The organism is Caulobacter sp. 602-1, assembly GCF_003931565.1.
GTDB lineage: Bacteria > Pseudomonadota > Alphaproteobacteria > Caulobacterales > Caulobacteraceae > Caulobacter.
This window is the reverse complement of the sequence record NZ_RRYI01000001.1, coordinates 440,594-497,156: the sequence shown is the minus strand read 5'-3', so window position 1 is coordinate 497,156 and position 56,563 is coordinate 440,594. Positions and strand designations below refer to the sequence as shown.

The following is a 56,563-nucleotide window of genomic DNA, read 5'->3' as shown; positions in this document are numbered from 1 at the left end:
ATCTCAATCGCGAGCCGTGGGAGCTGGATCCCTCGATGTTCGCCGAGACCCTGCCCGACTACGCCCACGGCCGCTCGGCCCGGGTGGCGGCGGGGCTGGGCACGATTCCCCGCATCGCCGGCGAGGGGCGGCCGATCTACGCGCGCAAGCTGACCTTCGCCGAGGCCAGGGCGCGGGTGGAACTGACCCACCGCCCCTATCACGACGCGCTGGACCGCCAACTGGCGGCGGCGCGCGCCGCGCATGGGGCGGCGATTCTGATCGACTGGCATTCGATGCCGGCGGCCGCCGCGCACGGCCAGCGCGCCCGAAACGGCGGTCCGTGCGACATCGTGCTGGGCGACCGCTTCGGCGCGGCCTGCTCCCCCAAGCTGACGGGTCTGGTCGAGCGCGAACTGGAAACCCTGGGCTATCGCGTCGTCCGCAACGCTCCCTATGCCGGCGGTTACACCACCGAGCACTACGGCCGCCCGGCCCGGCGCACTCACGCCCTGCAGATCGAGATCAACCGCGCGCTCTACATGAACGAGACCACGCGCGAACCGACCGAAGGCCTGGCGCGACTCACGGCCGACGCCGCGTCGCTGACCAGGGTGTTGGCGGCGCTGGATCTCGCGGAACTGCGTTAGGGCGAGAAGGCCCCCGCGCCAGAATTGGGTCCGAGCCCGCCTCCCGACGCGCCTTGTCATGGATCAATGACGCCCGTGGCCGCCCGGACCAAAAAAAAGCCCGGCGAAACCGCCGGGCCAGTTCATTAGGGAGGAAACGCCCAGGAAGGGCAGAAGCGGCAGCGCCGCCTCACAGGAATGTTTATAGGGTGCGGCGCAAAAACAGGCAAGTGAAAAAGTCGCTGTTAATGTCGATTTTTTGACAGGAGTATCGCGCAACCCGTTGTGGGGTAAGGATCACAGAACAGCGCTACTCGGAAGTGCATTAAATTTAGGCATGTTGCAGCGCACAATTTGTTGCGTTTGAAACGGTCTCCAGTGAGAACACCTCGCAAACCCAAGGCTCATAAGGCTTTGCGAATGACACCGGTTACCTGCGACAAGTCTTTCCGAGCGTCAGGGGTGGATAAATCGGACGCAGTCGCGTAAAAGCCGCGCGCCTGACGCGCACAGCGTCATCTCCTATTCCTCCCGAAAGTCCGTCCGCTCCCATGTCCATGCGAAATATCGCCATCATCGCGCACGTCGATCATGGCAAGACCACCCTCGTCGACCAGCTGCTGGCCCAGTCGGGCGTCTTCCGCGCCAATGAAGCCACCACCGAGCGCGCCATGGACTCCAATGACCAGGAGCGTGAGCGCGGCATCACCATTCTGGCCAAGTGCACCAGCGTGCTGTGGAACGGTGAAGCGGGCGAAACCCGCATCAACATCATCGACACGCCCGGCCACGCCGACTTCGGCGGTGAAGTCGAGCGCATCCTCGGCATGGTGGACGGCTGCGTCCTGCTGGTCGACGCCGAAGAAGGCGTCATGCCGCAGACCAAGTTCGTGCTGACCAAGGCGCTGAAGATGGGCCTGAAGCCGATCCTCTGCATCAACAAGGTCGACCGCGCCCACGCCGATCCCGATCGCGTCCACAACGCCGCCTTCGACCTGTTCGCCGCCATCGGCGCCACGGACGAGCAGCTGGACTTCCCGCACATCTACGCCTCGGGCCGCGCCGGCTGGGCCACGCTCGACATGAACGTGCCCAACGACAACCTGGCCCCGCTGTTTGACCTGATCGTCCGCCACGTGCCGGAGCCGAAGCAGATCGCCAAGAAGGACGAGCCGTTCCAGATCCTGAACGTGCTGATCGAAAGCGACCCGTTCCTGGGCCGCCTGCTGACCGGCCGCATCGAGAGCGGCAAGGCCGTCCCGGGCATGGCCATCAAGGCCCTGGACCGCAACGGCAAGGAAATCGAGCGCGGTCGCATCACCAAGGTGCTGGCGTTCCGCGGTCTGAAGCGTTCGCCGGTCGATGAAGGCGCCGAGGCCGGCGACATCGTCGCCATCGCCGGCATGTCCAAGGCCACCGTCGCCGACACCCTGTGCGCCCTGGAAGTCACCGAGGCCCTGCCGGCCCAGCCGATCGATCCGCCGACCATCTCGATGACCGTCTCGGTCAACGACAGCCCGCTGGCCGGCCGCGAAGGCGACAAGGTGCAAAGCCGCGTCATCCGCGATCGCCTGCTGAAGGAAGCCGAATCGAACGTGGCCATCAAGGTCACCGAGACCGCCGAGGGCGACGCCTATGAAGTCGCCGGTCGCGGCGAACTGCAGCTGGGCGTTCTGATCGAGAACATGCGCCGCGAAGGCTTCGAGGTGTCGATCAGCCGTCCGCGCGTCGTGTTCCAGACCGATCCGGAAACCGGCAAGCGCCTGGAGCCGATGGAAGACGTCATGATCGACGTCGACGACGAGTTCTCGGGCATCGTCATCGAGAAGCTGTCGCTGCGGAAGGCCGAGTTGAAGGACATGGGCCCGTCGGGCGCGGGCAAGACCCGTATCCAGCTGGTCGCTCCGTCGCGCTCGCTGATCGGCTATCAGGGCGAGTTCCTGACCGACACGCGCGGTTCGGGCGTGCTGAACCGCGTGTTCAGCCACTATGAGCCCTACAAGGGCGCGATCGACCAGCAGCGCAAGGGCGTGCTGATCTCCAACTCGGACGGTGAGACGGCGGCCTATGCGCTGTGGAACCTGGAAGAGCGTGGCGTGATGTTCGTCGGCGCCGGCGAAAAGACCTATCTGGGCATGATCATCGGCGAGAACGCCCGTCAGGACGACCTCGACGTCAACCCGATGAAGGCCAAGCAGCTGACCAACGTCCGCGCCTCGGGCAAGGACGAATCGATCCGCCTGACCCCGCCGCGCCGCATGACCCTCGAGCAGGCCATCGCCTATATCGAGGAAGACGAGCTGGTCGAGGTGACCCCGAAGAACATCCGCCTGCGCAAGCAGATCCTGAACCCGTCGTTCCGCAAGCGTCGCGTCAAGGAAGAGTAGGATTCTTCACCCTTCGAGAATTGGGCCGCCGTTCGAAAGGACGGCGGCCTTTTTCTTTGCCCCGGCCCCTTCCCTTTTCGCGGCCGATAGCCGCCCCCCGGACGGAACAGCGCCGGGGCGGTCCCAGAAACACCAGACCAAGCCGGCCAGCCCGGCGCTCCGAGATCTGGGCTCCAGCTCTCATCAGGAAGAACGGAGCGGAGCGTTAACTGGCGGGCCGATCGCGAATACAGCCATGCATTCGATTTCATGGCGCGATTTGCTTCGCCAAATCACGAACTTAACCGGAGGTTTACCCGGGCGAAGGATGGTTGGCCCAGCAGATCTCCACTCCAGTTGAGACGAGGACAGCGCGTGCGCGCCATCAGTTCGATGATCGGCCGCGGCCTGGCCGCGCTCGCTGAGCGCGTGAACCCGGCCGTGCCCGAGGCCATGGCCGGACGCGTACGCATGGAGCAGGTACAGTCCATTCTGCGCATGACCCCGGTGATGATGAGCGCCAACATCGTCATCGCCCTGCTGGTCAATCTGGCCGGCCTGACCGGGCCGCACCGCGTCATCCTGACAGTCTGGGCGGCGACGGTGATGAGCTACGCCCTGCTCGGCCTGCGCGGCTGGTACGCCGCCCGGCGCCGCAAGAGCGCCAAGTCCACGGTTTCCGCGCGGGGCGTGCGGCGTATCGTCATCCAAGCGGGCCTGCTGGGCCTGCTGTGGAGCGTGCTGCCCGTCCTGACCATGCCCAAGGCGCAGGGCTTCTCGGGCGCCATGCCGATGCTGGTCGCCTCGGTCCTGGCCGGGATGATCGGCTGTGGCGGCTTCGCCATGCTGACCCTGCCAGCCGCCGCCATCGCCTATTCGACCCCCATGGTCATCGGCGCCCTGTGGGCGCTGGCCACGAGCCACGACCCGATTCTGTACGCCCTGGGCGGCCTGCTGATCTTCTGCCACCTGGTGGTCAGCGTCTCGTGCCTGTCGCACGCCAAGATCTTCGTCGAACGCCTGGTCGCCGCCGATGAGCTGGAACAGCAGAGGCAGGTTGTCTCTCTGCTGCTCAGCGACTTCGAGGAAGGCGCCAGCGACTGGCTGTGGGAGGTCGACGCTTCCGGGGCCATGACCTATGTCTCCGACCGCATGGCCGCCGCGGCCGGCGCAGACAAGGACGCGCTGATCGGCCGGCCGATGTCCGAGCTGTGCGGCGCGGCCGAGGCCCCCAGCGGCCCGGTCGCCTCCCTTTCGGCCCTGTTCGCCGAACAGAAGACCTTCCGCGACGTGGTCGTCTCGATCGGCGTCGGCCAGGAGACCCACTGGTGGTCGCTGTCGGCCAAGCCCGTGCTCGACATGGACGGCGCCTTCATCGGTTTCCGGGGCGTGGGCGCCGACATCACCCAGGCCCGCGAGGACCAGGCCCGCATCTCGCGCCTGGCCCACTACGACGTGCTGACCCAACTGCCCAACCGCCTGTCGTTTCTGCAGGCCCTGGGCAAGGCCTGGAACGAGCATGGTAAGCCCAAGGCCCACGGCGGAAGCGGCCTGGGCTGCGCCGTGCTGTGCCTGGACCTCGACCATTTCAAGGGCGTCAATGACAGCCTGGGCCACCCGATCGGCGACGCCTTGCTGGTCCAGGCCGCCGCGCGCCTGCGCGACTGCGTCGGGGCCCAGGGTCTGGTCTCGCGGCTCGGCGGCGACGAGTTCGCTGTGGTCATCGCGCCCTCGCCCGGCGCCGAGGCGCTGGGCGCCCTGGCCATGGCCATCGTCGACACGCTCTCGGATCCCTACGACGTGCGCGGCCACAACGTGCTGATCGGCGCCAGCGTCGGCATCGCCGTCGCGCCATTCGACGCCGACGATCCGGACGGCCTTCTGAAGAACGCGGACCTGGCCCTCTACCGCGCGAAGGGCGACGGACGCGGGGCCTATCGCTTCTTCGAAACCGCCATGGACGTCTGGGCCCAGGAGCGCCGGGCGCTGGAGCTGGACCTGCGCGACGCCCTGGCCAAAAACGAGCTCAAGCTGTTCTTCCAGCCGCTGATCGGCGCTCATGAGCACGAGACCACGGGCTTCGAGGCCTTGTTACGCTGGCAGCATCCGCGCCGGGGCCTGGTGCCGCCGGCCGATTTCATCGAGTGCGCCGAGCAATGGGGCCTGATCGGCAAGATCGGCGAGTGGGTGCTGCACGAGGCCTGCCGCACCGCCGCCGGCTGGCCCCCGCATCTGACCGTCGCCGTCAACCTCTCGCCCAACCAGTTCGCATCCGGCGAGCTGGTCGCCCAGGTCAAGGCGGCTCTCGCCGGTTCGGGCCTGGCGCCGGGCCGCCTGGAACTGGAAATCACCGAGGGCCTGCTGCTGCACGACAGCGCCAAGACCCTGGAACAGCTGGCCGCCCTGAAGGCCCTGGGCGTCAAGATCGCCATGGACGACTTCGGCACCGGCTATTCCAGCCTGGCCTATCTGTGGCGCTTCCCGTTCGACAAGATCAAGATCGACCGGTCGTTCGTGGCGGAGATGCAGGACAACACGGCCATCGCCGACATCCTGCGCACCATCGCCCTCCTGGGCCAGACCCTGAACCTGGAAGTCACCGCGGAAGGCGTCGAGACCGCCGCCCAGGCGCGGCTGCTGTCCGACATGCGCTGCGACACCTTCCAGGGCTTCCTGTACGGGCGGCCGATGCCGGTGGGCGACATCCCGAGCTTCCTGCTGTCGAACCTGGCGCGACAGATGCGTCGGGAAGGCGAGGACGACGGCGCGGAAGAAGAAGCGGCGCTCGGTTAGTCGCCCCTACTTCTTCACCAACCCCAGGATCCACAGAAGCACGATCGCGCCCAGGGTCGAAATCACCAGGCTGCCGACCCAGCCCCAGAAGTGGATGCCCAGCATGCCAGCCAGGAACGCGCCGAGCAGCGCGCCGACCAAGCCGACGATCAAGTTGGTTAGCAGGCCATGGTCCCGCTTCATGATCTTCTCGGCGATCCAGCCGGCGAAGATGCCGATGATGATGGCTCCGATGAAACCGACGCCGTGCATGTGATGCCCTCCTCTGGAAGCTAAGCCACGAGAATGCGCGAGCGGCCGCCGGGTTTCAGAATTCCCGCGCCGTGTTAGGCAAGGGCATGGTCCATCCCGTCTTCGACAACCTGCCCACCACGATCTTCGAGCGGATGAGCGGGCTGGCGCGCCAGCACGGCGCGATCAATCTGGGCCAGGGTTTTCCCGACGATCAGGGGCCCCTGCCGGTCCGGGAGGCGGCCGCGCGGGCGCTGATCGAGGGCTCCAACCAGTATCCGCCGATGCGCGGCCTGCCGGAGCTGCGCGCCGCCGTGGCCGGGCACTATGGCCGGGCTCAGGACCTGCGGCTTGATCCGGATACGGAGATCGTCGTCACCTCCGGCGCCACCGAGGCCCTGGCGGCGGCGTTCACGGCCCTGATCTCGCCCGGCGACGAGATCGTGCTGTTCCAGCCGCTGTACGACGCCTACCTGCCTCTGGTCCGCCGCGCGGGCGGGATCCCCCGCCTCGTCCGTCTGGCCCCGCCGCACTGGCGGTTCGACCGGGCGATGCTGGAGGCGGCGTTCAGCGAAAAGACCCGGATGGTGGTGCTGAACAGCCCGTTGAACCCGGCCGGGATCGTCACGCCCGACGAGGACCTGGCCTTGCTGGCCGAGTTCTGCGTCAAGCACGGCGCGATCGCGGTGTGCGACGAGGTCTGGGAGGCGGTCGTGTTCGACGGCCGCGAGCATCGACCGCTGATGACCTTCCCGGGCATGCGCGAGCGGACGGTGAAGATCGGCTCGGCCGGCAAGCTGTTCGGCATGACCGGCTGGAAGGTCGGCTTCCTGATGGCCGCCCCCGCCCTGACCAGGGCCCTGGCGGCGGCGCACCAGTTCCTGACCTTCACCACGCCGCCGAACCTGCAGGTCGGCGTGGCGTGGGGCCTCGACAACCACCGCGCCTGGTTCGACGAGATGCCTGTCGAGATGCAGCGCTCCCGCGACCGCCTGACCGCCGGCCTGCGCGCGGCCGGCTATGTCGTGCTGGAGAGCCAGGGGACGTACTTCCTCAACGTCGACCTGACGGCGTCGGGGGTCCCGGTCGATGACGTGACCTTCTGCGAGCGGACGGTCGTCGAGTTCGGCGTGGCGGCAATCCCGGTGTCGGCGTTCTTCGCCGAGACCCCTGTGCGCAACGTGGTGCGGCTATGCTTCGCCAAGGCGGACGCGACTCTGGACGCGGCGGTGGAGCGGCTGGCGAGGGCTCGGGCTTCTTTCAGCTAGCCAGAGCTTATCAGCCAGAGGCTACAGCGCGCTCAGTCCCGCCATCACCTCGCGCGCCACACCGCGCGCCAGGCACGTGTCCATCACCGACAGCAAGTTCCGCAGGTCGATCGGCTTGGCGACGTGCGCGTCGCAGCCCGCCTCCAGGCACGTCTTGATCTGCGCCGACATCACGTCGGCCGTCAGCGCGATCACCGGCAGCCGCGCCAAACGCGAATCCGCGCGCAGCCGACGCGTGGCCTCAAGCCCGTCCATCACCGGCATGTTGACGTCCATCAGGACGAGGTCGACCGGCTCGCGCTCCAACATATCCAGCGCCTCCTGGCCGTTTTGGGCCTCGACCAACTCGCACTCGAACGGCTCGAGGAAGAGGCGAATGACGCGGCGGTTGACCGGATGGTCGTCGACCACCAGCACGCGGCGGCCATGCAGGGCGGCGAACCGGACATTGTCCTCGCCAGCCTCGGCCTGGCTGGCCGGCAGTTCGGAGGCGTCGGCCGCGTCTACCAGCATCTCGATGGTGAAGACCGAACCTCGTCCCTCTTCGCTTTCGACGCGGATCTCGCCGCGCATCATCTCGACCAGCCGACGGGTGATGTTCAGGCCAAGGCCCGTGCCGCCGAAGTTGCGGGTGGTCGAGGCGTCGGCCTGGGTGAAGGGGAGGAACAGCTTGGCGACCGTGGACTCGGTCATGCCGATGCCCGTGTCGGACACCCGCAGGCGCACGCGAACCCGCCCCTCCTCTTCCGGATAGCAGGCCAGGGCCACCTCGACCTTGCCCGAGGTCGTGAACTTCAGCGCGTTGGAGACCAGGTTGGTCAGACACTGGCGCACCCGCACCCCGTCGAACATCAGCGGCCCAGGCGCCTCGCTCTCCACCTTGAAGGTCAGCAGCACGCCCTTTTCGCGCGCCGTCGGCTGATAGCCGCCGACCAGACGGGCGCAGGTCTGGACCAGATCGCCAACCGTGGGGGCGATCTCCAGCTTGCCGGCCTCGATCTTGGAGAGGTCGAGAATATCGTTCAGCAGGACCAGCAGCGTGTCGCCGCTGTCCATGATCAGGTCGACCTGCTCGCGTTGCTCCGGCGTCAGGGTCCCGGCGCGCAAGGCTTGGGTCAGGCCCAGCATCCCGTTCAGCGGCGTACGCAGCTCGTGACTCATGACCGCCAGGAAGGCCGACTTGGCCTTGCTGGCGGCTTCCGCGTGCTCCTGGGCGCCCTTCAGGCGGCGGGAGGCGCGACGCTGGTGGAGGGCCCAGGCGACGCCCCCGGCGACCAGCACGCCGAGCAGGAGCGCGATGACCACGGACGCCCGCGCCAGGCTGCGGCTGAGCCGCACCTCCTCGGTCAGGCGGCGGCTCTCGTCGCGCTTGGCGCGCAGTTCGCTGTCGAGGGCGGAGGATAACTCGGTCACGCTGCGCGCGTGGGCCTTCTCGGTCTCAGCGCTATTGGCCCGCCGCCAGGCGTCCAACTCGCGGAAAGCCAGGTCGCTGCGGCCTTCGGCCTGGTCGATATAGGCCTGGACCAGCGCCTCGGTGCCCGGATCGCGCTGGGTCAGCACGGTGGGAATGGTCTTCAGCCGCTCCAGGTCGGCGCGGGCCTCGACGGCCATGCCCAGTTGGGCCAGAGCCTGGGCGCGCTGGCCCAGCATGATGACTTGAAGCCGGCGACTGGGGTTGTCGAGTTCTGCCCGGGCGCCGCTCAGGCACGCCAGCACCTTGCGCGGCTGGTTCAGCATCAGAGCGATGCGGGCGCACAGGTGCTGGTCCCAGGTCAGAAGGTCCTTGTCGCCGTCGGCCACGACCATTCGATGGTGCAGGTCGGCCATGCGCTGGGCCGCGCCCAGCTCGCCCAGGTCGGCGGCGGTGTAGGCGATGTCGTAGATCCGCTCGATCTTGCGGACGTGGAAGGAGTCGCGCTCGTCCAGCCGCACGGCCTGGGCCATGTGGTCCAAGGCGCCTTCCTTGTCGCCGATGTCCGACAGCGTGTAGCTGTGCACCTGATGCAGCTCGGCCAGCACAGGCTCGGCGATGCGGCCGCGCCGTTCGATATCGACCTGCAGGTCGGCGGCCAGCCGGGCGGCCTCCGCCCAACGGCCGGTCTGCCCCAGGTGCCGCACGCGCTCGACCCCGGCCATCACGCGGATGTCGGGACCCGATCCACTCAGATACTTGCGCCAGTCGCCGTCGGTGAAGGCGCGGAAGCCGTGCGTCTCGTGGCGATAGGCCAGGGTCTCCAGCTCGACCAGGGTGGCGAGTTGGGTGTCGTGATCGCGCGCGGCGGCCTCGCGGGCCAGCTTGACCCAGGCGTCGAACCGGCCTTCGATCTGATTGCTCTTGTAGGCGTAGAGCACGCGCCACAGGCCGTACAGCCGGGCCTGACCGTGATCGCGCAGGGCGCGGCGGCCGGCCCGTTCGATATCTTCATTGCCGCGCGGAGGGTTGCGAACCTCGTGCGCGCCAATCTCCTGGGCCAGTTGATCCAACCGCTGGGCCAAGGACTGGGCGGCCGGCGCGTCGCCTTGCGCCTGAGCGACGCCGGCCGCGAGCGACCCAATCAAGGCGAGAAGGACGAGAAGGCGCCGCAAGTCCGGTTTCCTGGAGACTGCAGTCACCCTTCGAGGGGATAGATGTAGGACCAGTTAAGCTTATCGCCGGGATTGAGCGACTTCCGGTTCGAACCGCTCAAATGGTCGCGCCGCCATCCACCACGAGCGCCTGGCCCGTCATGAAGCTGCCGGCCTTGGAGGCGAGATAGACCGCCGCCCCGGCCAGCTCGTCCGGCTCGCCGATCCGGCGCAGCGGCACGGCCGTGGTCGCGCGCTTCAGGGTCTCGGGATTCTCCCACAGGGCCCGGGCGAAGTCGGTCTTGATCAGACCCGGCGCGATGCAGTTGACCCGCACGTTGTCCGGCCCGAACTCGTGGGCAAGGTTGCGCGCCAATTGGAAGTCCGCGGCCTTGGAGATGTTGTAGGCCCCGATGATGGCGTTGCCGCGAAGGCCGCCGATCGACGAGACGATGATGATCGCGCCGTCCTTCCGCTCGCGCATCTCCGGTGCGACCATACCGATCAGCCAGTGGTTGCTGATGATGTTGTTGTCCAGAATCTTGCGGAACTGGTCGTCGCTGATCCCGGCCAGCGGCCCGTAGTAGGGATTGCTGGCGGCATTGCAGACGCAGATGTCGACCTGTCCGAAGACCTTGCGAGTCTGGTCGACGAGGTGCTGGAGATCCTCCTTCGAGGCGATATTGGCCGGGACCGCGATGGCCGTCCCCGGCCCGTGTCGGGCGTTGAGATCGGCGGCGACCGCCTCGCAAGGTTCCAGCTTGCGCGAGGAAATCACCACCTTGGCCCCGTGCTCGGCCATCCGCTCGGCGATCGCCTTGCCGATGCCCCGCGAGGATCCGGTGATGATCGCCACCTTGCCGGTCAGGTCGAAGAGGTTCATGGCGCCGCCCTAAACGTTTGTTTGAATTTGAACTCAAACTGGCGGGAAGCCGGCGATGGGTCAAGCGATCCTGTCATCCCGGCTCTCGGCGGCGCCGCGGCCGGGAAGACAGGGAACGGGCGATCCTAGTCCAGGAACCCCGTGATGATCGCCGTGATTGCGGCGGGTTGTTCCTCCATCACCCAGTGCCCGGAGTCGGGCAGCACCTTGGCCGTCACGTCGCTGGCCACAAAGCGCAGCACCTCGGCCTGGCGCTCGCCGAAGGAGTGGTCGGCGCCGACCGCCAGCACCGGCATGGGCAGCTTGCCCTTGGCGGCGAAAGCCTTGTTGTCGACGGCGTCCTGAGTGAAGGCCTTGAACTGCTCGAAGGCCGAGTGCATCGCCCCGGGGCGGGCGTAGAGCGCGGCGTAGTGCTGACGGGTCTCTTCGGTGATCGAGGCGGGCTTGAACGACAGCTCGTTGTAGAAGCGGTCCAGATAGATGCGCTCGCGGCCGGCGACCAGGCGCTCCATGTCCGGGCCGCGGAAGTTGAAGTGCCACAGCATCGGCAGCTTCAGGATTTCGTCCCAGGGCCCGACGCCCGGCAGCGGGGCGTCGATCACCACCCATTTGGTGATGCGGTCGGGATGCTCAGCGGCCAGGGCGTAGCCGACCATGTTGCCGATGTCGTGGGTGACCAGCTGAGCCTTCTGGACCTTCAGGACGTCCATCACCGCGGCGATGTCCTCGCCTTGCGTCTTCTTGTCGTAGCCGCCTTCCGGATGGGCCGACAGGCCCATGCCGCGCAGATCGGGCACGATCACGGTATGGGTCTTGGCCAGTTCCTTGGCCGCCGGAGCCCACATGTCGCCGGTGTCGGCGAAGCCGTGCAGCAGCACCACCGCCGGACCCGTCCCGCCGACGCGGACGTGCAGGGTCGTGCCGTTGGCGGCGATGTCGCTGGCCTTGAAGCCGGCGGGGAACGGCTCGACCGCGTGGGCCGAGGTCGTGGCGAACAGGGTCGAGGCGGTCAGGGCGGCGAGCGCGCCGGCGAGCTTGCGGGTCATGGTCTTATCCTTGGCGGGTCGGACCGTCCGACCGTTGACAGCGACCATCCGTCTTTCGGCCCCGCGCCTCTGTGCTGGAGCCGCCGGGATTTGGCGAATTCAATCACGGAACGGCGTTCTTTGGAATTTTTCAGGTCGGATGTCGGGACGCCTGGATCGCGGCCGTCCTTGGGGCGAGAACACCAAGACACAGGAGACGCTCGATGCCGCTCGACACCGCCGACTTCCCTTCCGATCGCGAACTCGTCCTTGAACGGATTATCGATGCGCCGCGCGAGAAGCTCTACAAATGCTGGACCACGCCGGAGCTGATGCCGAAGTGGTTCTGCCCCAAACCCTGGACGGTCTCCAATGTCCGCATGGATGTCCGCACCGGCGGCGATACATATCTGGAAATGAACGGGCCGAACGGCGAGGTCGCGCCGCAGCCGGGCGTCTATCTGGAAGTGATCCCCAACGAGAAGATCGTCTTCACCGACGCCTTCACCGAGACCTGGAAGCCCTCGGCCAAGCCGTTCATGGTCGGCATTATCACCTTCGAGGATCTGGGCGACGGCAAGACCCGCTATCGCGCCGTGGTTCGCCACTGGACCGCCGAGGACAAGGCCGCCCACGAGCAGATGGGCTTCCACGAGGGCTGGGGGATCGTGGCGGATCAGCTGGCGGCGCTGGCGGCGACGCTCTGACGTTCCCTCACGAACACTTCGACCAACCGCTCATGTCCAGATGGAAGTGATCGCGGTGCTCGGCGTTGTAGTCCGGGCTCAGCGTGGTCAGGAAGACCCGGCAGGCGCCGTCGCGCACGCGCCGGAGGAACTGGCCGCGCGGACCCGGATCGGTCCAGTCCGACGCCACGTTGACGACCTGACCGTCGGTCAGCCGGAAGCCCGCGATGTCGATGGCGTCGGCGCGGGCGTGCTCGCTGACCGGCCCGTCCTTCTGGCCGTACATTCTCCGGCAGGCATAGCTGCCATAGTGCTCGATGCCCACCACGCCCTGGCCCAGTAATTCGTCGGCGGCCGGCTGCACCACCTGGCGCTCCCAGATGGTCAGGGCCAGGGCCTCCTTGCAGGCCAGCGGCGCCTCGGCCGGCTCCAGCCTGGCCAGGCCCGACCGCAGTTGCACCGCATCGCGTAGTTCGCAGAACTCGCCCTCCGCGCGCTCCGGAACCTCGACATAGACGACCCCGGCCTTGGCCATGATTGCGCGACACAGCTTGGGATCGGCCCCGGCCCGCGCGGCCTTGACCCGGGTAGCCAGGCCCACGGGATCGACGACGCTGAGCGGCTTCCAAGGCAGGTGCTGGTCGGGGACCTTCCGCTCGGCCACGAAAGCCATCAGCAGCACGATCAGCCAGAGGATGACGAGGCCGGCGTAGCGGGCCAGGCGCGCCCGATGACGGACCTCGTGCTCGATGCGCGGATTGTGCGGAACGCGGTAGCGCATGGAACGGGGGAAGCGCCTCGGAGGAAACGGTTAACGCCGGTCACCAAGCACGACCCAGGCGACGGGTTCAACCGTCGAGGTTCCCCGGGCTTGGCTACGACGCGGAAAAAGGTCATGTGCGCGGCATGAACACGTCCGCCTCTTCCGGGCGCCTGGTCGACAAGACCCTGGCGCCGCGCTTCGCCCTGCTGTGCCTGGGCATCTGGCTGAACGCCGCCGACACCCTGGTGACGGCGACGATCATGCCCAGCGTCGCCCGCGACATCGGCGGCTACGCCTATTTCGGCTGGTCGGTGGCGGCCTATCTGACCGGCTCGATCGTCGCCGGGGCCTGCTCGGGCAAGCTCTCCATGGCCCTGGGCCTGCGCACCGCGACGGCCTTGACGGGCCTCGTCTACGCTATCGGCTGCGCGATGAGCGCCCTGGCGCCAGAGTTCGTCACCTTCATCCTGGGGCGCCTGATCCAGGGCCTGGGCGCGGGCGCGGTCGTGGCCCTCTGCTACGTCGCCATCACGGCCCTGTTCCCCGAAAGCCTGTGGCCGCGCGTCTATGGCGCGGTGGCGGGAATCTGGGGCGCGGCGACCCTGCTGGGCCCGCTGCTGGGCGGACTGTTCGCCGCCGCCGGCTTCTGGCGTGGAGCGTTCTGGCTGTTCGTGGTCCAGGCGATCATCTTCGTCGGCGCGGTGATGGCCATGCTGCCGAGCGACAGGAACGGCCTCAAGGGCGCGAAAGGGGGTCAGAGCCGCATTCCCAGCCTGCAGCTCTTCCTGCTGGTCGTCGGCGTCAGCCTGACCGGCGCGGCGGGCGTCGTGGCCTCGCCGCGATGGGCGATCGGCCTGGCGATCGGCGGCGTCATCGGCATGGCCGCCATGCTGGCCGCCAACGCCAGGACCCACGACCGCCTGCTGCCCCGCACGGCGGCGGACCTGCGCACCGCCACGGGCCTGGGCCTGCTGACCATCTTCGCCTGCGAGGCGGCCGTGATCGGCTTCACCGTCTATGGCCCGGCCTTCATCCAGGCGGTCCATCACGCCTCGCCCCTGACGGCGGGCTATGTCACCGGCGCGATCGCGGCCGGCTGGACGCTGTGCGCCATGCTGGTCGGTCACACGCCGGCCGAGAAGGACGGTCGCCTTGTCCGTCTCGGGGCCGGGGTGATCCTGCTGGGCGCCGCCCTCTCGGCCTGGGCCGTGCCGCGCGGAACCTTGATGGAGATCGCCGCCGCCTTTTGCGTTCTTGGCGCCGGCTTTGGCCTCTGCCACGCCTTCATCGCCCGCCGCGCCATTGCGGCCGTGCCCGCCGAGGAACAGGCCATGGCCTCCGGGGCCGTTCCAACCGCCCAGCTGATCGGCGGCGCCGCCGGCTCGGCCGGCGCGGGCGCGATCGCCAACGTCCTGGGCTTCAGCCACGGCGTCGATCTGGCCCTGGCTCCCACGAACGGCCCGTTGCTGTTCGGCGCGTTCCTGCCGCTGGCCGTGGTCGGGTTCGCCGCAGCCTGGCGGCTGGGGAGACGCTAGCGGTTCTCAGTCTCGGCCAACATGGGCGCGATGACCGCTTCCAAAGCGTCGAGTCGCGTGGTGGCGATGTCCCAGACGATCTTGGGGTCCAACTCCGGATAGCCATGCGCCACGAGGTTTCGAACAGCGACCATGCTCCTCCAGGGTAAACCGCTAAGCTGATCCGGGAGACGACTGATCGATTCGCCGATCACCAGGACGTTCATCGACACCGCATCAAACAGCATGGGATCGGCCTGGAACCGAGCAAAGTCGGCGCTCGCGACATGGGTGCGGATGCGGCCGATCGCTTGAAGGACGTCGTCCAGCCGCAGCTCCGCGTCCCGCTCGGCCTTAGGCATAAGCGACATCGCGCAAGACCCGGTCACGCATCAGACTGTGCAGGCCATCCGGCGTGACGAGGTCGATCTCACTGTCGAGGACGCCAGCGAGGTCGTCCTGTAGACGGAAAAAATCGAGGCCTGGATGACGATCGGGCGCGAACTCCACCAGCAGGTCCACGTCGCTGCCCGGCCCCGCCTCGCCTCGCCTCGCCCCGAGCCGTTGAGCCGAACACGCCCACGCGCGCGACGCCGTAGCGGTCGAGCAGCGGCTTGGCCGCGCGCAGTTTGGTGAGGGCCTCGTCGAGGGTCATGGTGATTATAGCACGAAATGGGCTATCAGCCGTAGGTCCCAACCTTGCTGATGTCCGGCACGTCCGTCGCGCCCCGGATCGGTAGGACGACACCATTGGAAGTCCAGGGCGCGATCGGCAGCGAAGGCTGAACGGCGCGCAGGGCGGCCAGAGCCTCGTTTGGATAGAGCCCTGTTGGCGTCAGCGGAGCGGTCAGCAACGCGCTGCGGCCCCTAGCCTCGGCAGCCGCGTCGGTGAGCACCACACGAAGTTCACGCGGCCCGCCAGGCTGAACGGCGAAGGCGATCTCGTCCCAGCCATAGGCTCGCCGCCAAGGCGCGGCGAACACGCCTGCCGCGTCGATCCGAAGCTCAACGCGCGGGCGCAAGGTCTTCCAGGCATAGAAGCCCATGACCGCGAGCAGCCAGGCGGTGAACAGCAACGACGCGGTCAGGCGGACAAGGTCCCCGATCCGCCAAAGCTCCCAACTCAGGACAACGAGCGATACAAGCCCGGCCACAAAGAACGGCAGCAGTGCGAGACGTCGGATCCGGTCGGCCCGCGTCGTGCGCCAAGCGCCCGCCTCGTCCCGACTTAAGCGCCCCAGAACGTCTTCGGCGCGCTCCAGGGACAGCAGCCACCGGACGCCCCAGATCGCCAGCACCACAGGAAGGAGCGGAAACGCCAGGCGCGTCTTCAGCGGCCACTGCAGCCAGTTGGAGACGACCTGCACGCCGATCAACACGGCTGCGAGCCGAAGCCAGCTCAGCCGCTCAGAGGTGAGGAACGTCCACAACGGTGACAAACAACGCGCCATGAATTCAATCTAGACGCGCATTCCCGCCCGTCAAGCCTCCGCCAGCGCCGTCGCTTCCACCAGTTTCACCACATCCCCCATGATCTCGGTGATCTTGAAGTCCTTGGGCGTGTAGATCCGCGCCACGCCCATCTGCTTGAGGACCAGGGCGTCGGCCTCGGGGATGATGCCGCCGACCACGACGGGGATATCGCCCAGGCCCTCGGCGCGCATCACGCGGATGACCTCCTGCACCAGATCCAGGTGCGAGCCCGACAGGATCGACAGGCCGACCACATGGGCGCGGCTTTCCTTGGCGCGGCGGACGATCTCTTCCGGGGTCGAGCGGATGCCGTCATAGACCACCTCCATCCCGCAGGCGCGGGCCCGGGTGGCGATCTGTTCGGCGCCGTTGGAGTGGCCGTCCAGGCCCGGCTTGCCGACCAGGTAGGTGAGCGTGCGGCCCAGCAGTTGCGAGACCCGCTCGACCTCGGCCTTCACCGCCTCGACATCCTCGGCCTCGCCCGTGGAGACCACGATCGCCACGCCGGTCGGGCCGCGATACTCGCCGAACACTTCGCGCAGGGCCCCCGCCCACTCGCCGGTGGTGACCCCGGCCTTGGCGGCGACGATCGAGGGCTCCATGACGTTGCGGCCGTCGCGGGCGGCGGCTTTCAGGTCGGCGAGCGCCGCCTGCACCGCGCCGTCGTCGCGCGCCTCGCGCCAGGCCTTCAGGCGGGCGACGACATCGGCCTCCAGGCGCGGATCGACGGTCTCGATCGAGCTCTCGCCCGCCGACAGCGGCGAAACCTCGGTGTCGGTCCAGCGGTTGACGCCCACCACGGTCAGGTCGCCGGTCTCGACCGAGCGCACCCGCTTGGCGTTCGAGCCGACCAGCTCGGTCTTCATGTAGTCGATCGCGTTCTGCGCGCCGCCCATGGCGTCGATATTGGCCAGCTGCTCCAGCGCGCCTTTCGACAGCTCAGCGACCTTGGCCTCCACCACGTGGGAGCCGTCGAACAGGTCCTCGTATTCCAGCAGGTCGGTCTCGTAGGCCAGCACCTGTTGCAGCCGCAGCGACCACTGCTGGTCGAACGGACGCGGCAGGCCCAGGGCCTCGTTCCAGGCCGGCAGCTGCAAGGCCCGGCAGCGGGCGTCCTTGCTGAGCGTGACGGCCAGGGCCTCGATCAGGATGCGGTAGACGTTGTTCTCGGGCTGCTGCTCGGTAAGGCCCAGGCTGTTGACCTGCACCCCGTAGCGGAAGCGGCGAGCCTTCTTGTCCTGCACGCCGTAGCGCTCCAGCAGGATCTGGTCCCAGAGCCGGGTGAACGACCGCATCTTGCACAGCTCGGTGACGAACCGCACGCCGGCGTTGACGAAGAAGCTGATCCGCGAGGCGACGATCTCGAAGTCCTCGTCGGGGACCTGGCCACCGGCCTTGACGGTGTCGAGCACAGAGATGGCGGTGGCCAGGGCGAAGGCCAGCTCCTGCTCCGGCGTCGCGCCCGCCTCCTGCAGGTGGTAGCTGCAGACGTTCATCGGGTTCCACTTGGGAACCTCGCGATAGCACCAGGCGATCATGTCGCCGATGAGCCGCAGGCTCGGACCCGGCGGGAAGATGTAGGTGCCGCGCGACAGATACTCCTTGATCAGATCATTCTGCGTCGTGCCTTGCAGCAGAGCCCGGTCCGCCCCCTGCTCGTCGGCCAGCGCCACATACATCGCCAGCAGCCAGGCGGCCGGGGCGTTGATGGTCATGGAGGTGTTCATCTTCTCCAGCGGGATCTCGCTGAAGAGCTGGCGCATGTCGCCCAGATGGCTGATCGGCACGCCCACCTTGCCGACCTCGCCGCGCGCCAGGATGTGGTCGGGGTCGTAGCCGGTCTGGGTGGGCAGGTCGAAGGCCACCGAAAGGCCCGTCTGGCCGCGCGCCAGATTGCTCCGATAGAGCGCGTTCGACTTCTCCGCCGTCGAGTGTCCGGCATAGGTGCGGAAGATCCACGGCGGATCGGGCGCGTGCTGGTACGGCGTCGAGGACATGGCGGGCTCCCGGGGCGCTTATCGTTCTTGATTACCAGCGATCATGAGCCGGGATTTGCTGCGACGCAATATGACGTTCGCGGGTGCGAACCGAGAGTTTTGAGATCAACCTTAAGGCGTTCATCAACGACTCCACCTACCAAACACCTTGTCGTCCGTTGGGCATAGCCCTAGCATCCGACGTCGTAGGGGAGTGTAGAATGACTGAAGTGTCTGTCGGTAACGATCCGCGCAATGGCGCCAAACGTAAGGTTGGCGCGGCTCTGGGGATCGGGATATTCTTACTGCCTTGGATTTTCGCGTGGTTTCTTCTACGCAGAGGCTACAGTATCGTCGCCAGGGTGATTTCCTTTGGCTGGATGGCGATCATCATCCTTTTCACCATTGGCAGCAGTCATCCTGCTCCTGCGACAACAGCCGACGCTCCGCCAGCGGCCGCGACGGCGGAACGGCCCACGACCGCAAAGCAGGCGACCAGGAAATCGGCCGCAGCATCACCGGCTAAGGCAACGGAGACCGCGCCCGAAGCGACGTCCAGACTGACCTCCGCGCAAAGGAATGCCGTCCGATCCGCAAACCAGTACCTCAGGATGACCGGTTTTTCGCGGGAAGGCCTGATCGAGCAGCTCTCATCAAGCGCCGGCGAGGGTTACGATCTCGCCGACGCTACCGTGGCCGTGGATAGCCTCGACGTCGATTGGAACGAGAACGCGGTTAGATCCGCCAAGCAATACCTCAGTATGTCCGGGTTTTCCTGCAAGGGCCTGATCGAGCAACTGTCCTCTTCCGCAGGGGAAAAATACACAGTGAGCCAGGCCACTTTCGGCGCGCGGCAGGCCGGGGCCTGCTCGTGACGAAGTTCAGCGGCCACTGAACACCGCAGGCCGCTTGCCCATGAACGCCGATCGCGCCTCCGCGTGATCGGCCGTAGCGGCCAACCCCGGCGTTTCCGCCTCCGTCGTCGACACCCCCGAAGCCACCCGCTTGGTCGCCTGCACCGCCAGCGGCGCGCGCGAGGCGATAACCCGCGCCATCGCCAGCGCCGCGTCCAGCAACCCCTCCGCCGTATGGAGCTCCGCCACAACCCCGTCCGCCAGGGCCCGCGCCGGGTCGAACGGCGCGCCCGTCAGCAGGTGGGGCTTGGCACGGCTTTCGCCGATCAGCCGCGTCAGGCGCTCGGCCGAGGCGGTCAGGCCCATCCGCACCGCCGAGCAGGCGAAGCTGGCGCGGTCGCTCGCCAGGCGGATGTCGGCGGCCAGGGCCAGTTCCAGCCCGCCGCCGATGCACCAGCCGTCGATGGCGGCGATCACCGGGACGCGGCAGGCCGCGACGCGATCGCACATGTCGAGGAAGTGCAGGATCGCCGCGCTCTGGGTCGGGACGTCGCGCGCCAGCGACTCGGCCAGATCGTCGCCGGTGCAGAACGCGCCGTTGCGGCCGGTCAGCACCACGACGCGCACCGCCCGGTCGGCCTCGATGGCGGCGAAGGCCTCCAGCAGCCGCGCCCGCTCGGCCATGGCCAGGACGTTGGCCGGCGCGGTGTCCAGTTCGACGAGGGCGATAGCGGGCTGCGGATGCGACAGGTGGATCATGCCGCCACCGTGGCCCGGCGCGTCGGAGCCGGCAACCTTCCCCAACGCGATGCTGCGACGCACAAGATTCCGCTTGCCAGTTTCAAACAGTTGTCTCAGCCTTGCTCGGGAGACCCGAAAACAAGCGGGCGCGCATAGCCGAGTTTGGCCCTCATGCGTTGTTGCAGCGCGAAAGACGGCCAAGGAATGGGGAGTGGAGATGACGACCGCGACGCTCGAGACGTCTGAAACGCCGGTCCTGAAGGACCTCTACGAGATCGGCGAGATCCCGCCGGCCTTCCATGTCCCGAAGACCATGTACGCCTGGAGCATCCGCAAGGAGCGCCACGGCAAGCCGACACAGGCCATGCAGGTCGAGGTCGTGCCCACCTGGGAGATTGGCGAGGACGAGGTGCTGGTCCTCGTGATGGCCGCCGGCGTCAACTACAACGGCGTCTGGGCCGCCCTGGGCGAGCCGATCAGTGTGCTGGACGCCCACAAGCAGCCCTATCACATCGCCGGCAGCGACGCCTCGGGCATCGTCTGGGCGGTGGGCAAGAAGGTCAAGCGCTGGAAGCTGGGCGACGAGGTCGTCATCCACTGCAATCAGGACGACGGCGACGACGAGGAGTGCAACGGCGGCGACCCGATGTTCTCGCCCAGCCAGCGCATCTGGGGCTACGAGACGCCGGACGGCAGCTTCGCCCAGTTCTGCCGGGTGCAGTCGCGCCAGCTGATGCCGCGCCCCAAGCACCTGACCTGGGAAGAGGCCGCCTGCTACACTCTGACCCTGGCCACCGCCTACCGCATGTTGTTCGGCCACAAGCCGCATGAGCTGAAGCCCGGCCAGAACGTGCTGGTCTGGGGCGCGTCCGGCGGCCTGGGCGTCTTCGCCGTGCAGCTGGCCGCCGTGGTCGGCGCCAACGCCATTGGCGTGGTGAGCGACGACGACAAGCGTGAGTTCGTGCTGTCGATGGGCGCCAAGGCGGTGCTGAACCGCAAGGAATTCAACTGCTGGGGCCAGCTGCCCAAGGTCAACGGCCCCGAGTTCAACGACTACATGAAGGAAAGCCGCAAGTTCGGTAAGGCGATCTGGCAGATCACCGGCAACCGTGACGTGGATCTCGTCTTCGAGCACCCCGGCGAGTCGACCTTCCCGGTCTCGGTGTTCGTGGTCAAACGCGGCGGCATGGTCGCCATCTGCGCCGGCACCTCGGGCTTCAACCTGACCATGGACGCCCGCTTCCTGTGGATGCGCCAGAAGCGCGTGCAGGGCAGCCACTTCGCCAACCTCATGCAGGCGTCGGCGGCCAACCAGCTGGTCATCGACCGCCGCGTCGATCCCTGCCTGTCGGAAGTCTTCCCCTGGAACGACATCCCCGCCGCCCACGAGAAGATGCTGGCCAACCAGCATCTGCCCGGGAACATGGCGGTGCTGGTCTGCGCCCAGCGGCCGGGCCTCCGGACGTTCGAGGAAGTGCAGGAGCTGAGCGAGGAACGCTGACCTCCGTGCTTCGCTAAGGCCGGGGTGACAAGCTATGGTGACCTTGGAGCCCAGGGAGCTCACCCATGATCACCGTCTATGGCGAAGGCCGGGGCTTCCGGGTCGTTTGGCTGCTGGAGGAGATGGGGCTGCCCTATCGGCTCCGGCCGGTCGACATGTTGGCCGGCGTCGAGAACGATCCGGACTATCTCGCCATCAACCCCGCCGGCTTCATCCCGGCGCTGCAGGACGGCGACACCATCCTGGTCGAGTCGATCGCCATAATGGAGTACCTGATCGCCCGACACGGCCCGACGCCGCTGGCGCCGAGCCCGGAAGATCCTAGTTTTAGCGCGTACCTGCAGTTCCTGCACCTGGGCGAGGCGGGCCTGGCGGCCTCCTGGTTCTTCGTGGTCGTCAGCAAGATGCTCGCGCCCGAGGCGGAGCGCGACAACTGGGGCGCCCGCAAGGCTCGGTCGGTGTTCGAGAGCCGCCTTGGCCTGGTGACCCGCCAACTGGAGCGCGCCCCCTACATGGCCGGCGAGGCGTTCACGGCGGCCGACATCTCGGTGACCTACGCCCTGGAATTCGCCCAGCGCACCGATGGTTATCCCCTGAGCGACGCCCTACAGGCCTATGTCGCCCGCGCCACCGCCCGCCAAGGCTACCTTCGGGCTATGGCGGCCTGTCATGCCACACGGGCCTGGGTCGAAGGTTTGAAGGCCGGACGGGCCTAAGGCCCCTCCCCAACGGCGCCATTGCCAGCCGCGCCCGCCCGACGCACAGTCGCCTCCAACAAGTGTTCGGCCGCAGAGCCTGGGGAGTGAAGGATGGGTGTCGGGGGTAAGGTCGCTTTGACGGCCGTGGGTCTCGTCTTGGCCGTGACGGCCGTGGTCGCGGTGCGGACCGCCACTTTCAAGGCGCCGGCCGCGGTGGATCCGGCCAGCGTGAAACTCGCCGCCGCGCGCCCTCTGGACGTCAACAAGGTCGCCGGCCACTTGGCCGAGGCCGTCCGCTTCCAGACCATCAGCCACCAGGACAAGGCCGAGGACCAGCCGGCCGAGTGGGACAAGCTGCACGCCTGGCTGCAGGCGACCTATCCGCAGGCGCACAAGGTCATGACCCGCGAGGTCGTGGCCGAGCATACCCTGGTCTACACTTGGCCGGGCTCGAACCCCGCCTTGCCGCCCATCGTGCTGATGGCCCACCAGGACGTGGTGCCGGTCACGCCCGGCAGCGAGGGCCAGTGGACCCATCCGCCGTTCGACGGCGTGGTCGCCGACGGCGCGATCTGGGGTCGGGGCTCGATCGACGACAAGGGCTCGCTCGTCACCCTGTTCGAGGCGCTGGAGACGGTGGCCGCCAGCGGCTTCAAGCCCGTCCGCACCGTCATCATCGTCAGCGGCCATGACGAGGAGGTGCGCGGCGTCGGAGCCCGCGCCGCCGCCGCGCTGCTGAAGTCGCGCGACATCAAGGCCCAGTTCGTGCTGGACGAGGGCATGGCCGTGGTCGCCGACCACCCCGTCACCGGCAAGCCCGCCGCCATCATCGGCACGGCCGAGAAGGGCTACGGCACCATGAAGGTCGTGGCCCCCGCCGTGGGCGGCCACTCCTCGGCCCCGCCGGCCGACGGCGGCGGCGTCGTCACGCTGGCCAAGGCGGTGCAGGCGATCGACGAGCACCAGGCGCCCATGAAGTTCCAGGGTCCGGGCGCCGACATGCTGAAAGCGATCGCTCCGCACGCCTCGCCCGTGGTGAAGATTTTCGCCGCCAACACCTGGCTGTTCGCGCCGCTGCTGGTCAAGGTCACGGCCAAGACCCCTGCAGGGGCGGCCATGCTGCACACCACGATCGCGCCGACCATGCTGAAGGGCTCACCCAAGGAGAACGTCCTGCCTCAGGACGCCACGGCCTGGATCAACTACCGCATCGCGCCCGGCGACAGCTCGGCCAAGGTGATGGCGCGGGCCAAGGACGCCGTTGGCAAGCTGCCGGTCGAACTGTCGTGGACGAAGACCGACGAGCCCTCTCCCATCTCCTCGACCAGTTCCGACGCCTGGAAGACCCTGGCGGGCCTCGCCGCCGACGAGAGCAAGGCTCCGGTCGTGCCGGGCCTGGTCACCGCCGGCACCGACAGCCGTTACCTCGGCGGCGTGGCCAGCGACGTCTATCGCTTCCAGCCGCTGGTGCTGAAGGTCGACGAGACCAAGATCATCCACGGCACCGACGAACACATCAGCCTGGACAATGTCGGGCGAATGGTGCGCTTCTATCAGCGCCTGGTGGAGACCGCCGCGTCGCGGTGACGTCTTCCTGGGGTGGGGCGTGTTCGGGGGAACACGGTCGGGGGGACTTGGCGGGAACAAGCCGCCTACAACTTTGGCTGTCGCTTTCCCGAGTCTAAGCACGGGTGTCGCATTGGCGTGCGACATCGCGCCTCGAGTTACGGTGTCCACTGAACCGCTAGAAGCGCAACCATGCCCGCCGACGACGCCCCGCTGCTGAAGGTCAAACCCGGCAAGCTTCCGCTGGACAGGTTCGGCGAGGGCTTTGTCTGGGACGCCTGGTACGTCGCCTGCCTGTCGCCCGACCTCAAGCCGGGCAAGATGGGCAAGCGCGAATATCTCGGTGAGCCGGTGCTGCTGGGCCGCACACGCGCGGGCCAAGTCTACGCCATCCGCGACATCTGCCCCCACCGCGCCGCCGCCCTCTCGGCCGGTCGGGTCCACCGCGAGGCCGACGGGACCGACAGCGTCGAGTGCCCCTATCACGGCTGGCGCTTCGGACCTGACGGCGCCTGCAAGGCGATCCCGTCCCTGACCGCCGACAGCGACTTCGACATCTCCAAGGTGCGGGTGCGCAAGTATCCCACGGTCGAACAGCAGGGCCTGGTTTGGATCTGGATGTCGTCGGACCCCCGCTTCGAGGGCCAGCCGCCAGAGCCGCCGCCGACCATCCCCGGGATCGTGGGCGGCAAGCCCAAGCTGGTCGACCATCTGGACTACGACATCCACATCGACCACGCCGTGCTGGGCCTGATCGACCCGGCCCACGGACCGTTCGTCCATCAGCAATGGTGGTGGCGGACCAAGACCAGCCAGCACGAGAAGAAGAAGACCTTCAGCCCGTCCGAGGCCGGCTTCACCATGGTGCGGCACGAGCCCTCCAAGAACTCCAAGGCCTACGCCATCCTGGGCGGCGAGCCGCTGACCGAGATCACCTTCCGTCTGCCGGGCCTGCGCTGGGAGCACGTGACGGTCGGCGACAGGCAGGTGCTGGCCCTGTCAGCCATGACGCCGATCAACGCCCACAAGACCCGCATGAACCAGATCATGTGGTCGGATCACTGGGCGTTCACGGCGCTCTATCCGATCATCCGCGTGGCCGCCCGCGCCTTCCTGCGCCAGGACGGCGCCATCGTCGCGGCCCAGACCCCGGGGTTGCGGCAGAATCCGCCGCTGATGTGGGTGGGCGACGCCGACCAGCAGGCCCGCTGGTACCACCAATGCAAGCGCGAATGGGCCGCCAGCCGGAAAGAGGGGCGGGCGTTCGTCAATCCGGTGAAGGATCAGACGCTGCGATGGCGGACTTAAAAACCCTCTCTCATAGAGAGAGGGTTTTGGCGGTGGACTGAACTTGAACATCTATCGCCACCGCCTCCTCACCAGCCTCCGCACCCTGCCCTCCCCGCGCGGCTGGGTGTTCTGCCTCGCCGTCTCCGCCGCCACGCTGGCGCTGATGATGGTCATCGGCTTCGTCACCGGCCTCTATCGGCTCCAGCCGACCGAACCGGGCCTGGCGTTGCGGATGCTGGTGGTGTTCTTCATCCCCGCCCTCGGCGAGGAGATCCCCTTCCGGGGCGTCCTGACGCCCGGCCCCAACGACAGCGCCCGCCCAAGGCTTGAGATCGCCCTCTCCACCAGCCTCTACACGCTCTGGCACGTCTTCGAGGCGGTCACCTTCCTGCCCGCCGCCGCGCCGATCTTCCTGCGCCCCGACTTCCTGCTGTGCTGCGCCGTGCTGGGCCTGGGTTGCGCGGTGATGAAGCGCCGGACCGGCTCGATCTGGCCGGCGGTGATCCTGCACTGGGCGCTGGTGGTGATCTGGCAGACCTGGCTGGGCGGGGTCAGCGCCCTCTCATAGGCGCACGAAAAAGCCCGTCCGGTCATGGGGGCGACCGAACGGGCTCTCCTCGAAGGCGCGGCCAGAGGGACGGAGCGGACGCGCCCCGAAACTCAAACCTTAAGCGCGGTAGACGTAGGCGCTGGAGACGTAGCCGACGCCGACGCCGTCCTGGCCGACCAGGATCCACTTGCCGTCACCGGTGCGGCCCAGGGCCTGGAAGGTCGTGCCCGAGGCCACCGAACCCAGGCGCTCGCCGCGGGTCGAGGCGTCGGCCCGCAGGTTCACGGTCGAGCGGGTGACGTATTTCTTGTCCATCTTGACCAGCGGGGCGGCCTGCACCGTCTGGGCGTAGCGATAGCCGCCCGACTTGTAGACGCCGCCGACCTGCTTCGCCGCCTCGTTCTTCTGCATGCCGCAGCCGACCGCCGAGCCGGCGCCGGCGCCAACCACGGCGCCGATGGCCGTGCCCGTGCCGCGGTCGCCCTTGCCGGCGATCTTGTTGCCGGCGACCGCGCCCAGCAGGCCGCCCAGCACCGCGCCGACTTCCTGCTTGGAGCCCGAGGCCTTGCAGCCGACGACGCCGGCGTTGGCTTGAGGGGCGGCGGCCAGCGACAGAGCGGTGGCGGCCGCGCCCAGGGTCAGGGTGATGGTCTTGATCTTGGTGGTGATGGTCATGGTCTTCATGTCCCTTTGAAAGTTGCCGGGGTCAGCAACCCCGTGAGACAGACCATGACAGGGTGAAGCTGAACGGTAGCGCGGACCGATTCAGCAGATTTCGTTCATGTTGAAAAAATCTGGCTCAGGCCCCCAGCGCGTAGGGACCGCTCTTCTCCAGCGCCGCCTTCCAGGCCGGCCGGGCGTGCATCCGCTCGATCCAGGCGGCCATGTGCGGGTACTCCGACAGCTTGCCCATGGCTTTCGCCACCTCGGGCACGAAGCTCATCTGGATGTCGGCGCCGGTCAGGTCCTCGCCGACGAAATACGCACGCCCGGCCAGATGGTCGTTGACGAAGGCCAGGTGGTTGGCGATCTCGCCCTGAATGCGCGGATGCAGCGGCGCGCCGGCCTCGCCTAGACGGCCGACATACATGTTGAGCATCAGCGGCAGCATGGCCGAGCCCTCGGCATAGTGCAGCCACTGCTGGTATCGGTCGTAGTCGGCGCTGGCCGGATCGGGGGCCAGGCGCCCCTCGGCATGACGGCGGATGACGTAGTCGATGATCGCCCCGGACTCGATGATCGTGAGATCCCCATCCACGATCACGGGCGACTTGCCCAGCGGATGGATGTCCGTCAGCGACGGCGGCGCCAGACGGGTCTTGGGGTCGCGGGTGTGGAAGACGATTTCGTAGGGGAGGTTCAGCTCCTCCAGCAGCCACAGGATCCGCTGCGAGCGCGACTCGTTCAGGTGGTGGACCGTCAGCATTGTTTCTTCCCCGATTTTTGAACCGCATGTTGCGCTGCGGCATTGCTCGCAGATGCGAAAGGCGTCAGGGTGAAAGAAAACAACTGTTTGGCGCAGGGGAGCAAGCCATGACCGATACGGTCAGCCGGAACACGACTGAAACCTTGATCCTGCCGGGCCTGATCGGCCTGCTGCGCGAGGCTGCGGACGCGGCCCAGCTGTTCGTGGCCGAGGCCAAGCCGCAGGTCCTGGCCCACATCGCTCCCGCCGGAGGGAAGGTCGACCGCAAACTGGCCGACGTCCACCAGCACCGCGTCCATGGCTATGGCTGGTACGCGGCCTATGCGGAGCTCCTGAACCAGGTCGCCGGCTGGGCCGAGCGCCTCCAGGATGAAGGCCGGTTCGGCGAGATCGAGGCCCTGCTGGCTCAACTGCTGTTCAGCGAATATTGCGCGCAGCTGGTCGGCGGCGTGCCGATGAACCAGGGCGAGATCGTCCGTCCGGCCCATCTGGTCGAAGACCGGGCGGTGCTGAACCGGCTCTACTCCAACGGCCTGATGAAGCTGATGGTCGAGGGCGGGACCCAGGCCGTGAAGACCCGTGTGGCCCAGTTGCTCGCCGAGGCGCGTGGCCGCCCGACGCTGGAGCATACCGGTCTCGACGAGACCTTCGAGATGATCCGCGACCAGTTCCACGCCTTCGCCGAGGAAAAGGTCACCCCGTTCGCCCACGAATGGCATCTGAAGGACCAGCTGATCCCGATCGAACTGGTCGAGGAGCTGGGCGCCCTGGGCGTTTTCGGCCTGACCATTCCGGAGGAGTACGGCGGCTCGGGCATGGGCAAGACCGCCATGTGCGTGGTCTCCGAGGAGCTGTCGCGCGCCTGGATCGGCGTCGGGTCGCTGGCCACCCGCTCGGAGATCGCCGGCGAGCTGATCCTGACCGGCGGCACGGAAGAGCAGAAGCAATACTGGCTGCCCAGGATCGCCAGCGCCGAGATCCTGCCGACCGCCGTCTTCACCGAGCCGAACACCGGCTCCGACCTGGGGTCCCTGCGCACCCGCGCGACGCTGGAGGGCGAGAACTACGTCGTGACCGGGAACAAGACCTGGATCACCCACGCCGCCCGCGCCGACGTCATGACCCTGCTGGTCCGCACCGACCCGGCCACCACCGACTATCGCGGCCTTTCCATGCTGCTGGCCCCCAAGCCGCGCGGCGTCGAGGGGAACGACTTCCCCGCCGACGGCATGAGCGGCGGCGAGATCGGGGTGATCGGTTATCGCGGCATGAAGGAGTACGAGCTGGGCTTCGACGGCTTCGCCGTGCCGGCGCAGAACCTCCTGGGCGGCATTCCCGGCCAGGGCTTCAAGCAGCTGATGGCCACCTTCGAGAGCGCCCGCATCCAGACCGCCGCCCGCGCCGTCGGCGTGGCCCAGGCGGCGCTGGAGACCGGCCTCGGCTATGCGCTCGACCGCCAGCAGTTCGGCCAGGCGATCTTCGAATTCCCGCGCGTCGCCAACAAGCTGGCCATGATGGCCGCCGAGATCATGGGCGTGCGCCAGCTGACCTACTACGCCGCCCGCCAGAAGGATGAAGGCAAGCGCTGCGACCTCGAGGCGGGCATGGCCAAGCTGATCGCCGCCCGGGTGGCCTGGGCGGCGGCGGACAACGCCCTGCAGATCCACGGCGGCAACGGCTTCGCCATGGAGTATGCGGCGAGCCGCCTGCTGGCCGACGCCCGGATCCTCAACATCTTCGAGGGCGCGGGCGAGATCCAGGCCCAGGTGATCGCGCGACGGCTTCTGGATGGCGGGAACTGACCCTTGTCGGTGGGCGGAGGCTCAGCTTAGCCTCCGTCCTCCAATCGAAGGATCGCCCGCCCATGCTCGCCACGACCCGCCGCACCGCTCTCGTCTCGGCTCTCGCCACCGGCGGCCTGGCGGCGTTCGGCAACCGGGCCTTCGCCCAGGACACCGGGGCGGTCGGCGCGGCGGTCGACAAGTTCGCCCAGGAGGTCATGGCCGCCTTCCCCGATCAGCCGGGCCTGGGCGTCACCGTGGTCGAGAACGGCAAGGTGACCCTGGCCAAGGGCTATGGCGTCAAGCGCCTGGGAGGCCAGGACCGGGTTGATGAGAACACCGCTTTCGGCATCGCTTCCAACACCAAGGCCATGACCGCCGCCCTGATCGCCATGCTGGTCGAAGAGGGCAAGCTGGAGTGGGACGCGCCGGTGACCCGGTACATGCCGTCGTTCGAGATGAGCGATCCGGTGGTCACCAAGCTGATGACCGTCCGCGACCTTCTGGTCCACCGCAGCGGCCTGACCCTGGGCGCGGGCGACCTGATGATCTGGCCCTCGCCGACCCACACCCGCGCCGACATCGTGGCGGGGCTGAAATACCTGCCGATCGGCGGCCAGTTCCGGGGCGGCTACGCCTATGACAACGTGCTCTATGTCGCCGCCGGCGTACTGATCGAGACCGTCACCGGCCAGAAGTGGGAAGAGGTCATCAAGACCCGGATCTTCCAGCCGCTGGCCATGAACGACACCGTCTCCAGCCCGGCCCTGGTCGACCGCGCCCACCGCGCCGAGCCGCACTGCCGCCTGGGCCCGCCCGTACGGGGCCTCGGTCCGCAGACCGTGCTGCCGTTCGACGGCAGCTTCGACGCCGCGGGTCCGGCCGGCGGGGTCAATTCCACGCCCAAGGACATCGCCCAGTGGCTGATGGTCCAGTTGGGCCTGGGGCTCTCGCCCAACGGCAAGCGCTTGTGGAGCGAGGCCTCGGCCAAGGAGATGTGGAAGCCGCAGACCATTACCACCTCGACCGATGGTCCGATCACGGAGAACCCGGTCCGTCCGTCGATCCAGGCCTACGCCCTGGGCTGGTTCGTCCAGGATCATCGCGGCGAGCGTCTGTTGTGGCACACCGGCGGCCTGGCCGGCTTCATCTCCTACACGGGCCTGCTGCCGGGCCGGAAATCCGGCATCATGGTCATGACCAACGCCGAGGAGAATCCGGTCCTGCGCTCGCTGCGCTACGGCGGGCCGGACCGCCTGCAGGGCCGCGGCGACTTCGACTGGATCGCCTCGTCCAAGCGTGTCCAGGCCCAGGCCGACGCCGATACGATCAAGGACGCGGCCAAGGCCACGACGCCCTCCTCCGGCGCCAAGCCCAGCCTGCCCCTGGCCGCCTATGCCGGGGTCTATCGCGACCCCTGGTACGGCACGGTGACGATCACGGTCGTCGGCCCAACCAAGGGAAGAGGGGGCAAGAAGCAGGGCCTGCACGTCGCCTTCGACAAGACCCCGCTCCTGAAGGGCAAGCTTGAGGTCTTCGACGGCGAGACCTTCAAGACGGTCTTCGACGACCGCACGCAGGAGGACGCCTTCTTCACCTTCGACCTGAAGGACGGCAAGGTGGTTTCGGCCCTGGTCAAGGCGGTGTCGCCGCTGGCCGACTTCAGCTTCGACTACCAGGACCTGCGCCTGACCAAGGAAGCCTAACCCCGTTCAGGGCGCCGCATTCCTTCGAACATCGCCTGGTAGGCCGTCAGCTGGTGGCCTTCCTCGATCTCGTCCGGGGTCTCGGCGCGGACGCTGGTGGACACGACGATATCCTGGCCGGTCGGCAAACGCACCACGCCGGTGTGGTTGGGCAGGAGATCGATCGAGCCGGTCTGGTCGGGCCGGAAGCCCCGGCCCAGGCTGACCGTGACCAGCAGGCGCTCGCCCTGCTGGACGACGCTGGTGAACAGCGAATAGCGGCTGCCGCCCCGCTCATAGGCCCCCTTGCGATAGAGCCGCTGCGAGCCGAAGGCGGTGAAGTCGGCCCACAGGTGAGCGCCGTCGGGCGCGACGCCGCTGGCCACCACCCGCACCGCCGAGCCGGGCTGGACCTGTGAACGGTCGGCCACGGCGTGAATGATCCGTGCACGGTGCATCTGCATCGGCGGCTCGATCGCGACCGGCGGCGGCTCGGGCACGGGCGCCAGGATCGGCTCGGTGACGACGACGGGGGCGGGCGCCGTGAGGGCGCGATGCGGCGCGGCCTTGGGCGCGGGCGGCGCGGCTGGAGCGCTGGGCGGACGCGGCGCTCGCGCCGGCGGCGTCTCGACCAAGCGCGGCGGGTCGAGGGCCATCACCACGTCCGGCGGCCGCGAGACCCAGACGGCCGAGGCGCCGCCCAGCCCCAGCACGGCGATGCAGCAGAGGCCGGCCAGGCGGCGGAAGCGGCTGGGCGTCGGGCGCGACAACAACCGCACGCGCTGGGCCAGGGGATGAGCCGCCCAGTGACAGCCCAGCGGCAGCGGCCGCGTGGCCAGCTGGGTCTTCAGCATCGCCTCGGCATAGGCGCGGCGCGCCTTCGGATAGGCGGCGACCACGCCGGCGTCGCAGGCCAGTTCCTGGTCTATACGCAGCCAGCGGCTCATCACATGGACCGCCGGGTTGAACCAGTTGACGCAGGTCGCCAGCGCCATCAGCGCGTTGACCGGCGGATCGCGGCGCTGGAGGTGAGCGTGCTCGTGGGCCAGCACCACCTCGCGCTCGCGCGGCGTGTAGCGGCCTTCGAAGTCGTCGGGGACCACCACCCGCGGCCGCAGCACGCCGATCACCGCCGGCCCAGCCTTTCCCGCCTTCGCCGCGCGGGCGAACTGGAGCTGGTTCCAGGCCAGCCAGGCCAGGCTCGCGACCACGCCCAGCAGCCACAGACCGGCCAGATAAGGCCGGATATCGACCGGGGCATTGGCCAGGGTCGTCCCGGACACAACCGAGGCCTGCCCCGCCTCGACCGACGCCGCCGGAACCCGGATCGTCAGCACCCGCGCGGGGAGCAGCATGGCCAGCGCGGCCAGCAGCGGCAGGCTCCACAGACCATAGGCCACCCGGGCTCCGAACAGCCGCCGCGCCGGCAGCCGCAGGGCCATCACCGCCGCGACCGCGACGGCCATGGCGAGGTTCAGGTCCAGCAGGTCCGAGAAGAGTTCAGCCATCGTCCTCGATGTCCGCGATCAGGTCCTTGAGCAGCTTGACGTCCTTAGCCGTGAGCGCCCGGTGCTGTGCGAAGTGCGCGACCAAGGGCGCTACCTCGCCGCCGAAAAGGCGGTCGACCAGGTTCTGGCTCTCGGACTGCACGTAGTCGTCGCGCGACACCAGCGGCCGATAGAGATAGCCGCCCGCCTCGCGAGCGCCTGCGATCGCGCCCTTCTTCAGGAGCCGGGTGATCAGGGTCTTCACCGTGCCGGGCGCCCAATCGTGGGCCACGCCGACCTCGGCGACCACGCCTTCGGGCGTCAGGGGGCCACAGCGCCACAGCGCTTCCATGACCTGGCTCTCGGCGCCCGAAATCCGCATGCGCCCACTCCATTACCGAAAGTACATTTGTATTCCAATTGAGAATACAGCTGTATCCTAGCTCAGTTCGTCACCGACGCCAGCCACCTAGAGGGGAATTTTCAAGTGCCAATCGGTACCGCCTGGATCGCGTTCGCCGCTCAAGCCGCCGCGGCGACGTCATCCGTCCCGCAGCCTCCCGCCTCCCAGGCGTCGACGGAGACGAAGACCCCCGCCGCCAGGCCCGCCGAGGGCGGCAATGGCGTCAGCGCCGTGACCATCACCGCCGACGCCCCGGCGGTGCGCACCTCGATCGATCGCCGCAGCTACAGCGTCTCAGGCGATCTGGCGGCGCAGTCTGGGGGCATCGCCGACGCCCTGCGCAACGTCCCGTCCGTCGAGGTCGACGTGCAGGGCAATGTCAGCATGCGCGGCGATCCCAACGTCACCATCCTGATCGACGGCAAGCCTTCGGGCCTGTTCCAGGGCGATGGCCGAGGCCAGGCGCTGCAGCAGATGCCGGCCGAGCGCATCGACCGCGTCGAGGTGATCACCAACCCCTCGGCCGAGTTCCGCGCCGACGGCACGGGCGGAGTCATCAACCTGATCACCAAGAAGGCCAAGGGCGCGGGCCGCACCAGTTCGATCCGCCTGACCGGCGGCGACCATGGCCGAAGCGGCCTGTCGGGCAATATCGGCTACAACAGCGGCAAGCTGTCGGCCGCCGGCGACATCAACTATCGCCGCGACGTCTTCGACCAGGTCGATTACGAGCGCCGCCAGCAGGCCAATCTCGACAGCGAAACCCAAGGAGCCACCGACTTCGACATCGATGGCGTCACCAGCCAGGCCACGGTCGACTACGACGTCTCCGACAAGCTGCGGATCGGCGGCGAAGCGCGGCTGTCGCGCTTCAACCTGGCGCTAGACAGCGCGGCCGACACCACGCGCAAGGACGCCACTGGCGCGCTCATCCAGGCCTATCGGCGCGACCTGACGCTCCGCCAGCGCCGCGACAACGGCGCGATCGTCGGCAGCCTGCGCCGCAAGTTCGACGGCGACGGCCACGAGCTGTCGCTGAGGCTCAGCTACGACGTCACCGACGACAACCGCACCCGCACCGGCCACACCCTGGCGACGGCGCCAAGCGCCTCCAGCGCCTACGACCAGCAGCGGTTTGGCTACGACACCCGCCAGACCGATCTCAAGGGCGACTATGTCCGGCCGATGGGTCCGGGCCAGACCCTCAAGCTGGGCTTCGACCTGCAGTTCGACGACAATGTCTATGAGAATGTGGGCCTGCGCGGCGGTTCGCTGAGCGGCCTCGCCGCCGACCCCGGCCTGACCAACACGTTCTTCTACGAGCAGCGGCTGAGCCAAGCCTATGTCACCTACGAGCGCCCGCTGGGCGCGCTGACGATGCTGGCCGGCCTGCGCTACGAGCAGTCGAAGCTGGACCTGACCTCGAGCGGCCGCAAGGACGACAACGACACGACCAAGCTGATGCCCAGCCTGCACCTGTCGTACAAGCTGAACGACCGGCAGAAGCTGACCGCCAGCTACAGCGAGCGGCTGCAACGCCCCGGTCCGTTCGACCTCAATCCCGTGCCGTTCCTGGTGGACCCGCTGAACTACCGGATCGGCAACCCGAACCTGAAGCCCCAGCAGACCCACTCGTTCGAGCTGGGCTGGCAGTACCGCAAGGCGCCGATGATGGCCCTCGCCACTCTATTCTATCGCGAGAACGACAAGGTGGTCACCGACGTGGTCACCGACCGGGGCGGCGGCGTCTTCGTCACCACCAAGGCCAATGTCGCCCAGACCCGCAACGGCGGCCTGGAGCTGGTCCTGAACGGCAAGCTGACCCCCAAGCTGACCTATAATCTCAGCAGCACCCTGTTCTGGGCGCAGCTGGACGGCTCGAACCTGGGCTTCACCGACAAGCGCAACGGCACGACGGCCCAGGGCCGCGCCAGCCTGAGCTGGCAGGCCACGCCCAAGGACCTGCTGCAGGTCAACGGCTTCCTGGTCGGAAAGCGCCTGACGCCGCAAGGCTACGCCCTGCCCTTCGCGGGGATCGACCTCGGCTATCGCCGCAAGATCAGCGAGCAGTTGTCCCTGCTGGTCTCCGTCCAGGACGCCCTCGGCCTCTACCGAGACAAGCAGGTGATCGATACGCCCGCGCTGAAGAGCCTGGTGGTCCGCGACCCCGACGCCCGCAACATTCGCATCACGCTGGCCTGGACTTTCGGGACGGGCAAGGGCCGCAAGGATCCCGGCTTCGAGTTCCAGAACCCGGGGGCGGGACCACAGTAGGGAAAGGGGTGCTCAGCGCCAGCTAAGCGCGGCTTGCTGAACGGTCGGCGTCTGGGCCAGGCTCACGACGTCGGCGCCCTCCAGGCGGCATTGGCCCCGGCCGTCGGCGTCCAAAACGCACTCCACCCGCCGAGCGAAGGCGGCGGCCATCAGGACTTTGCGGTCGATCGAAGCGCCCGATGCGCCTCCATCCAGGCGCACCCGCACCCAGTCCGAGGGCTTGGGGCCCAGGGCCACGCAAATCACGCTGGCGGCGGGAACCTCGAGCACCGGTCCGGCGATGATGTCTCCCGCCGCCGCCCGCGCCGAACAAGCCAGGGACGGCGTCGCGGCCAGAACCGCGACCATCAGCGGAAGGGCGAAAGAGACGGCGGACGAGATCGGGACACGCATGCCGACGCTCCTGGGTGGCGCGTTAACAATTCCCAGACGGACGCCCTGTTCCGGATGATCTAAATCAAAAAAGCGCCCGTTACCGTGGCTTCCACCCCTCGGCGATCACCGCGATCTGCTTGTCCATGACCGCCGACATCTCGGCCGCCGGCATGTTCCCGCCAGCCGCGGCGGCCATGCGGTAATTCCAGGCGTACGAGGCCTTCAGGGTGTCGATGATCAGGCGCAAATCCAGGTCGCCCCGCACCTCGCCCTTGCGCACGCCCTCTTCCAGGACGTCGAGCAGCATCTGGGACAGACGCGGATTGCGGCCATAGGGCGTAACGCCCGGATCGTTGTTCGGATTGTATGAGGCGGCGATGTGAGCCAGGAACAGCTTCACTCGCCGGGTCTCGAACTCGTAGTGGATGGCGAAGATCGAGCACAGCTTGTCAGCGGTGCCGCCGCGCAGGAGCGGCGCCACGCGGTCGAGCTCGGCGTAGAGCTCGGCCAACCGGTGGTTCATCACGTGGCTCAACACCTCCGCCTTGGAGGCGAAGGTCGTGAACACGCTACCGACGGAAACCCCCGCGCGCTCGGCGATCGCGCGGATGGTCGTCTCGTCGTAGCCGACCTCGTTGAAGAGGTCCCTGGCGGCTTCGAGCACTCGTTCCCGAGTCGCCGCCTTCTGATCAGTTCTTACGCCCACGCACGTCCCCCTCGAACACGCTAGCGTCGTTGTAACAAAGGCGCTCCGTTCCCCCGAACAGAGCGCCCAGTTTCGTTCGTCAGGCGCGAGCGCCCGCGAAGATGACCTTCAGCTGATCCGAAAGCCGCGCCAGCAGAGCTTCCACCGACCAACCGTCGTAGACGGCGCGGCGATAGTTGGCGACATACACGTCCCAGCTCATTTCAGCCAAGAGCTTGACGTCAATATCTTTCTTCAACTGGCCCTGATCGATGGCCCGTTGCAGGGCGTCGGCGATCAGAAGGAACAGGTGCTTGATGTCGCCGCGCGCGCGACGCTCGGCGGCTTCCGACCGGGTCCAGGACACCGCGATGCTGGCGCGCAGCAGCGGCAGTTGCTCGACGTGGAAGCCGTAAGCGACGCCGAACAGGCCCAGCAGGGCTTCGTCGACGGTCTTGGCGTTGCGCGAGGCCTGGGTCATCTGGGCGTAGATGACCTCGTAGTCGGCGGTCAGGATCTCTTCGAACAGCTCCGACTTGTCGGCGAAGCTGGCGAACACGGCGCCGGTCGACATGCCGGCGGCCTGGGCGATATCCCGGATGGTGGCGCCTTCGTAGCCGCGCTCGCTGAACAGGCTGCGGGCGGCGGCCAGGACGCGTTCACGAGTGCGCTGCTTGGCCAGGGCCCGGCGGGTCAGCTTCACCGGGGAATCGGTGGCGGACTCGATATTGACGGACACAAAGCTCATGCGGCGGCCTCCAGGCGGGCGAGAGCGGCTTCAGCGCGTTTCTCGAATTCAATGCAGTACTCATCGACGACATTCTGAAGGACGTCGGCGTAGCGGCGGGCCAACTGACGGCCATCCTGCGCGGCGTCGCGCAGGTCGGTGATCAGCTGGCGGACTTCGGCCATGGCTTCTTCGCGATCGGACGCGGAGAGCTCAGCGTTGGTCGAGAGCAGAGCGCTCTGGGCCATTGCAGGTAACTCCTACCCCCGCTGGGGTGAGTGAAAGGCGTTGAACGATCCGCGGTGGGGGAGGTTGATCATGTTCAACGAACGCACACTGAAAAATAGGAAGCGGGCGCAATAACGCCAGGGGGAGGCCATTGCAACCGCAAAATAGAACTCGAATCGCCGAACAATGGCGCGTGCCATAGATATGGGAGCGCTCTCAAGGGGTCACTGCGACAAATTCACTCACCGAACAAGTTCGGCGAATTAGCTCAACGGACGATGGTCATCGAACTCGGTCGCCGCCCTGGGTCGAGGGACCTCCGAGGCGTTCCCCTGACGCCCTTACGGCTCCAGCCTCTATGGCGCGGCTTGACGCAACGCCCTATTCTCCGAGGCTATGAGCCACCTGTTCGACTTCCTCGTTCCCGCCGCCCTGCTGGCGGTCCTGATCGCCCTGGCCGCCGGGCTTTACGCCCTGTTTCGCGGCGGCGACTTCGGCCGCTCCTATTCGAACAAGCTGATGCGCCTGCGCGTGCTGCTGCAGTTCATCGCCATCATCGTGCTGGTCGCCGCCGCGTTCTGGTGGCGGCGTGGCGGCGCGTAGGTAGACTGCTTCGCCGAACCGGAGTCCGCGACGTATGGTCACGCTTAATCGCATCTATACCCGCACGGGCGACCGCGGCTCGACGCGGCTGGCCACCGGCGCGCCGGTCAGCAAAGCCTCGCCGCGGGTGGAAGCCTACGGCGGGGTGGACGAGACCAACGCGACGATCGGGATGGCTCGCCAGCACACGGCGACCGACCCCGTGCTCGACGCCATGCTGGAGCGGATCCAGAACGACCTCTTCGACCTGGGCGCGGATCTGGCCACGCCAGAGCAGTACGGCAAGCCGGAATGGGAGCCGCTGCGCATCCTCGACGGCCAGGTCGAACGGCTGGAGCGCGAGATCGACCTGCTGAACGGCGAGATGGCGCCTTTGACGTCGTTCGTGCTCCCCGCGGGATCGCCGGCGGCCGCGGCCCTGCACGTGGCGCGCACCGTCTGCCGCCGGGCCGAGCGGACCTGCGTGGCGCTGTCGGAGATGGACGGCGAGATCGTGGGCCAACCGGCGATCAAGTATCTGAACCGGCTTTCGGACCTGCTGTTCGTCGCGGCGCGGTGGAGCAACGACAAGGGTCGCGCCGACGTCCTGTGGAAGCCCGGCGCGACGCGGTAGCGCCTACTTCTTTTCCGGAACGGCCGGCGAGGTCGCCGGCGCGGGGGCCGACGCCGCGGCCTCGCCATTAATCGGCGGCACGTTCAGCGGGCGGCGCGTCAAGGTCTCGATCGAATAGCTTGTGGCGCACTTCATCCACTTGCCAGCCCAGAGACGCCCCTGACGCTCGCACTTCTCCTTCGGCCACACCCATACGACGTGGTAGGTCAGGGCGGCGCCGCTCAGGAGCACGAACAGGCCCAGGAAGATGTACTTCAGGCGCGTGAAAGTCTTGTTCATGGCCGCCCCTTACCGCCTTTCCGCACGTAAGGGAATTGGCGCAGGCGCCGCCAGCGCGCAACGGAGCGCCGGAAATCGTACAACCGTTTGAACCATACCCAGCCTAACGCATTACGCTTACGCAAAGGGAAACTTGCATTGCGGCGCCGAAACGGTAAGTCGGAGGCCAAGCAGGAAAAAAAGCAGCCTGGAGGCGGTGGAAACCGATGAAGGTCCTAGTCCCGGTCAAACGGGTTATCGATTACAACGTCAAGGCCCGCGTGAAGGCGGACCAGACCGGTGTCGACCTTGCGAACGTCAAGATGTCGATGAATCCCTTCTGCGAGATCGCGGTCGAAGAAGCCGTGCGTCTCAAGGAGAAGGGCGTGGCGACCGAGGTCGTCATCGTCAGCATCGGTCCGGCGCAAGCCCAGGAGACGATCCGCACGGCGCTGGCCATGGGCGGCGACCGCGGCGTCCTGATCACCACCGACGCCGATCCCGAGCCGCTGGCCGTGGCCAAGCTGCTGGCGGCCGTCGTGGCTGAAGAGAACCCCAACCTGGTCCTGATGGGCAAGCAGGCGATCGACGGCGACAACAACGCCGTCGGCCAGATGCTGTCGGCCCTGCTGGGTTGGCCGCAGGCGACCTACGCCTCGGCGGTGGAAGTCTCGGGCTCGACCGCCAAGGTCACCCGCGAAGTCGACGGCGGCCTGCAGGTCCTGGACGTCGATCTGCCGGCGATCATCACCGCCGACCTTCGCCTGAACGAGCCGCGCTATGCGTCTCTGCCCAACATCATGAAGGCCAAGAAGAAGGAGATCGTCAGCAAGACGGTCGCCGACTACGGCGTCGACATCGCGCCGCGCCTGAAGGTTCTGAAGGTGACCGAGCCCGCCAAGCGCTCGGCCGGCATCAAGGTGGAAACCGCCGCTGACCTCATTTCGAAGCTCAACACCGCGGGGGTGCTGTAATGGCTGTTCTCGTCGTCGCCGATAACGACAACGCGCACCTGCGCGATGGCACCCACAAGACCGTCACCGCGGCCCTGAAGATCTCGGGCGACGTGGACGTGCTGGTCCTGGGCAAGGGCGCCAAGGGCGTGGCCGACCAAGCGGCCAAGATCGCCGGCGTCCGCAAGGTGCTGCTGGCCGAGTCCGACGCCCTGGGCCACGGTATCGCCGAAGCCCAGGCCGACGCCGTCCTGGCCCTGGCTGGCAACTACGACGCGATCCTGGTTCCGGCCACCTCGGGCGGCAAGAACTTCGCCCCGCGCGTCGCCGCCAAGCTGGACGTCGCCCCGATCTCGGACATCGTCGAGGTCGTCTCGACCGACACCTTCACGCGCCCGATCTACGCCGGCAACGCGCTGGAGACGATCCAGTCGAGCGACGCCAAGAAGGTGATCACCGTCCGCCCGACCGCCTTCGCGGCGGCGGCGGAAGGCGGCAGCGCCTCGGTGGAGACCGTCGCTGGCGCTGACGCCGGCAAGACCCGCTTCGTCAGCGAAGAGATGGTCAAGTCGGACCGTCCGGAACTGGCCGCGGCCAAGATCGTCGTCTCGGGCGGTCGCGCCATGGGGTCGGCCGAGGAGTTCCAGCGCGTGATCGAGCCGCTGGCCGACAAGCTGGGCGCCGCCGTCGGCGCCAGTCGCGCGGCCGTCGACGCCGGCTACGCCCCGAACGACTATCAAGTCGGCCAGACCGGCAAGGTCGTGGCCCCGCAGCTCTACGTCGCCATCGGCATCTCGGGCGCGATCCAGCACCTGGCCGGCATGAAGGACTCCAAGGTGATCGTCGCGATCAACAAGGACGCCGACGCGCCGATCTTCCAGGTGGCGGACTTCGGTCTGGTCGCCGACTACAAGACGGCCGTCCCGGAACTGATGGACGCCCTGACGGCGGCGGGCAAATAAACCAAGCCTTCCTGGCTCGCGAACATGGGAAAGGCCCGGAGGAGACTCCGGGCCTTTCTTATTGGGCGGGGATACGAGCGGACCCGCTGAGCAAAACACCCGATTTCGGTTCCACCCCCGGCGCCGCCTGTTGCCTCACGCCGCGCTCGGGTGCGAAAGCGTGACCGCAACCCGAGGGGCGCGGGCAGCGGGGGGGAGAACGATCGTGCCGGGCTGGTCGAAATGGTTCGATGAAGGCGTCACCACGGTCACGGCGCGCAGCCTGCCGACGCTGGGCCTGCGCCTGGCCATCGGGGCGCTTAGCGCGACGTGCTACGCCCTGTTCGTCGAGCCCCTTCCGGGTCTGCTTTGGGGTCTGGCCATCGCCAGCGCCGAGGCGGCGGTCTGGATCGCCAGCAAGCCTCAGCGCGTCGATCAGACGACCACGCCCCGCCAGCGCCAGGCCTATGTCGCGGCCGTCGTCTGGATGAATCTGGTCTGGTGGGCGCTGGTCGTGCTGCTTTGGAGCCTGGACCAGGAGGTCATGCGCCTGGCGGCCCTGTGCCTGCTGTCGGCCCTGCTGGTCCACGCCCAGGCGTTCACGGCGCGATCGAAGCTCCTGCTGTTGATCGTCGGCGGCGGCGCGGCCCTGCTGCTGCTGGCCCTGACCGCGGTCTTCAATCCGTTCCCGGCGGGCCAGCGGCTAGTGCTGTTCCTCGCCGCGCTGATGCTGACCGCCTATACCGCCAAGGCCGCCGTGACCAACATCCGCAACAGTCGAGCCCTGGAGGAGGCCAAGGCCCGGGCCGAGATCGCCAGCCAGGCCAAGTCCGAGTTCCTGGCCCTGATGAGCCACGAGCTGCGCACGCCGCTGAACGGAATGCTGGGCCTGTCCCAGGCTCTGAAACTGGAGCCTCTGGAGCCCGGCGAGCGCGAGCAGGTCGAACTGCTGGAGGAATCCGGCCGCACCCTGCTAGCCCTTCTCAACGACGTGCTGGATTTCGCCAAGATCGAGGCCGGCAAGCTGGAGATCGCTCCGATCGTCGGCGACCTGGCCCTGTTGGCCGACCGCGTCGTGCGACTGAACCAGCCGCAAGCCCGCGAAAAGGGTTCGACCATCACCCTGCGGGTCGAAGACACCGTGCCCGCCGCCCTGACGTTCGACCCGCTGCGGGTGCGTCAGTGCCTGACCAACCTGATCTCCAACGCCGTGAAGTTCACCCCCTTCGGACAGATTCTCGTGCGGGTCGGCTGCGCGCCCGCGCCCGGGACGGATCGCGTGCGGGTGAAGATCACCGTCTCCGACACCGGCATCGGCATCCGCCCCGAGGTGCTGGAGCGGCTGTTCATGCCCTTCGTCCAGGCCGATCCGGCCACGGCGCGTCGCACCGGCGGCACGGGCCTGGGCCTGAACATAACTCGCCGTCTGGCGCAGATGATGGGCGGCGCGGTCACCGCCAGAAGCGAAGTCGGCAAGGGCTCGACCTTTGTCCTGACCTTCCTCTGCGACCTGCCCGCCGCGACGGTTGAGCCCAGCGGGACACCGGCGGGACCGCCGCTGCGGCTGCTGGTCGTCGACGACTATCCGGTCAATCGCAAGGTCATCGGCATGATGCTGGCCCCTCTGGGCTGCGAGATCGTCGAGGCCGGCGACGGCCAGGGCGCGATCGACGCCTTGGGCGAGGCCGACTTCGACATGGTGCTGATCGACTTCAACATGCCCAGGATGGGCGGGCTGGAAGCCACCCGCCGCATCCGCGCCGAACCCCGCTGGGCGCGACTGCCGATCATCTGCCTGACGGCCGGGGTCATGGACGACGAGCGCTCCGAGGCCCTCTCGGCCGGCATGAACGCCTTCATCGAGAAGCCGATCGAGATGGCGACCCTCGTCTCGACCATCGGACAGTTCGACCGACGGCTCGCGCGGGCTTAGGCGGCCCGCGCCAACCGCGACGGCGCGCCCTGCTCCGCCACCGGTACGTCCAGGCCCCGCATGGTCGCCGCAACGGCCGTCTCCAGCAGGGTGCGCGGCTCCTCGCCGAGGAAGGCGACGAGACGGCGGTTGTCGAGGCGGACGGGTTCTCGCCAGAACGGCCTCATCTCGGTCAGTTCGCGAAAGGTCTCGTTGAATAGTCCCGCGATCGGAACCAGGCCCCAGGGCAGGCGGAACACCTTGGGGCGCTTGAGACCCGCGGCGCGGGCGATGGCGCGGATCAAGGCGGTCCCATCGGCGTCCCAAAGCCCATCGAAATGAAAGCGGGCGAAGGCCGGCAGCTCGGCCTCGCGGTCGGCCAGCCGGGCGAAGGTCTCGCCGACGTCGGGCAGATAGGCCCAGGCGTGACCGACACCCTTGTCACCGGGATAGAGGATAGTCTTCACCGGCTTGCCGGGCGTGACGAGGCCCGAGGCGAACCAGCTGTTCGTTGTCGAGCGCGGTCCGAAATAGTCGCCCGCCCGCAGGATCAGCGAGCGCACGCCGCCATTTTCGCTCCCCGGGGCGGCGGCCGCTTCCAGGCGCGCCTCCATCTCGACGCGGATCTTGCCCTTGCGGGTGAAGGCGCGCTGCGGCGTGGTCTCGTCGATCAGCGCATGGGCGGCCGGATCGTAGTTGTAGATCGTGCCCGGCAGCAGGATCCGCGCGCTGCTGGCGCGAGCGGCGGCGATGCTGTTGTCGATCATCGGCAGGACGAGGCTCTTCCAGCTGCGATAGCCGGGCGGATTGACCGCGTGGACAATGATTGAAGCGCCTTTCGCGGCGGAGACCACGGCGTCGCGGTCGAGGGCGTCGCCCTGGATGTAGTCGAAGCCCGGACGGGCGGTCTTGGTTAGGTCACGGACCAGGGCGCGGACGGTCCAGCCGTGGCGGACCAGAGCGGCGGCGGTCTCTCCGCCCACCCCGCCATTGGCGCCGAGGACGAGAGCGATACGGGTCGGGATGGTCATCGGGCGTCTCCTGGAATGTCGATGACCAGAAAATGAGCCGTGCGCGCATCAATAGAAATTGACGAGAATGCTCCATCAGCCTATCAAAAATATATGAGCCTGGATCCGCCCACCGCCGTCGACTGGGAGCGTCAGCGCGCGTTTCTGGCCGTGGTCGATACCGGCAGCCTTTCGGCCGCCGCTCGCCAACTGGGCGCCGCCCAGCCCACGGTGCGTCGGCGGATTGAGGATCTGGAGGCCCAGTTGGGCGTGGCGCTCTTCACCCGCTCGCCCTCGGGGCTGACGCCGACGGCGCTGGGCAAGGACCTAGCCCAGCACGCCCGGGCCATGGCCCTGGCCGCCGCTTCCCTGGCCCGCGCGGCCTCGGCCGAGGCGGGGGCGGCCTCGGGCGTGGTCCGGATCACCGCCAGCGAGGTGGTCGGCATGGAGGTTCTGCCGGCGATACTGGCGGAGTTGCGCGAAGCCCATCCGGGCCTTGTCTTCGAGCTGGCCCTGACAAACCGCAGCGAGGATCTGCTGCGCCGCGAGGCCGACATCGCCGTGCGGATGGTCCGGCCCACGCAGGACGCCTTGGTCGCCAGGCGGATCGGCGCCATCAGCCTGGGCATGCACGCCCACAAGCGCGTGCTGGACGCCTGGGGTCGGCCGACCACGATGGAGCAAGCCCGCCGCATGCCGCTGATCGGCTACGAGAGCGAAACGATCGGCGTACGGGCGATCAAGGCCATGGGCCTGGGTCTCGACCTGCGGGTCGAGGACTTTTCCTTCCGCACCGACAACGACGTGGCTCAATTGGCGGCGATCCGGGCCGGCCTGGGTCTTGGCATCTGCCAGGTCGGCCTGGCCGCGCGCGATCCGATGCTGGAGCGGGTTATGGCCGATCTGTTCGCCATCGACCTGGAAACCTTCGTGGTCACCCACGAGGACCTGAAGGACGTGCGCCGGGTCCGCCTGGTCTTCGACGCCCTGGTCGAAGGCTTGACCCGCTACGCGCGAATTGGAAATATAGTTTAAACTGTATTAATTTCCACCTAAAGTGGATTTGCGATTCGTGCGATCGTGCTGGCGGCGCCTACGGCGCGCGGAGTAAGTGGAGTAGCGATGGTCGCCGGCGTTTCAGATAGCTCGGCCCTGTCCAGCCTGTCGGCCGCTCGCATCGCGACGCTGAGCGCCTCGGCGTTGGCCGAGGCCCCACCATCCGAATTCGCCAAGCTGACCAAGGCCCAGGTCGCGGCGATCTCGGCCACGGCCATAGGCGGTCTGACCGCCGAGCAGTTCGCCAAGTTCAACAAGACCCAGCTGTCGGCCCTGACCACCGCCCAGCTGCCGCGCCTGTCGTCGTCCGTCGCCTTCAGCGCCGAGCAGTTGAAGCTGCTGAACGCCGTCCAGGTGAAGGCCCTGTCGGGCACGACGATCGCGCAGCTCAGCACCACCACCCTGGACAGCCTGGCCCTGACCCAGATCGTCGCCCTGTCGTCCACGGCCGTCGCAGCCCTGTCGCGCGACCAGATCCAGAGCCTGTCCCTGGCCCAGGTGCGGTCCCTGACCCCGACCCAGCTGCGGCAATTGCCCCCCTCCGACATCGGCGAGTTCAGCAACCAGCAGCTAGCGTCTCTTAGCGCCACCCAGATCGGCGGCCTGACCCAGACCCAGTTCGCCAGCCTGTCGGCCGAGCAGGTCGGCGCGCTGAGCCCCGCTCAGTTCGCCGGGCTCTCGGTGCCGACCCTAAAAGGTCTGAACGCCGCCGCCATCGCCCTGACCACGCCCGAACAGTGGGCCGGCGCCAGCGCCCTGCAGATGTCGGCCCTGACCGCCGAACAGTTGAAGGCCCTGGGTCCCGAGCGGATCGCCGCGCTCAAGCCGACCCAGATCCGCAGCCTCCCCTCCGTGGAGATCGGTCGCGCCGGCGCTGACTTCCTGAACCAACTGACGCCGACCCAGATCGCCGGCCTGTCCGGCAACCATACGGGCGGCCTGTCGGTGACGGCGGTCGACGCCCTCAAGCCCGAACTGCTGGCCGCCATGGATCCGGTGGCGGTCGGCGGGCTGTCGGTCACAGCCTTCTCCAGCCTCGACGCCACCCACGTGGCCGCGCTCAGCGCCAGCCAGATCGCCCGTCTGCGACCCGATCAGCTGAAGGGCTTGAACGGCGACGACTTCAACGAGTTCACCCGCGCCCAGCTGAAGGCCTTCACCGCCGCCCAGATCCGCGAGCTCCCGCCGGAGCGGCTGGCGGGGATGTCGGACGAGGACTTCGCCGCGTTCACCCCGACCCAGATCAAGGCCCTGTTGCCGCTGCAGGTGAAGGCCCTGTCGACCAGCGACCTGGCCGCCCTGACGACCGAGCAGGTCGGGGCCCTGACCTTCGACCAGATCGGCGCCCTGTCGGGGACCCAGTTCGCGACGCTGCGCGGCGTCGCCTCGCTCACTAGCCTGCAGCTGAAGGGCGTCACGGCCACGCAGATGAAGGTGCTGACGCCCACCGACATCAGCCGGCTGACCGCCACCGAGGTCGCCGCGTTGAGCGCCACGCAGATCGGCGGCCTGACGCCCGAGTCGCTGTCGGCCCTGAACGCCACCCAGACGGCGCGGCTCAATGTCGTGCAGATGCGCGGCCTGACGACCACCCAGCTGAAGGGCCTGACTGACGACGATGTCGGCGAGCTGAGCAACGCGCAGATCGGCGCCCTGGACGGGACCCAGGTCGGCGTCCTGGTCCCGCACCTGTCGACCACGGCCGTCAGCCTGTTGGGCAGCACCCAGATCGGCAAGATGTCGACCACGGCTCTGGACGGCCTCAGCGCCGCCCAGATCGCGGCCCTGGGCGCCAGCCAGCTGCGCGGCCTGACCACCGACCAGATGGCCGGCCTGCCGTCCGACATCGCCGCGAACCTGAGCGCCACCCAGCTGGGCGGCCTCAACGCCAGCCAGCTCGGCGCGCTATCGGTGACCAATCTGGGCCGCCTGAGCCCCGAAAGCCTGCGGCAGCTGACCGCCTCTCAGTTGCGCGGTCTGACATCGACGCAGTTGAAGGGCTTCGCCACAACGATGTTTGGCGTTCTGGCCCCCACCCAGATCGCGGCCCTGACCGGCATGCAGTTGGGCGCCCTGTCGCCGGAGACGATCGGCAATCTCAACGCCACCCAGTGGGCGGGCCTGGCGGTCACCCAGGTGCAGGGCCTCACCACCACCCAGCTGGGCGGCCTGGACGCGACCGACCTCACCTATCTCAACACCACCCAGTGGACCGGCCTGCGCGCCAGCCAGCTGGCTGGCCTGACAGGCACGGCGGTGGCGGCGATCGCGACCGAGCGCCTCCGCCTGCTGACCGCAGGACAGATCGGCGGCCTGACGGCGACCGCCTTCTCGGCGCTGGACGCCGCCCGGGTCGCGGCCCTGACGACCACCCAGATCGGCGGCCTGAACGCCACCCAGCTGCGCGGCCTGACGCCCGAGGACATGGGCGAGTTGAGCACGACCCAGGTGGCCGCGATCGCCGCGTCGCAGCTTGGCGGCCTCCCGGCCACCGACGTGGCGGCCCTCAAGCCGGACCAACTGGCCGCCCTGAGCACCGCCCAGCTCCGCGCGCTCGCCCCGTCGCAGATCTCGGCCCTGCAATCGACTCAGGTTGGCGGGCTATCGGCGACCCAGTTGGCGGCGCTCAGCTCGATCCAGGTCGGGGCCCTGGCCAGCGACGCCCTGCCGGCGCTAAGCGCCACCCAGGTGGCCGGCTTCACCTCCGCCCAACTGGCCGGCCTGTCGACCACCCAGGCCGGGTCCATAACCGGCGACCAGCTGTCCGCCCTGGCCGTCACCCAGGTTGGCAGCCTCTCCGGTTCGTTCCTGTCGGCCCTGACGCCGACGGCCTTCTCCGCCCTGAACGCCACCCAGGTCGCCCGCCTGTCGGCGGCGCAGGTGCAGAGCCTCAGCACCACCCAGATCGCCAGCCTGTCGACCACCGACTTCGCCGAGCTGTCCGCGACCCAGGTCGACGGCCTGACCCCCTCGCAGCTGGGCGCGCTGTCGACCACCAATATCGGCGGCCTGAGCACGACCGCCATCGGCGACCTCACGGCCGCCCAGTTCGCGGGCCTGTCGCCAACCCAGTTGGCCGTACTGCCCGAGAGCGTCTTCAAGGGGCGCCTGTCGACGCTCAGCGCCACCCAGATGGCGGGCCTGTCCGGCACGTTCATCGCCAACCTGACCTCGACCGAGGTCGCCAACCTGAACCCGACCCAGCTGGGCGCCCTGTCGCCCACGGCCTTCGCGGCCCTGGGGACCTCCCGCCTGACCAGCCTGACCACCAGCCAGATCACGGGCCTGTCGACGACCCAGGTGGCCAGCCTCGACGCAAGCGCCTTCGGGGCCCTGACCACCACCCAGGTGGCGGTGTTGTCCGGAACCCAGATCGGCGCGGTCAGCGGCGAGATTCTCTCGGCCCTGGACGCCACCCAGTTCGCCCGCCTGACCACCGCCCAGGTGCGCGGCCTGACGACCAGCCAGATCGAGCGGTTCAGCGCCGCCGACATTGGCGAGTTCACCGCCACCCAGATCGGCGCCCTGGGCGCGGGCCAGCTGGAAGGTTTCTCGGCCGCCGACATCTCGGCCCTGAACGTCACCCAGGTGGCGGCGCTCTCGGCCGGCCAGATCTCGGCGCTGACGCCCGTGCAGGTGCGCGGTCTGACCCCCACCGACATTGGCGAGCTTAACCGGACCCAGGTCGCGGCCCTGACCAACACCCAGATCAGCGCGCTGTCGCTGGCGGCGGTGAACGGCATGAGCGACGAACAGTTTGGCGGCCTGTCGGCGACCCAGGTGCGCGGCTTCTCGGGCGAGCAGCTGACGGCGTTCGGGGCCGAAGGCCTGGCGCGTCTGTCCGGCGCGCAGCTCGGGGCCCTGACCACCACCCAGGTCGGCCAGCTGCCCGCCGTGGCCATTCGCAGCCTCACCGGCGAGCAGATCGGCCAGATCATGCCCAGCCAGATATCGGGCTTCACCAGCGAGCAGATCGCCGCCTTCAGTCCCAACCAGCTGAGCGGCCTGTCGCGCGCCCAGGTCAACAAGCTGACCGCGGCCCAGCTGGACGCCATGAGCGTCGCCCAACTGGAGGCCATCGGCCTCTAGACCTGGGAACCGCGAACAAAAAAGGCCCGGCGGTTTCCCGTCGGGCCTTTCGCGTTTCGAAGCTCCGAAGGACTTAGTCCTTGGCGCGTTCCTGATACGAGTTGTCTTCCGTCAGGATCACGACGCGGGTGCCGACGGTGATGTAGGGCGGGACGGTCGTCTTGACGCCGTTGCTCAGCAGGGCCGGCTTGTAGGACGACGAGGCGGTCTGCCCCTTCACCGACGGTTCAGTGTCGACGATCTCGAGGATCATGGTTCGCGGCAGTTCGATGGCGATCGGCACGTCGTTGTGAGTCGACAGCTGGACCGTCATGTTCTCCTGCAGGTAGGGCGCGGCGTCGCCGATCACCTCCTCGGTGGCCACGACCTGGTCGAAGGTTTCCGGGTTCATGAAGTGATAGCCGTCGCCGTCCTGGTAGAGGAAGGTATGGTCACGCTGGTCGACGAAGGCGCGCTCGACCTGCTCGGTCGTGCGGTAGCGTTCCGAAACCTTCACGCCGTCCGAAATGCGGCGCATGTTCAGCTGGGTCACCGGGGTGCCCTTGCCGGGGTGGATGTTGTCGACCGTCAGGACGACGTAGAGCTTGCCGTCCATGTCGACGACGGCGCCTTTGCGGAGCGAGCTGGCTGCGACCTTCACTTAAGTTTCGTCCTCGGTGGAAAGCGCGCGCGAGGCCGCGGGCGCGATCATGCTATTGATCCGTGCCCGCCCTCCTATAGCGAACGGGGCGAAATCTCCAGCTTCTTCGGTTTCCGCTCTTGTCCCAGACCCCTCCCCCCCACGGCGCCGCCTGGTGGCGTAGCGACGTCCACGCCGACCGCCGCCCGTTCCTGCTAGCCCGCAACCGCATCACCCGGGCGTTCCGCGCCTGGTTCGAAGCCGAGGGGTTCGAGGAGGTGGAGGCCGCGGCCCTGCAGATCTCGCCCGGTAACGAAGCGCACCTGCACGCCTTCGCAACGGAGGCGTTGACCATCTCGGGGGAAGCTCGTCCGCTCTACCTGCACACCTCGCCGGAGTTCGCCTGCAAGAAACTGCTGGCGGCGGGCGAGGACAGGATCTTCAGCCTGGGCAAGGTCTGGCGCAACCGCGAGCGCGGGCCGCTGCACCATCCCGAGTTCACGATGCTGGAATGGTACAGGGCCGGCGCACCCTACCAGGCGCTGATGGACGACTGCGCGACCTTGCTGGCTCTGGCGGCCGAGACGGCGGGCGCGAAGCGCTTCGATTTCAGGGGCATGGCCTGCGATCCGTTCGCCGAGCCCGAGCGCCTGTCGGTGGCCGAGGCTTTCCACCGACACGCCGGCGTCGACCTGCTGGCCAGCGTGGCCGCCGACGGCTCGACCGACCGCGACGCCCTGGCCGCCGCCGCCCGCGTCGCCGGGATCCGCGTGGCCGACGACGACAGCTGGGCCGACGTCTTCAGCCGCGTCATCGTCGAGAAGGTCGAGCCGCGACTGGGCGAAGGCCGCGCCACCGTACTGTGCGAATATCCGATCTCGGAAGCGGCCCTGGCCCGCCCAAAGGACGCCGACCCGCGCGTGGCCGAACGGTTCGAGCTCTATGCCTGCGGGGTCGAGCTGGCCAACGCCTTCGGGGAGCTCACCGACCCGGCCGAGCAGCGCCGCCGGTTCGTGATCGAGATGGACGAGAAGGCCCGCATCTACGGCGAGCGCTATCCGGTCGACGAGGACTTCCTGGCCGCCCTGGAGCACATGCCCGAAGCTTCGGGATCCGCCCTCGGCTTCGATCGCCTGGTTCTCCTGGCCACCGGCGCCCGTCGGATCGAGGACGTGGTCTGGACGCCGGTGGCGGAGGGCTAATCCACTCGCCGGTGGACCACCGCATAGGGGTCCGCGTGGATCCGACGCCAGGCCGGATCCTGGTCCAGCAGCGCCACCACCGGATCGTCCGGCGTGAAGATCGTCCAGGCCACGCGGTAGTCGGCCAGCAGCTTGCGCAGGGCGACAGGGTCGGGCTCGACCGCCTGGAAGTACCGCTTGCTGAACGCGTCGCCGTACATGTCGGCGCGCCCGTCGATGAAGGGCTTCACGCCCTTGTAGATCAGGTAGCCGCCCAGGCCGTAGCCGTTGAGCACCGGTTGGGTCCGGAGCTCGGCCGGCACGCTGTCCAGGGCCGCGACGGGGCTGTTGAGACCGTCGACCCTTTGTAGCGGCAAGGCCAGGCGCGCGCCCAGCAACAGGACGCAGGCCACGCCGAAACCGGCCAGCAGGGCCCGTGACGGCTTGGGCCTGGCCGGCTCATGGCCCAGCGCCTCGGCCAGCGGCCCCGCCAGCAGCAGCGGCGCGATGGCGGCCAGCACCAGCTGGTGACGGATGTGCTGAAGGCCCATCAACAACAAGGTCAGCAGCAGCAGGAGCCGGACGGTCGGGACCTTCACGCCTCGTGCCAGGCAGACGAACAGGGTCGCCAGCAGCACCATCGCGAAGGTCGAGACGTGCGAGAAGTCCTCGGCCCGCCACTCGGTGATGTGCGGCAGCACCGCCATGCTGGTCACCTGGAACGGAAACAGCAGCGCCGCCGGCCCGTGCGGCGTGATCGCGGCGCAGACCAGGCTGACCAGACCGAACAGGCCCCAGCCGCGCAGCACCTTCAGCTTGTCGGCGTTCGGCTCGGCCAGCGCCTCCAGCCCGAAGGCGCCGGCGACCACCAGGCCAAACACCCAGCTGCCGTGCAGATTGGCCCACAGGATCATCAGTAGGGCGAACCAAAGGCTCGGCGCGCGATCCGCGTCGCGGGCGGCCAGCATCTCGATCGTCCAGGCCACCAGCAGCGGCAGCATGAAGAGGTGCGGTCGCGCCAGCAGGCTGCCGCTCATGCAGGCCAGGGCCAGCACCGTGGTCGTGATCAGGGTCAGGCCGCCCAGCCGCAGCGAGAGCCGGCGGACCAGCATCCAGGCCGCGCCGCCCATGGCGATTGCGAACAGCGCCGTTACCCCAGCCCAACCGGCCAGGCGCGCGGCCAGGGCCATCAGCGCCTCGGACAGCCACTCGTGCGCCACCCACGGCCGGCCGGCCTGCGTATAGGAGAAGACATCACGGTCGGGGACGCGGCCGTGGGCCAGGATCCACTCCCCCGTGGCCATGTGCCAGTAGGTGTCGCCGTCGTTCAGCACCTGGGGCAGGAACAGGAAGACCGTCGCCATGACCAGGGCCGCCGCCAAAGGGGCCACGTTGCGAGCGATCGCGCTGTCCTGGGTCACGATGGTCCTCCGCCTCGCGGTCACGGTTAAGGGCCAGAGCTGAACAGACCCGTAATTTGCCTCCGGCCCGGAAATCCCGCATATCCCCGCGCCTCATGTCCCCCCCCTTCTCGAACCTGGGGAAAACCCTCCGCGACGTCGGATCCCTGACCGAGGCCGGGCTGGTTCCGCCCGAGCGCCTGGCGGCGCTGGAGGCGGTGGCGGCGCGCTACGCCGTGGCGGTCACCCCGGCCATGGCCGAACTGATCGATCCCGCCCGTGACGACGACCCGATCGCCCGTCAGTTCATCCCCTCGCCCGAGGAGCTGATCAGCAGCCCCGGCGAGGACGGCGATCCGATCGGCGACAATGTCCACAGTCCGGTCGAAGGGATCGTCCATCGCTATCGCGACCGCGTGCTGCTGAAGCCGACCCATACCTGCGCGGTCTACTGCCGGTTCTGCTTCCGCCGCGAAATGGTCGGGCCCGAGGGTCTGGCGAACCTGACTCCGGCCCAGCTGGACTCCGCCTTCGCCTATATCGCCGGCCGACCGGAGATCTGGGAGGTCATCGTCACCGGCGGAGACCCCTTTGTGCTGTCGCCCCGCCGCCTGGCCGACCTGATGGACCGCCTGGAGGCGATCCCCCACGTCAGGATCGTTCGGTTCCACACGCGCGTGCCCGCCGTCGATCCGGACGCGGTCACCGACGACCTGATCGCGGCGCTGAAACGCACGACCAAGACCGTCTATGTCGCCCTGCACGCCAACCACGTCCGCGAGCTGACCCCGGCCGCCCGCGCCGCCTGCGCCCGGATCGTCGACGCCGGGATCCCGATGGTCAGCCAGACGGTGCTGCTGCGGGGCGTCAACGACGACGCCGAGGCGCTGGCGGACCTGATGCGGGCCTTCGTCGAGACGCGGATCAGGCCCTACTATTTGCATCATGGCGACCACGCGCCGGGCACCGCCCACCTGCGCACGACTCTGGCCGAGGGACAGGCGATCATGAAGGCCTTGCGCGGGACAGTCTCGGGCCTGGCCCAGCCGACCTATGTCCTCGACATCCCCGGCGGCCACGGCAAGGTCCCGGTCGGACCGAACTACGTCTCCCAAGGACCCGGGGGGAGCGCGATCGAGGACCCGGACGGCGCGGTCCGCGCCTATCCGCCCACAGCGTGATCTCCGCCTGACAACCACGCTCACGTTGCATCGCAGCAAAGCCTTGGCGGCGCCACGGTTTCTCGTGCTAGAAAAGTCGGCACATCCCAGGGTCCGGCGCGAATGTCCGGCGCGAATTCAAGCGAAGGCTTGGCTTTTATGAGTGAAATCAAGACGGTCGGCGTTATCGGCGCCGGCCAGATGGGGTCTGGCATCGCCCATGTCGTCGCCCTCGCCGGCTATGACGTGCGTCTGCATGACGTCTCGCGCGAGCGGATCGACGCCGGTCTGGCCCTGATCGAGAAGAACATGGCCCGTCAGGTCGGTCGCGGCATCATCGACGACGCCGCGATGAAGTCGGCCCTAGCCCGCATCTCCGCGGCCGAGGGCCTGGAGACCATCGGCGACACCGACCTGGCCATCGAAGCGGCCACGGAAAACGAGGAGATCAAGAAGTCGATCTTCCGCAGCCTGCAGCCGCACCTCAAGCCCGACACGCTGCTGGCTTCGAACACCTCGTCGATCTCGATCACGCGCCTGGCCTCGGCCACGGATCGTCCCGAGCGCTTCATCGGCCTGCACTTCATGAACCCGGTGCCGCTGATGAAGCTCGTGGAGATCATCCGCGGCATCGCCACCGACGTGCCGACCTACGAGACGGCCGTGGCCTTCGCCAAATCGCTGGGCAAGATCACCAGCAACGCCGAGGACTTCCCCGCCTTCATCGTCAACCGCGTGCTGGTGCCGATGATCAACGAGGCGATCTACACCCTGTATGAAGGGGTGGGCACGGTCGACGCCATCGACACGGCGATGAAGCTGGGCGCCAACCATCCGATGGGCCCGCTGGAGCTGGGCGACTTCATCGGCCTGGACACCGTGTTGAGCATCATGAACGTGCTCCACGAAGGCCTGGCCGACAGCAAGTACCGTCCCTGCCCGCTGCTGGTGAAGTATGTCGAGGCCGGCTGGCTGGGCAAGAAAACCGGCCGAGGCTTCTACGACTATCGCGGCGAAGTCCCGGTTCCGACCCGCTAGGGCCTGCCCCGCTAGGGCCCCAGCGTTTCGTCGGCGCGATCAGGACACGCGCCGACGAACCGCCCCACCACCTCCTGGGTTCCGCGAAGGAGGAGGCTCTGGGCATGGCGCGCCTGTACCCCACCGGCGCGCGACATGCCCCCTGTTCTCGCGCGGCGACCCGGCTCTGTCATTGACCGACGATCCACATTCTATTGCTCTGGGATTTTCGCCGGGATGAGTCTCGGCCGTTCGGCGAGGCTTCCGCGTGAGTGACCGTCTAAGTCGGGATCTATGGGTGCTGGACGCCCGCGAGCAGCCCGACGCCGTCGAAACGTACCGCAAGGCCTGCGCGCACCTGTTCGACATCACCCTGCTGTCGCCCGAGGCGGACTTCCACAACCAGCTGGAAGGCTACCAGCTTGGCCCTGTCGTCTTCGCACGCTGCGTCGGCGTTCCCCAGCGGTTCGAGCGCAAGCTCACCCACATCATGGCCGACCCGACGGACACCGTCATGGCGGTGCTGGATCTGGGGAAGAACCTCTGGCGCGCCGACTATGACGGCCGCGAAGCCAGCAGCGACATGGGCGCGATCCGGCTGGTGGACATGGCGCGGCCCTACCGCTCGACGATCGATAGCCCCTACGTCACGCTTTACCTGATGATCCCGCGCGGCCTGCTGGATTCCAGGGCCGCCGGCCTCGACTTCCACGGCCGGGTAGTCGCGGAGACCAGCCCGACGGGGAGGATGCTGGCCTCGCACCTGCGCGCCCTGTGGGAGTCGATCGAGACGATGACGCCGGCCGAGGCGCCGATGACCGCCAGGGCCACGGCCGCCCTGGTGAGCGGCGCGGTCCTGGCCTGCGGTGAACCGATGGGCGCCGATCCCCGACCGCTGGAGAAGGTGCTGCTGATCGCCGGCCAGCAGTTCGTCGAGCGGCGGCTGGACGATCCCGACCTGTCGCCGGAGACGGTGCGGGAGCACCTGGGCGTGTCGCGCAGCCAGCTCTACAAGGTGTTCGAACCCGCCGGCGGCGTCAGCGCCTTCATCCAGCGGCGGCGACTGGACCAGGCCTTCGACGTGATCCTTCAGGACCGCGCCGAGCAGATGACCCTGGCCGAGGTCGCTTATCGCCATGGCTTCCGGTCGGACGCCCACTTCAGTCGCGCCTTCCGGGCCCGGTTCGGCGTCACGCCCGGCCGACTGCGCAAGCTGGGCGAGGCGGCGCGCCAGGAGGGCCTGTCGGCCCAGGAGCGCCCCGACGACGTCTTCGCCTGGCTCAAGGGTCTATAGAGGCGGCTAGCCCGCGCCCATCGCCACGGCGAGGTGATAGGTCACGAACGAGGCCAGATAGGCCAGGCTGGTCATGTAGACGAACATCACCGTCGGCCAGGTCCAGCCGTTGGTCTCGCGCTTGACCACGCCCAGGGTCGCCGCGCACTGCGGGGCGAAGACGTACCAGGACAGGAACGACAGGGCGCTGGCCAGCGACCACTGGTGGGCCAGCAGCGAGCCCAGGGTCGTGGCGGCCGCGTCGCCGTCGCCGCCGACCGCATAGACCGTGCCCAGCGCCGCCACCGCGACCTCGCGCGCCGCGAAGCCCGGGATCAGGGCGACCGTCATCTGCCAGTTGAAGCCGATCGGCGCCATGACCGGGGCGATGAAGTGGCCGATGCGGCCGGCGAAGCTGTAGTCGATGGCCGGACCCGTCGCGCCCTCCGGCGGATAGGGGAAGGTCGACAGCACCCACACCAGGACCATCAGCGGCAGGATGATCCGGCCGGCGCGGCTCATGAAGATCCGGGCGCGGGTCCACAGGTTCATCAGCACGTTGCGCGGCTCGGGCCAGCGATAGGTCGGCAGTTCCATCATGAAAGGCTCGACCGCGCCCCGCCAGAACACCCGGCGGATGACGAACGAGACCACCAGAGCGCTGACGATGCCGCCGGCATAGAGGCCGAACATGACCAGGCCTTGCAGCGACAGTACGCCCCAGACGGTCTGCTTGGGAATGAAGGCGCCGATGATCAGGGTGTAGACCGGGATCCGCGCCGAACAGGTCATCAAGGGCGCGACCAGGATGGTGGTCAGCCGGTCTTCCTTGTTGTCGATCACCCGCGTCGACATGATGCCCGGAATGGCGCAGGCGAAGCTGGACAGCAGCGGGATGAAGGCCCGCCCATGCAGGCCCGCGCCGCCCATGATCTTGTCCATCAGGAAGGCCGCGCGGGCCATGTACCCACTGTCTTCCAGGAGCAGGATGAAGAAGAACAGGATCAGGATCTGCGGTAGGAACACCAGCACGCTGCCCACCCCGGCGATCAGGCCGTCGGAAATGAAGCTCGTCACCAGGCCCGCCGGCAGGTGGGCGCTGGTCCAGCCGGCGATGGCCGCGAAGGCCCCGTCGATACCGTCCATGACCGGCGTGGCCCAGGTGAACACCGCCTGGAACATCACGAACAGCAGGGTCATCAGGATCAGGACGCCGGCGACGGGGTGCAGCAGCACGTCGTCGATCTTTCCGGTGACGGTGTCCGGACGCTCGGGCGGCTTCACGCAGGCCTTGAAGATGCGCTGGGCCTCGGCGTGGGCGACGCGGATCTCGCTCGCGGTCGGCTCGTGCCAGACGTTCTCGGTCTCGACCTTGCGGGCCGCGACGAGGGCCTCGACCTGTTCCAGGAGCTCGGGCAGGCCGCGCTTGCGGGTCGCCACCGTGGTGACGATCGGCGCGCCCAGTTCCTGGGACAGGCGCTCCAGGTCGATACGCAGGCCCTGGCGCTGGGCGATGTCGAACATGTTGAGAGCCAGCACGAACGGTCGGCCCACCTGCTTCAGTTCGAGGGCCAGGCGCAGGACCAGGCGCAGGTTGGTGGCGTCGGCCACGCAGATCAGCGCCTCGGGAGCCAGTTCGCCCTCCAGCTTGCCGATCACCGCGTCGCGGGTGACCACCTCGTCGGGGCTGCGGGCCCGCAGAGAATAGGTGCCGGGCAGGTCGAGCACGCGCATCTGCCGGCCGGAGGGCGTGGTCAGCACGCCTTCCTTCCGCTCGACCGTGACGCCGGCATAGTTGGCCACCTTCTGGCGGCTGCCGGTCAGGGCGTTGAACAGCGCGGTCTTGCCGGAGTTGGGGTTGCCGACCAGGGCGACCCGAGCGGGCTCGGTGAGCTCGGACTTGGCGACGACGCCAGGGCCCTGGCTCAAGGGAGTGTCGAGGGGCAAGGTCTAGAGTCCGTCGAATTTCACGGTGACGGCGCCGGCTTCACGGCGGCGCAGGGCCACGCGGGTGTCGTCGACGCGCACGGCGATCGGGTCGCGGCCGAACAGGCCC

The 56,563-nt window shown here is 68.0% G+C and carries 49 protein-coding genes and 1 pseudogene (2 of these 50 cut by a window edge); 26 read left to right on the top strand and 24 right to left on the bottom strand.

All coding sequences use genetic code 11. The annotated features are described in order from the left end of the window. The 3 genes from EIK80_RS02450 to EIK80_RS02435 all read left to right on the top strand — a co-directional run. Window positions 1-629: the 3' portion of an N-formylglutamate amidohydrolase gene (locus EIK80_RS02450; RefSeq protein ID WP_125155371.1), read on the top strand. Its footprint begins 313 nt before the window's first position; the window shows 629 of its 942 coding nt (coding positions 314-942); its start codon lies beyond the left edge, outside the window; it ends in the stop codon at window positions 627-629. Window positions 630-1,159: 530 nt separating this feature from the next. Further along, a complete protein-coding gene (gene typA, locus EIK80_RS02440) occupies window positions 1,160-2,995 on the top strand; it encodes a translational GTPase TypA (RefSeq protein ID WP_125155370.1) in 1,836 nt (611 codons plus the stop codon). A gap of 354 nt (window positions 2,996-3,349) precedes the next feature. Then, window positions 3,350-5,767 (top strand): bifunctional diguanylate cyclase/phosphodiesterase, encoded by a 2,418-nt coding sequence (locus tag EIK80_RS02435; protein WP_199743347.1) that lies wholly within the window; start codon window positions 3,350-3,352, stop codon window positions 5,765-5,767. Between the two features lie 6 nt (window positions 5,768-5,773). Here EIK80_RS02435 and EIK80_RS02430 read toward each other — a convergent pair whose 3' ends face one another. Beyond that, a complete protein-coding gene (locus EIK80_RS02430; RefSeq protein WP_125155368.1) occupies window positions 5,774-6,019 on the bottom strand; it encodes a GlsB/YeaQ/YmgE family stress response membrane protein in 246 nt (81 codons plus the stop codon). An 86-nt stretch (window positions 6,020-6,105) separates the two neighbouring features. On the opposite strand from EIK80_RS02430, the gene EIK80_RS02425 reads away from it, so the two are divergent. Then, a complete protein-coding gene (locus tag EIK80_RS02425; RefSeq protein WP_125155367.1) occupies window positions 6,106-7,266 on the top strand; it encodes an aminotransferase in 1,161 nt (386 codons plus the stop codon). Window positions 7,267-7,287: 21 nt separating this feature from the next. On the opposite strand, the gene EIK80_RS02420 is transcribed toward EIK80_RS02425, so the two are convergent. From EIK80_RS02420 to EIK80_RS02410, 3 genes are all read right to left on the bottom strand, one after another. After that, window positions 7,288-9,852 (bottom strand): response regulator, encoded by a 2,565-nt coding sequence (locus tag EIK80_RS02420; RefSeq protein ID WP_125155366.1) that lies wholly within the window; start codon window positions 9,850-9,852, stop codon window positions 7,288-7,290. Window positions 9,853-9,949: 97 nt separating this feature from the next. Beyond that, a complete protein-coding gene (locus tag EIK80_RS02415; RefSeq protein WP_125155365.1) occupies window positions 9,950-10,714 on the bottom strand; it encodes an SDR family oxidoreductase in 765 nt (254 codons plus the stop codon). Between the two features lie 125 nt (window positions 10,715-10,839). Beyond that, window positions 10,840-11,760 carry an alpha/beta fold hydrolase gene (locus tag EIK80_RS02410; RefSeq protein WP_125155364.1) on the bottom strand — a complete coding sequence of 307 codons (921 nt, stop codon included), beginning with the start codon at window positions 11,758-11,760 and terminating at the stop codon, window positions 10,840-10,842. Window positions 11,761-11,963: 203 nt separating this feature from the next. On the opposite strand from EIK80_RS02410, the gene EIK80_RS02405 reads away from it, so the two are divergent. Beyond that, window positions 11,964-12,446 (top strand): SRPBCC family protein, encoded by a 483-nt coding sequence (locus EIK80_RS02405; protein WP_125155363.1) that lies wholly within the window; start codon window positions 11,964-11,966, stop codon window positions 12,444-12,446. A gap of 7 nt (window positions 12,447-12,453) precedes the next feature. Here the strand turns inward: EIK80_RS02405 and EIK80_RS02400 are convergent, their stop codons facing one another. Further along, window positions 12,454-13,206, bottom strand: a complete 753-nt coding sequence (locus EIK80_RS02400; RefSeq protein WP_125155362.1) for an extensin family protein — start codon at window positions 13,204-13,206, stop codon at window positions 12,454-12,456. Window positions 13,207-13,331: 125 nt separating this feature from the next. Between EIK80_RS02400 and EIK80_RS02395 the strand changes: the two genes are divergently transcribed. Continuing rightward, window positions 13,332-14,723 (top strand): MFS transporter, encoded by a 1,392-nt coding sequence (locus EIK80_RS02395; RefSeq protein WP_125155361.1) that lies wholly within the window; start codon window positions 13,332-13,334, stop codon window positions 14,721-14,723. Here EIK80_RS02395 and EIK80_RS02390 read toward each other — a convergent pair. The 4 genes and pseudogenes from EIK80_RS02390 to EIK80_RS02375 all read right to left on the bottom strand — a co-directional run bounded on the left by EIK80_RS02390 (window position 14,720) and on the right by EIK80_RS02375 (window position 18,172). Next, window positions 14,720-15,073 (bottom strand): DUF86 domain-containing protein, encoded by a 354-nt coding sequence (locus tag EIK80_RS02390; protein WP_233586430.1) that lies wholly within the window; start codon window positions 15,071-15,073, stop codon window positions 14,720-14,722. The genes EIK80_RS02395 and EIK80_RS02390 overlap by 4 nt on opposite strands. After that, window positions 15,057-15,357 (bottom strand): annotated as a pseudogene (locus tag EIK80_RS02385) (nucleotidyltransferase family protein). Before EIK80_RS02385 ends, EIK80_RS02390 begins: the two are co-directional and overlap by 17 nt. Window positions 15,358-15,382: 25 nt before the next feature. Next, complete coding sequence (locus EIK80_RS02380; RefSeq protein ID WP_125155359.1) at window positions 15,383-16,081, bottom strand: hypothetical protein; 699 nt, start codon at window positions 16,079-16,081, stop codon at window positions 15,383-15,385. 102 nt (window positions 16,082-16,183) lie between these two features. Further along, entirely contained in the window at window positions 16,184-18,172 is a 1,989-nt protein-coding gene (locus tag EIK80_RS02375) for a protein meaA (RefSeq protein ID WP_125155358.1), read from the bottom strand. Between the two features lie 200 nt (window positions 18,173-18,372). Here EIK80_RS02375 and EIK80_RS02370 point away from each other — a divergent pair, with 200 nt between their 5' ends. Beyond that, complete coding sequence (locus tag EIK80_RS02370; protein ID WP_199743346.1) at window positions 18,373-19,026, top strand: Ltp family lipoprotein; 654 nt, start codon at window positions 18,373-18,375, stop codon at window positions 19,024-19,026. A gap of 6 nt (window positions 19,027-19,032) precedes the next feature. On the opposite strand, the gene EIK80_RS02365 is transcribed toward EIK80_RS02370, so the two are convergent. Further along, window positions 19,033-19,764 carry an enoyl-CoA hydratase/isomerase family protein gene (locus EIK80_RS02365; protein ID WP_125155357.1) on the bottom strand — a complete coding sequence of 244 codons (732 nt, stop codon included), beginning with the start codon at window positions 19,762-19,764 and terminating at the stop codon, window positions 19,033-19,035. Between the two features lie 199 nt (window positions 19,765-19,963). Here EIK80_RS02365 and ccrA point away from each other — a divergent pair, with 199 nt between their 5' ends. The 5 genes from ccrA (at window position 19,964) to EIK80_RS02340 (ending at window position 25,369) form a co-directional block, all read left to right on the top strand. Next, entirely contained in the window at window positions 19,964-21,247 is a 1,284-nt protein-coding gene (ccrA, locus tag EIK80_RS02360; protein ID WP_125155356.1) for a crotonyl-CoA carboxylase/reductase, read from the top strand. Between the two features lie 65 nt (window positions 21,248-21,312). Further along, on the top strand, window positions 21,313-21,963 hold the full coding sequence (locus EIK80_RS02355) for a glutathione S-transferase family protein (RefSeq protein ID WP_125155355.1): 651 nt from the start codon (window positions 21,313-21,315) through the stop codon (window positions 21,961-21,963). A gap of 93 nt (window positions 21,964-22,056) precedes the next feature. Further along, complete coding sequence (locus EIK80_RS02350; protein ID WP_125155354.1) at window positions 22,057-23,532, top strand: M20 family peptidase; 1,476 nt, start codon at window positions 22,057-22,059, stop codon at window positions 23,530-23,532. A 171-nt stretch (window positions 23,533-23,703) separates the two neighbouring features. Further along, window positions 23,704-24,819 (top strand): aromatic ring-hydroxylating dioxygenase subunit alpha, encoded by a 1,116-nt coding sequence (locus tag EIK80_RS02345; protein ID WP_125155353.1) that lies wholly within the window; start codon window positions 23,704-23,706, stop codon window positions 24,817-24,819. Window positions 24,820-24,856: 37 nt separating this feature from the next. After that, complete coding sequence (locus EIK80_RS02340) at window positions 24,857-25,369, top strand: type II CAAX prenyl endopeptidase Rce1 family protein (protein WP_125155352.1); 513 nt, start codon at window positions 24,857-24,859, stop codon at window positions 25,367-25,369. A 99-nt stretch (window positions 25,370-25,468) separates the two neighbouring features. Here the strand turns inward: EIK80_RS02340 and EIK80_RS02335 are convergent, their stop codons facing one another. Both EIK80_RS02335 and EIK80_RS02330 read right to left on the bottom strand, forming a co-directional pair. Continuing rightward, window positions 25,469-26,035, bottom strand: a complete 567-nt coding sequence (locus EIK80_RS02335) for an SH3 domain-containing protein (RefSeq protein WP_125155351.1) — start codon at window positions 26,033-26,035, stop codon at window positions 25,469-25,471. 115 nt (window positions 26,036-26,150) lie between these two features. After that, the gene (locus EIK80_RS02330) at window positions 26,151-26,777 is read right to left on the bottom strand and encodes a glutathione S-transferase family protein (protein WP_125155350.1); all 627 of its coding nucleotides are present in this window, start codon (window positions 26,775-26,777) and stop codon (window positions 26,151-26,153) included. 107 nt (window positions 26,778-26,884) lie between these two features. Between EIK80_RS02330 and EIK80_RS02325 the strand changes: the two genes are divergently transcribed. Both EIK80_RS02325 and EIK80_RS02320 read left to right on the top strand, forming a co-directional pair. Beyond that, the gene (locus EIK80_RS02325) at window positions 26,885-28,579 is read left to right on the top strand and encodes an acyl-CoA dehydrogenase family protein (protein WP_125155349.1); all 1,695 of its coding nucleotides are present in this window, start codon (window positions 26,885-26,887) and stop codon (window positions 28,577-28,579) included. 62 nt (window positions 28,580-28,641) lie between these two features. Further along, window positions 28,642-30,264, top strand: coding sequence for a serine hydrolase (locus EIK80_RS02320; protein ID WP_125155348.1), 1,623 nt, complete (start codon window positions 28,642-28,644; stop codon window positions 30,262-30,264). Here EIK80_RS02320 and EIK80_RS02315 read toward each other — a convergent pair. Beyond that, window positions 30,261-31,751, bottom strand: coding sequence for a M56 family metallopeptidase (locus EIK80_RS02315; RefSeq protein WP_125155347.1), 1,491 nt, complete (start codon window positions 31,749-31,751; stop codon window positions 30,261-30,263). The two genes, EIK80_RS02320 and EIK80_RS02315, sit on opposite strands and share 4 nt — an antisense overlap. Then, window positions 31,744-32,112, bottom strand: coding sequence for a BlaI/MecI/CopY family transcriptional regulator (locus EIK80_RS02310; protein ID WP_125155346.1), 369 nt, complete (start codon window positions 32,110-32,112; stop codon window positions 31,744-31,746). Before EIK80_RS02310 ends, EIK80_RS02315 begins: the two co-directional genes overlap by 8 nt. A 105-nt stretch (window positions 32,113-32,217) precedes the next feature. On the opposite strand from EIK80_RS02310, the gene EIK80_RS02305 reads away from it, so the two are divergent. Continuing rightward, window positions 32,218-34,407 carry a TonB-dependent receptor domain-containing protein gene (locus EIK80_RS02305; protein WP_125155345.1) on the top strand — a complete coding sequence of 730 codons (2,190 nt, stop codon included), beginning with the start codon at window positions 32,218-32,220 and terminating at the stop codon, window positions 34,405-34,407. A 12-nt stretch (window positions 34,408-34,419) separates the two neighbouring features. Here EIK80_RS02305 and EIK80_RS02300 read toward each other — a convergent pair whose 3' ends face one another. The 4 genes from EIK80_RS02300 to EIK80_RS02285 form a co-directional block, all read right to left on the bottom strand. Next, the gene (locus EIK80_RS02300; RefSeq protein WP_125155344.1) at window positions 34,420-34,800 is read right to left on the bottom strand and encodes a hypothetical protein; all 381 of its coding nucleotides are present in this window, start codon (window positions 34,798-34,800) and stop codon (window positions 34,420-34,422) included. Between the two features lie 79 nt (window positions 34,801-34,879). Then, window positions 34,880-35,488: a TetR/AcrR family transcriptional regulator gene (locus EIK80_RS02295; protein ID WP_125155343.1), complete on the bottom strand. Its 609-nt coding sequence runs from the start codon at window positions 35,486-35,488 to the stop codon at window positions 34,880-34,882. 79 nt (window positions 35,489-35,567) lie between these two features. Then, window positions 35,568-36,215, bottom strand: coding sequence for a TetR/AcrR family transcriptional regulator (locus tag EIK80_RS02290; RefSeq protein WP_125155342.1), 648 nt, complete (start codon window positions 36,213-36,215; stop codon window positions 35,568-35,570). Next, window positions 36,212-36,442, bottom strand: coding sequence for a hypothetical protein (locus tag EIK80_RS02285; protein WP_125155341.1), 231 nt, complete (start codon window positions 36,440-36,442; stop codon window positions 36,212-36,214). The genes EIK80_RS02290 and EIK80_RS02285 overlap by 4 nt, the downstream gene beginning before the upstream one ends. Before the next feature lie 376 nt (window positions 36,443-36,818). Between EIK80_RS02285 and EIK80_RS02280 the strand changes: the two genes are divergently transcribed. Beyond that, on the top strand, window positions 36,819-37,025 hold the full coding sequence (locus tag EIK80_RS02280; protein ID WP_125155340.1) for a twin transmembrane helix small protein: 207 nt from the start codon (window positions 36,819-36,821) through the stop codon (window positions 37,023-37,025). A gap of 34 nt (window positions 37,026-37,059) precedes the next feature. Next, the gene (locus tag EIK80_RS02275; RefSeq protein ID WP_125155339.1) at window positions 37,060-37,638 is read left to right on the top strand and encodes a cob(I)yrinic acid a,c-diamide adenosyltransferase; all 579 of its coding nucleotides are present in this window, start codon (window positions 37,060-37,062) and stop codon (window positions 37,636-37,638) included. A gap of 3 nt (window positions 37,639-37,641) precedes the next feature. Here EIK80_RS02275 and EIK80_RS02270 read toward each other — a convergent pair whose 3' ends face one another. Further along, window positions 37,642-37,917 (bottom strand): hypothetical protein, encoded by a 276-nt coding sequence (locus EIK80_RS02270; RefSeq protein WP_125155338.1) that lies wholly within the window; start codon window positions 37,915-37,917, stop codon window positions 37,642-37,644. A gap of 206 nt (window positions 37,918-38,123) precedes the next feature. Here EIK80_RS02270 and EIK80_RS02265 point away from each other — a divergent pair, with 206 nt between their 5' ends. From EIK80_RS02265 to EIK80_RS02255, 3 genes are all read left to right on the top strand, one after another. Then, on the top strand, window positions 38,124-38,870 hold the full coding sequence (locus EIK80_RS02265) for an electron transfer flavoprotein subunit beta/FixA family protein (RefSeq protein ID WP_125155337.1): 747 nt from the start codon (window positions 38,124-38,126) through the stop codon (window positions 38,868-38,870). Next, window positions 38,870-39,811 carry an electron transfer flavoprotein subunit alpha/FixB family protein gene (locus EIK80_RS02260; RefSeq protein ID WP_125155336.1) on the top strand — a complete coding sequence of 314 codons (942 nt, stop codon included), beginning with the start codon at window positions 38,870-38,872 and terminating at the stop codon, window positions 39,809-39,811. Before EIK80_RS02265 ends, EIK80_RS02260 begins: the two co-directional genes overlap by 1 nt. Window positions 39,812-40,016: 205 nt before the next feature. Next, complete coding sequence (locus tag EIK80_RS02255) at window positions 40,017-41,723, top strand: ATP-binding protein (RefSeq protein ID WP_125155335.1); 1,707 nt, start codon at window positions 40,017-40,019, stop codon at window positions 41,721-41,723. Here EIK80_RS02255 and EIK80_RS02250 read toward each other — a convergent pair. After that, window positions 41,720-42,733: an NAD(P)H-binding protein gene (locus EIK80_RS02250; RefSeq protein ID WP_125155334.1), complete on the bottom strand. Its 1,014-nt coding sequence runs from the start codon at window positions 42,731-42,733 to the stop codon at window positions 41,720-41,722. The genes EIK80_RS02255 and EIK80_RS02250 overlap by 4 nt on opposite strands. 93 nt (window positions 42,734-42,826) lie before the next feature. On the opposite strand from EIK80_RS02250, the gene EIK80_RS02245 reads away from it, so the two are divergent. Together EIK80_RS02245 and EIK80_RS02240 are read left to right on the top strand one after the other, a co-directional pair. Continuing rightward, window positions 42,827-43,747, top strand: coding sequence for a LysR family transcriptional regulator (locus EIK80_RS02245; protein ID WP_125155333.1), 921 nt, complete (start codon window positions 42,827-42,829; stop codon window positions 43,745-43,747). An 87-nt stretch (window positions 43,748-43,834) separates the two neighbouring features. After that, window positions 43,835-47,857 (top strand): ice nucleation protein, encoded by a 4,023-nt coding sequence (locus tag EIK80_RS02240; protein ID WP_125155332.1) that lies wholly within the window; start codon window positions 43,835-43,837, stop codon window positions 47,855-47,857. Between the two features lie 73 nt (window positions 47,858-47,930). Here EIK80_RS02240 and efp read toward each other — a convergent pair whose 3' ends face one another. Then, window positions 47,931-48,497: an elongation factor P gene (efp, locus tag EIK80_RS02235; protein ID WP_125155331.1), complete on the bottom strand. Its 567-nt coding sequence runs from the start codon at window positions 48,495-48,497 to the stop codon at window positions 47,931-47,933. Window positions 48,498-48,616: 119 nt separating this feature from the next. Here efp and epmA point away from each other — a divergent pair, with 119 nt between their 5' ends. Next, entirely contained in the window at window positions 48,617-49,678 is a 1,062-nt protein-coding gene (gene epmA, locus EIK80_RS02230; protein WP_125155330.1) for an EF-P lysine aminoacylase EpmA, read from the top strand. Here the strand turns inward: epmA and EIK80_RS02225 are convergent. Next, a complete protein-coding gene (locus tag EIK80_RS02225) occupies window positions 49,675-51,078 on the bottom strand; it encodes a hypothetical protein (RefSeq protein WP_125155329.1) in 1,404 nt (467 codons plus the stop codon). The two genes, epmA and EIK80_RS02225, sit on opposite strands and share 4 nt — an antisense overlap. A gap of 95 nt (window positions 51,079-51,173) precedes the next feature. On the opposite strand from EIK80_RS02225, the gene EIK80_RS02220 reads away from it, so the two are divergent. The 3 genes from EIK80_RS02220 (at window position 51,174) to EIK80_RS02210 (ending at window position 54,528) form a co-directional block, all read left to right on the top strand. Then, window positions 51,174-52,238 carry a lysine-2,3-aminomutase-like protein gene (locus tag EIK80_RS02220; protein WP_125155328.1) on the top strand — a complete coding sequence of 355 codons (1,065 nt, stop codon included), beginning with the start codon at window positions 51,174-51,176 and terminating at the stop codon, window positions 52,236-52,238. A 138-nt stretch (window positions 52,239-52,376) separates the two neighbouring features. Continuing rightward, the gene (locus EIK80_RS02215; protein WP_125155327.1) at window positions 52,377-53,255 is read left to right on the top strand and encodes a 3-hydroxybutyryl-CoA dehydrogenase; all 879 of its coding nucleotides are present in this window, start codon (window positions 52,377-52,379) and stop codon (window positions 53,253-53,255) included. 247 nt (window positions 53,256-53,502) lie between these two features. After that, complete coding sequence (locus EIK80_RS02210; RefSeq protein WP_125155326.1) at window positions 53,503-54,528, top strand: helix-turn-helix domain-containing protein; 1,026 nt, start codon at window positions 53,503-53,505, stop codon at window positions 54,526-54,528. 6 nt (window positions 54,529-54,534) lie between these two features. On the opposite strand, the gene feoB is transcribed toward EIK80_RS02210, so the two are convergent. Together feoB and EIK80_RS02200 are read right to left on the bottom strand one after the other, a co-directional pair. Then, the gene (gene feoB / locus EIK80_RS02205; RefSeq protein ID WP_125155325.1) at window positions 54,535-56,436 is read right to left on the bottom strand and encodes a ferrous iron transport protein B; all 1,902 of its coding nucleotides are present in this window, start codon (window positions 56,434-56,436) and stop codon (window positions 54,535-54,537) included. A gap of 21 nt (window positions 56,437-56,457) precedes the next feature. Then, window positions 56,458-56,563, bottom strand: partial view of a ferrous iron transport protein A gene (locus EIK80_RS02200; RefSeq protein WP_125155324.1) — the final stretch only. Its footprint extends 212 nt past the window's final position; the window shows 106 of its 318 coding nt (coding positions 213-318); the start codon falls outside the window, past its right edge; the stop codon is at window positions 56,458-56,460.

Excerpts from the sequence above, each read along its gene's own strand:
- EIK80_RS02350 (WP_125155354.1), top strand. The coding sequence starts at position 22,057 with ATGGGTGTCGGGGGTAAGGTCGCTTTGACGGCCGTGGGTCTCGTCTTG.
- EIK80_RS02280 (WP_125155340.1), top strand. The coding sequence starts at position 36,819 with ATGAGCCACCTGTTCGACTTCCTCGTTCCCGCCGCCCTGCTGGCGGTC.
- EIK80_RS02415 (WP_125155365.1), bottom strand. The coding sequence starts at position 10,714 with ATGAACCTCTTCGACCTGACCGGCAAGGTGGCGATCATCACCGGATCC.
- EIK80_RS02245 (WP_125155333.1), top strand. The coding sequence starts at position 42,827 with ATGAGCCTGGATCCGCCCACCGCCGTCGACTGGGAGCGTCAGCGCGCG.
- EIK80_RS02335 (WP_125155351.1), bottom strand. The coding sequence starts at position 26,035 with ATGAAGACCATGACCATCACCACCAAGATCAAGACCATCACCCTGACC.
- EIK80_RS02410 (WP_125155364.1), bottom strand. The coding sequence starts at position 11,760 with ATGACCCGCAAGCTCGCCGGCGCGCTCGCCGCCCTGACCGCCTCGACC.
- EIK80_RS02345 (WP_125155353.1), top strand. The coding sequence starts at position 23,704 with ATGCCCGCCGACGACGCCCCGCTGCTGAAGGTCAAACCCGGCAAGCTT.
- EIK80_RS02250 (WP_125155334.1), bottom strand. The coding sequence starts at position 42,733 with ATGACCATCCCGACCCGTATCGCTCTCGTCCTCGGCGCCAATGGCGGG.
- EIK80_RS02220 (WP_125155328.1), top strand. The coding sequence starts at position 51,174 with ATGTCCCCCCCCTTCTCGAACCTGGGGAAAACCCTCCGCGACGTCGGA.
- EIK80_RS02370 (WP_199743346.1), top strand. The coding sequence starts at position 18,373 with ATGACTGAAGTGTCTGTCGGTAACGATCCGCGCAATGGCGCCAAACGT.
- EIK80_RS02315 (WP_125155347.1), bottom strand. The coding sequence starts at position 31,751 with ATGGCTGAACTCTTCTCGGACCTGCTGGACCTGAACCTCGCCATGGCC.
- EIK80_RS02400 (WP_125155362.1), bottom strand. The coding sequence starts at position 13,206 with ATGCGCTACCGCGTTCCGCACAATCCGCGCATCGAGCACGAGGTCCGT.
- EIK80_RS02285 (WP_125155341.1), bottom strand. The coding sequence starts at position 36,442 with ATGGCCCAGAGCGCTCTGCTCTCGACCAACGCTGAGCTCTCCGCGTCC.
- EIK80_RS02215 (WP_125155327.1), top strand. The coding sequence starts at position 52,377 with ATGAGTGAAATCAAGACGGTCGGCGTTATCGGCGCCGGCCAGATGGGG.
- EIK80_RS02330 (WP_125155350.1), bottom strand. The coding sequence starts at position 26,777 with ATGCTGACGGTCCACCACCTGAACGAGTCGCGCTCGCAGCGGATCCTG.
- EIK80_RS02320 (WP_125155348.1), top strand. The coding sequence starts at position 28,642 with ATGCTCGCCACGACCCGCCGCACCGCTCTCGTCTCGGCTCTCGCCACC.
- EIK80_RS02300 (WP_125155344.1), bottom strand. The coding sequence starts at position 34,800 with ATGCGTGTCCCGATCTCGTCCGCCGTCTCTTTCGCCCTTCCGCTGATG.
- EIK80_RS02290 (WP_125155342.1), bottom strand. The coding sequence starts at position 36,215 with ATGAGCTTTGTGTCCGTCAATATCGAGTCCGCCACCGATTCCCCGGTG.
- EIK80_RS02275 (WP_125155339.1), top strand. The coding sequence starts at position 37,060 with ATGGTCACGCTTAATCGCATCTATACCCGCACGGGCGACCGCGGCTCG.
- EIK80_RS02355 (WP_125155355.1), top strand. The coding sequence starts at position 21,313 with ATGATCACCGTCTATGGCGAAGGCCGGGGCTTCCGGGTCGTTTGGCTG.
- EIK80_RS02325 (WP_125155349.1), top strand. The coding sequence starts at position 26,885 with ATGACCGATACGGTCAGCCGGAACACGACTGAAACCTTGATCCTGCCG.
- EIK80_RS02270 (WP_125155338.1), bottom strand. The coding sequence starts at position 37,917 with ATGAACAAGACTTTCACGCGCCTGAAGTACATCTTCCTGGGCCTGTTC.
- EIK80_RS02260 (WP_125155336.1), top strand. The coding sequence starts at position 38,870 with ATGGCTGTTCTCGTCGTCGCCGATAACGACAACGCGCACCTGCGCGAT.
- EIK80_RS02395 (WP_125155361.1), top strand. The coding sequence starts at position 13,332 with ATGAACACGTCCGCCTCTTCCGGGCGCCTGGTCGACAAGACCCTGGCG.
- typA (WP_125155370.1), top strand. The coding sequence starts at position 1,160 with ATGTCCATGCGAAATATCGCCATCATCGCGCACGTCGATCATGGCAAG.
- EIK80_RS02265 (WP_125155337.1), top strand. The coding sequence starts at position 38,124 with ATGAAGGTCCTAGTCCCGGTCAAACGGGTTATCGATTACAACGTCAAG.
- ccrA (WP_125155356.1), top strand. The coding sequence starts at position 19,964 with ATGACGACCGCGACGCTCGAGACGTCTGAAACGCCGGTCCTGAAGGAC.
- EIK80_RS02375 (WP_125155358.1), bottom strand. The coding sequence starts at position 18,172 with ATGTCCTCGACGCCGTACCAGCACGCGCCCGATCCGCCGTGGATCTTC.
- EIK80_RS02240 (WP_125155332.1), top strand. The coding sequence starts at position 43,835 with ATGGTCGCCGGCGTTTCAGATAGCTCGGCCCTGTCCAGCCTGTCGGCC.
- EIK80_RS02390 (WP_233586430.1), bottom strand. The coding sequence starts at position 15,073 with ATGTCGCTTATGCCTAAGGCCGAGCGGGACGCGGAGCTGCGGCTGGAC.
- EIK80_RS02405 (WP_125155363.1), top strand. The coding sequence starts at position 11,964 with ATGCCGCTCGACACCGCCGACTTCCCTTCCGATCGCGAACTCGTCCTT.
- EIK80_RS02430 (WP_125155368.1), bottom strand. The coding sequence starts at position 6,019 with ATGCACGGCGTCGGTTTCATCGGAGCCATCATCATCGGCATCTTCGCC.
- EIK80_RS02425 (WP_125155367.1), top strand. The coding sequence starts at position 6,106 with ATGGTCCATCCCGTCTTCGACAACCTGCCCACCACGATCTTCGAGCGG.
- EIK80_RS02310 (WP_125155346.1), bottom strand. The coding sequence starts at position 32,112 with ATGCGGATTTCGGGCGCCGAGAGCCAGGTCATGGAAGCGCTGTGGCGC.
- EIK80_RS02365 (WP_125155357.1), bottom strand. The coding sequence starts at position 19,764 with ATGATCCACCTGTCGCATCCGCAGCCCGCTATCGCCCTCGTCGAACTG.